At 70.1% G+C, this 57,671-nt stretch carries 50 protein-coding genes (2 of these 50 cut by a window edge); 10 read left to right on the top strand and 40 right to left on the bottom strand.

The window, feature by feature from the left end; translation table 11 throughout:
- The 6 genes from ACG83_RS16205 to ACG83_RS16180 all read right to left on the bottom strand — a co-directional run.
- Positions 1 to 614, bottom strand: the 5' portion of a protein-coding gene (locus ACG83_RS16205) for a hypothetical protein (protein WP_161934768.1). It extends 811 nt beyond the left edge of the window; 614 of the gene's 1,425 nt are visible here — the first part of the coding sequence; the start codon lies at positions 612 to 614; the stop codon falls past the left edge of the window.
- Positions 615 to 703: 89 nt separating this feature from the next.
- Complete coding sequence (locus tag ACG83_RS16200) at positions 704 to 1,714, bottom strand: glycosyltransferase (RefSeq protein WP_235497944.1); 1,011 nt, start codon at positions 1,712 to 1,714, stop codon at positions 704 to 706.
- Positions 1,715 to 1,743: 29 nt separating this feature from the next.
- A complete protein-coding gene (locus ACG83_RS16195; protein ID WP_054567006.1) occupies positions 1,744 to 3,120 on the bottom strand; it encodes an oligosaccharide flippase family protein in 1,377 nt (458 codons plus the stop codon).
- Positions 3,117 to 3,983 (bottom strand): FkbM family methyltransferase, encoded by an 867-nt coding sequence (locus ACG83_RS16190; protein WP_235497943.1) that lies wholly within the window; start codon positions 3,981 to 3,983, stop codon positions 3,117 to 3,119. The genes ACG83_RS16195 and ACG83_RS16190 overlap by 4 nt, the downstream gene beginning before the upstream one ends.
- 463 nt (positions 3,984 to 4,446) lie before the next feature.
- Positions 4,447 to 5,655 carry a glycosyltransferase family 4 protein gene (locus tag ACG83_RS16185; protein WP_054567004.1) on the bottom strand — a complete coding sequence of 403 codons (1,209 nt, stop codon included), beginning with the start codon at positions 5,653 to 5,655 and terminating at the stop codon, positions 4,447 to 4,449.
- On the bottom strand, positions 5,642 to 5,860 hold the full coding sequence (locus tag ACG83_RS16180; RefSeq protein WP_152991397.1) for a hypothetical protein: 219 nt from the start codon (positions 5,858 to 5,860) through the stop codon (positions 5,642 to 5,644). The genes ACG83_RS16185 and ACG83_RS16180 overlap by 14 nt, the downstream gene beginning before the upstream one ends.
- Positions 5,861 to 6,272: 412 nt before the next feature.
- Between ACG83_RS16180 and ACG83_RS16175 the strand changes: the two genes are divergently transcribed.
- The 5 genes from ACG83_RS16175 (at position 6,273) to ACG83_RS16155 (ending at position 12,734) form a co-directional block, all read left to right on the top strand.
- Positions 6,273 to 7,631: a glycosyltransferase family 4 protein gene (locus ACG83_RS16175; RefSeq protein ID WP_235497942.1), complete on the top strand. Its 1,359-nt coding sequence runs from the start codon at positions 6,273 to 6,275 to the stop codon at positions 7,629 to 7,631.
- A 142-nt stretch (positions 7,632 to 7,773) separates the two neighbouring features.
- Positions 7,774 to 8,790 (top strand): UDP-glucuronic acid decarboxylase family protein, encoded by a 1,017-nt coding sequence (locus tag ACG83_RS16170; RefSeq protein WP_054567001.1) that lies wholly within the window; start codon positions 7,774 to 7,776, stop codon positions 8,788 to 8,790.
- A gap of 163 nt (positions 8,791 to 8,953) precedes the next feature.
- Positions 8,954 to 10,018 (top strand): NAD(P)-dependent oxidoreductase, encoded by a 1,065-nt coding sequence (locus ACG83_RS16165; protein WP_054567000.1) that lies wholly within the window; start codon positions 8,954 to 8,956, stop codon positions 10,016 to 10,018.
- 508 nt (positions 10,019 to 10,526) lie between these two features.
- Positions 10,527 to 11,687: a glycosyltransferase gene (locus ACG83_RS16160; protein WP_054566999.1), complete on the top strand. Its 1,161-nt coding sequence runs from the start codon at positions 10,527 to 10,529 to the stop codon at positions 11,685 to 11,687.
- A 159-nt stretch (positions 11,688 to 11,846) separates the two neighbouring features.
- Complete coding sequence (locus tag ACG83_RS16155) at positions 11,847 to 12,734, top strand: TylF/MycF family methyltransferase (protein WP_054566998.1); 888 nt, start codon at positions 11,847 to 11,849, stop codon at positions 12,732 to 12,734.
- Between the two features lie 116 nt (positions 12,735 to 12,850).
- Here ACG83_RS16155 and ACG83_RS16150 read toward each other — a convergent pair whose 3' ends face one another.
- Positions 12,851 to 14,098: a DegT/DnrJ/EryC1/StrS aminotransferase family protein gene (locus ACG83_RS16150; protein WP_083473284.1), complete on the bottom strand. Its 1,248-nt coding sequence runs from the start codon at positions 14,096 to 14,098 to the stop codon at positions 12,851 to 12,853.
- The gene (locus ACG83_RS16145; RefSeq protein ID WP_054566997.1) at positions 14,095 to 14,838 is read right to left on the bottom strand and encodes a sugar transferase; all 744 of its coding nucleotides are present in this window, start codon (positions 14,836 to 14,838) and stop codon (positions 14,095 to 14,097) included. Before ACG83_RS16145 ends, ACG83_RS16150 begins: the two co-directional genes overlap by 4 nt.
- A 258-nt stretch (positions 14,839 to 15,096) precedes the next feature.
- Here ACG83_RS16145 and ACG83_RS16140 point away from each other — a divergent pair, with 258 nt between their 5' ends.
- Positions 15,097 to 15,924, top strand: coding sequence for a DapH/DapD/GlmU-related protein (locus ACG83_RS16140; RefSeq protein WP_304438434.1), 828 nt, complete (start codon positions 15,097 to 15,099; stop codon positions 15,922 to 15,924).
- An 87-nt stretch (positions 15,925 to 16,011) separates the two neighbouring features.
- Here ACG83_RS16140 and ACG83_RS47750 read toward each other — a convergent pair whose 3' ends face one another.
- The 17 genes from ACG83_RS47750 to ACG83_RS16060 all read right to left on the bottom strand — a co-directional run bounded on the left by ACG83_RS47750 (position 16,012) and on the right by ACG83_RS16060 (position 34,878).
- Positions 16,012 to 16,590: an acyltransferase gene (locus ACG83_RS47750; protein ID WP_083473283.1), complete on the bottom strand. Its 579-nt coding sequence runs from the start codon at positions 16,588 to 16,590 to the stop codon at positions 16,012 to 16,014.
- Complete coding sequence (locus ACG83_RS16130) at positions 16,590 to 17,822, bottom strand: glycosyltransferase (protein ID WP_054566996.1); 1,233 nt, start codon at positions 17,820 to 17,822, stop codon at positions 16,590 to 16,592. The genes ACG83_RS47750 and ACG83_RS16130 overlap by 1 nt, the downstream gene beginning before the upstream one ends.
- Entirely contained in the window at positions 17,822 to 18,880 is a 1,059-nt protein-coding gene (locus ACG83_RS16125) for a bifunctional 2-polyprenyl-6-hydroxyphenol methylase/3-demethylubiquinol 3-O-methyltransferase UbiG (RefSeq protein WP_054566995.1), read from the bottom strand. The genes ACG83_RS16130 and ACG83_RS16125 overlap by 1 nt, the downstream gene beginning before the upstream one ends.
- A 79-nt stretch (positions 18,881 to 18,959) precedes the next feature.
- The gene (locus ACG83_RS16120; protein WP_054566994.1) at positions 18,960 to 20,474 is read right to left on the bottom strand and encodes a lipopolysaccharide biosynthesis protein; all 1,515 of its coding nucleotides are present in this window, start codon (positions 20,472 to 20,474) and stop codon (positions 18,960 to 18,962) included.
- Positions 20,471 to 22,153: an O-antigen polysaccharide polymerase Wzy gene (gene wzy / locus ACG83_RS16115; protein ID WP_152991396.1), complete on the bottom strand. Its 1,683-nt coding sequence runs from the start codon at positions 22,151 to 22,153 to the stop codon at positions 20,471 to 20,473. The genes ACG83_RS16120 and wzy overlap by 4 nt, the downstream gene beginning before the upstream one ends.
- An 8-nt stretch (positions 22,154 to 22,161) precedes the next feature.
- Positions 22,162 to 23,373, bottom strand: a complete 1,212-nt coding sequence (locus ACG83_RS16110) for a glycosyltransferase (protein ID WP_054566992.1) — start codon at positions 23,371 to 23,373, stop codon at positions 22,162 to 22,164.
- On the bottom strand, positions 23,370 to 24,650 hold the full coding sequence (locus ACG83_RS16105; RefSeq protein ID WP_054566991.1) for a glycosyltransferase family 4 protein: 1,281 nt from the start codon (positions 24,648 to 24,650) through the stop codon (positions 23,370 to 23,372). The genes ACG83_RS16110 and ACG83_RS16105 overlap by 4 nt, the downstream gene beginning before the upstream one ends.
- Before the next feature lie 140 nt (positions 24,651 to 24,790).
- Complete coding sequence (locus tag ACG83_RS16100; RefSeq protein WP_152991395.1) at positions 24,791 to 26,164, bottom strand: choice-of-anchor P family protein; 1,374 nt, start codon at positions 26,162 to 26,164, stop codon at positions 24,791 to 24,793.
- A gap of 232 nt (positions 26,165 to 26,396) precedes the next feature.
- Complete coding sequence (locus tag ACG83_RS16095) at positions 26,397 to 27,041, bottom strand: NeuD/PglB/VioB family sugar acetyltransferase (RefSeq protein ID WP_235497940.1); 645 nt, start codon at positions 27,039 to 27,041, stop codon at positions 26,397 to 26,399.
- Positions 27,042 to 27,238: 197 nt separating this feature from the next.
- Positions 27,239 to 27,943 (bottom strand): protein tyrosine phosphatase, encoded by a 705-nt coding sequence (locus ACG83_RS16090; RefSeq protein ID WP_235497939.1) that lies wholly within the window; start codon positions 27,941 to 27,943, stop codon positions 27,239 to 27,241.
- Positions 27,944 to 28,068: 125 nt separating this feature from the next.
- Positions 28,069 to 30,165, bottom strand: a complete 2,097-nt coding sequence (locus ACG83_RS16085) for a bifunctional diguanylate cyclase/phosphodiesterase (protein WP_054567280.1) — start codon at positions 30,163 to 30,165, stop codon at positions 28,069 to 28,071.
- Between the two features lie 556 nt (positions 30,166 to 30,721).
- Complete coding sequence (locus tag ACG83_RS46050; protein ID WP_006538854.1) at positions 30,722 to 30,880, bottom strand: hypothetical protein; 159 nt, start codon at positions 30,878 to 30,880, stop codon at positions 30,722 to 30,724.
- Positions 30,881 to 30,979: 99 nt separating this feature from the next.
- Positions 30,980 to 31,972 (bottom strand): class E sortase, encoded by a 993-nt coding sequence (locus ACG83_RS16080; RefSeq protein ID WP_054566988.1) that lies wholly within the window; start codon positions 31,970 to 31,972, stop codon positions 30,980 to 30,982.
- Between the two features lie 21 nt (positions 31,973 to 31,993).
- Positions 31,994 to 32,767 (bottom strand): energy-coupling factor ABC transporter ATP-binding protein, encoded by a 774-nt coding sequence (locus ACG83_RS16075; protein ID WP_054566987.1) that lies wholly within the window; start codon positions 32,765 to 32,767, stop codon positions 31,994 to 31,996.
- Positions 32,768 to 32,808: 41 nt separating this feature from the next.
- On the bottom strand, positions 32,809 to 33,594 hold the full coding sequence (gene cbiQ / locus ACG83_RS16070; protein ID WP_054567279.1) for a cobalt ECF transporter T component CbiQ: 786 nt from the start codon (positions 33,592 to 33,594) through the stop codon (positions 32,809 to 32,811).
- A 22-nt stretch (positions 33,595 to 33,616) separates the two neighbouring features.
- Entirely contained in the window at positions 33,617 to 34,096 is a 480-nt protein-coding gene (locus ACG83_RS16065; protein WP_054566986.1) for a PDGLE domain-containing protein, read from the bottom strand.
- On the bottom strand, positions 34,093 to 34,878 hold the full coding sequence (locus ACG83_RS16060; RefSeq protein WP_054566985.1) for an energy-coupling factor ABC transporter permease: 786 nt from the start codon (positions 34,876 to 34,878) through the stop codon (positions 34,093 to 34,095). Before ACG83_RS16060 ends, ACG83_RS16065 begins: the two co-directional genes overlap by 4 nt.
- Positions 34,879 to 35,315: 437 nt before the next feature.
- On the opposite strand from ACG83_RS16060, the gene ACG83_RS16055 reads away from it, so the two are divergent.
- On the top strand, positions 35,316 to 36,293 hold the full coding sequence (locus ACG83_RS16055) for a hypothetical protein (RefSeq protein WP_054566984.1): 978 nt from the start codon (positions 35,316 to 35,318) through the stop codon (positions 36,291 to 36,293).
- Between the two features lie 186 nt (positions 36,294 to 36,479).
- Entirely contained in the window at positions 36,480 to 37,733 is a 1,254-nt protein-coding gene (locus ACG83_RS16050; RefSeq protein WP_235497936.1) for a glycosyltransferase family 4 protein, read from the top strand.
- Here ACG83_RS16050 and ACG83_RS16045 read toward each other — a convergent pair whose 3' ends face one another.
- The 3 genes from ACG83_RS16045 to dnaG form a co-directional block, all read right to left on the bottom strand.
- Complete coding sequence (locus ACG83_RS16045) at positions 37,734 to 38,609, bottom strand: bifunctional 2-polyprenyl-6-hydroxyphenol methylase/3-demethylubiquinol 3-O-methyltransferase UbiG (protein ID WP_235497935.1); 876 nt, start codon at positions 38,607 to 38,609, stop codon at positions 37,734 to 37,736.
- 215 nt (positions 38,610 to 38,824) lie between these two features.
- A complete protein-coding gene (locus ACG83_RS16040; protein ID WP_006538863.1) occupies positions 38,825 to 40,003 on the bottom strand; it encodes an RNA polymerase sigma factor in 1,179 nt (392 codons plus the stop codon).
- A gap of 40 nt (positions 40,004 to 40,043) precedes the next feature.
- Positions 40,044 to 42,011 carry a DNA primase gene (gene dnaG, locus ACG83_RS16035; RefSeq protein WP_054567276.1) on the bottom strand — a complete coding sequence of 656 codons (1,968 nt, stop codon included), beginning with the start codon at positions 42,009 to 42,011 and terminating at the stop codon, positions 40,044 to 40,046.
- 1,005 nt (positions 42,012 to 43,016) lie between these two features.
- Here dnaG and ACG83_RS46045 point away from each other — a divergent pair.
- Positions 43,017 to 43,172: a hypothetical protein gene (locus tag ACG83_RS46045; RefSeq protein ID WP_006538866.1), complete on the top strand. Its 156-nt coding sequence runs from the start codon at positions 43,017 to 43,019 to the stop codon at positions 43,170 to 43,172.
- Positions 43,173 to 43,212: 40 nt separating this feature from the next.
- Positions 43,213 to 43,752, top strand: coding sequence for a PH domain-containing protein (locus tag ACG83_RS16030; RefSeq protein WP_054567275.1), 540 nt, complete (start codon positions 43,213 to 43,215; stop codon positions 43,750 to 43,752).
- Positions 43,753 to 43,965: 213 nt separating this feature from the next.
- On the opposite strand, the gene ACG83_RS16025 is transcribed toward ACG83_RS16030, so the two are convergent.
- The 12 genes from ACG83_RS16025 to ACG83_RS15970 form a co-directional block, all read right to left on the bottom strand.
- Positions 43,966 to 45,849, bottom strand: a complete 1,884-nt coding sequence (locus tag ACG83_RS16025) for a transketolase (protein ID WP_054567274.1) — start codon at positions 45,847 to 45,849, stop codon at positions 43,966 to 43,968.
- 459 nt (positions 45,850 to 46,308) lie between these two features.
- Positions 46,309 to 46,995: a YdcF family protein gene (locus tag ACG83_RS16020; RefSeq protein ID WP_054566983.1), complete on the bottom strand. Its 687-nt coding sequence runs from the start codon at positions 46,993 to 46,995 to the stop codon at positions 46,309 to 46,311.
- A 57-nt stretch (positions 46,996 to 47,052) separates the two neighbouring features.
- Positions 47,053 to 50,172 (bottom strand): glycine--tRNA ligase, encoded by a 3,120-nt coding sequence (locus ACG83_RS16015; protein ID WP_054566982.1) that lies wholly within the window; start codon positions 50,170 to 50,172, stop codon positions 47,053 to 47,055.
- Positions 50,173 to 50,237: 65 nt separating this feature from the next.
- A complete protein-coding gene (locus ACG83_RS16010) occupies positions 50,238 to 50,711 on the bottom strand; it encodes an antibiotic biosynthesis monooxygenase (RefSeq protein ID WP_054566981.1) in 474 nt (157 codons plus the stop codon).
- Positions 50,704 to 51,501 (bottom strand): isoprenyl transferase, encoded by a 798-nt coding sequence (locus ACG83_RS16005; protein ID WP_006538872.1) that lies wholly within the window; start codon positions 51,499 to 51,501, stop codon positions 50,704 to 50,706. The genes ACG83_RS16010 and ACG83_RS16005 overlap by 8 nt, the downstream gene beginning before the upstream one ends.
- A gap of 188 nt (positions 51,502 to 51,689) precedes the next feature.
- A complete protein-coding gene (gene recO, locus ACG83_RS16000; RefSeq protein ID WP_198955469.1) occupies positions 51,690 to 52,421 on the bottom strand; it encodes a DNA repair protein RecO in 732 nt (243 codons plus the stop codon).
- A 134-nt stretch (positions 52,422 to 52,555) separates the two neighbouring features.
- On the bottom strand, positions 52,556 to 53,473 hold the full coding sequence (gene era / locus ACG83_RS15995; protein ID WP_054567273.1) for a GTPase Era: 918 nt from the start codon (positions 53,471 to 53,473) through the stop codon (positions 52,556 to 52,558).
- 5 nt (positions 53,474 to 53,478) lie between these two features.
- Positions 53,479 to 53,874: a hypothetical protein gene (locus ACG83_RS15990; RefSeq protein WP_054566979.1), complete on the bottom strand. Its 396-nt coding sequence runs from the start codon at positions 53,872 to 53,874 to the stop codon at positions 53,479 to 53,481.
- Entirely contained in the window at positions 53,871 to 55,229 is a 1,359-nt protein-coding gene (locus ACG83_RS15985; RefSeq protein WP_054566978.1) for a hemolysin family protein, read from the bottom strand. The genes ACG83_RS15990 and ACG83_RS15985 overlap by 4 nt, the downstream gene beginning before the upstream one ends.
- 15 nt (positions 55,230 to 55,244) lie before the next feature.
- Complete coding sequence (gene ybeY, locus ACG83_RS15980) at positions 55,245 to 55,724, bottom strand: rRNA maturation RNase YbeY (protein ID WP_006538877.1); 480 nt, start codon at positions 55,722 to 55,724, stop codon at positions 55,245 to 55,247.
- A gap of 37 nt (positions 55,725 to 55,761) precedes the next feature.
- The gene (locus ACG83_RS15975) at positions 55,762 to 56,799 is read right to left on the bottom strand and encodes a PhoH family protein (protein ID WP_054566977.1); all 1,038 of its coding nucleotides are present in this window, start codon (positions 56,797 to 56,799) and stop codon (positions 55,762 to 55,764) included.
- Positions 56,800 to 57,004: 205 nt separating this feature from the next.
- Positions 57,005 to 57,671, bottom strand: partial view of a 16S rRNA (uracil(1498)-N(3))-methyltransferase gene (locus tag ACG83_RS15970; protein WP_076825484.1) — the 3' portion only. It continues 158 nt past the right edge of the window; 667 of the gene's 825 nt are visible here — the last part of the coding sequence; its start codon lies off the right edge, out of view; its stop codon occupies positions 57,005 to 57,007.

Raw genomic sequence — 57,671 nt, 5'->3', positions numbered from 1 at the left:
CTGCGCCGGCGGGAGTCACCGTGGCGACCCAGGTCGGCCACCGCGATCATCAGGCCGGTCACGCCGAGATTCGCCGCCATCGACAACGGATAGGCGAAGGCACTCGATTCGCTTACGCGCTTCGACACGTCGCCCAGGTACCCGTACTGGCCCAGCGCCAGCAGCACGAGCCGGGCCGCCGTGGCAACGAACGCCAGAATCCATGGAACCGCGGGTGAGCGCAGGCGGAACTCAGGACCCGGTGCCGCAAGCCTGCCGAGGCTCCGGGCCACGGCCGTCGCCGCGCGCCCCAGGGTCAGTAGATATCCCGCTGTCCAGACCACGACGGCGATGCTGACGACCTTGAGAGCCTCAAGCACGCTCACACGGTCGATCTGGGCGACAAGGCCCAGCTGCGGCGCTGTCCATGTCGTGGTCAACAGCCCGAGGACCAGGCCGGTCCAGGCCAGATACCAGGGCCCGAGGCGAATCTCGCCGAGGCAGCTGCCTCGGCCGCAGCGCGCGCCCACCAGCGTGATCGCGCTGATACATTCCAGCGTCAGCGCGACCGACCGCAGGACGATCCTGGAGTTTTCGGAGAGGCTCCAAAGCCCTTCCGCTGAGAACAGCAGCACACTCGCAGCCGCGAACGGAGCCCAGGTCATGGGGAGAGCGGCAACCACCGGTGACGAGCGATGTCCCTGCGGAAGCGTCCCGATTCGGCTCACCACAAGATTTCCAGTATCCGCGTGAGACGGTCCTGATAGGTGTGATCACGATGGCTTCGAGCGGTCGCGGCATCACCGACGACGCGCGCCGCCGGGGGATCATCCGTGCACCACTTGATGCGTCCCAACAACTCTTCGAAGGTCGTGAACCCAAGGACCTCGCGCTCCTCCTCATACAGGTTCTCCAGCGGAGGTCGCCGCTCGCACAGGACAACGGCACCGCACGCCGCGGCCTCGAACAGGCGGCAGTTCACACTGGTCATCTCCGCTGGGTGCAGGGCATTCACGACCGCCAGCGCCTCACGGAAGACTCTTGCCTTCTCAGCCCCTGTCACGTATCGGCCCGTGTGCCGCGTGACCAATCGCTCGTCCGAGAGCCACTTCGGGATCGGCGGGCCGTAGATCTGGACCTCCACGCCGTGACCGACCAGTTCCGCGATCAGCCGGGCGCGACCTGCATACATATTGCCCACGAACACGACATGCCGCTGGCCGTTCGCCGTATCCGGCGGCCGGTGCCGGGCGGGGTTACATGCCTCCGGCAGATAGTATGCTGGCAGACGGAGAACGTCGGCGAGCCTGTTCGTCAGCAGCGGGTCCTTGAAGAACAGGGCGTTGTAGTCGCCCAGCAGAAACTGCTGGCGACCCATGTTGGCGACACAGTCAGGAAACCACAGGCACACGCGGATCCCGCGGCGCCTGAGGTTCCGGACCGTCTGCGGGAGAAGCGGGTAAAGCGTTATTACGGTACCGACGTTCTCGCGTTCTGCACGGGCGACGATCTGTCGTTGATAGGTGAGGTCAACCCGGTCGAAGGCGCTTCGCAGAGCAAGAACGGGCCCGCTCAACCGGCCGTTCGGCATCGGGACCGGGGGTCCGAGAGCCACCGGCTGAACGCCGATGTCGGGAAGACAGTCAATGATGTTTTCAGCGAAGGTGTCGAACCCCAGTGGGCCGACCACTCCTACACGTTCCGCGCTGCCGGAGACTCGATCGTCGGTCGCCACGGGAGCTTCCCCCACGTTCCTCGCCCCAGTCATACAGTGCTTCCTCTTCCGGTACTTGTAGCGGTCTTCCGCACATGCTGCCCGCGCCGGGCGGAAATCAGTTGTCTGAATCTCACCATAACGGTGGCCAGCGGGGTGTCGAGGACTACCAGCACCGAACGGAGCAGCAGGATGAAGGTGATTCCGCTCGCGAGGCTGGAGGCTATCGCCGCGCCAGACACACCCATGGCGGGCGTCAACCCCGCCAGCAGAGCGATCTTGGCAACCAGGTCAACGAACTCGCAGCGCGCAACCGCGAGATTCTCACCCAGGCCGCGGAGGATCTCGTGCATCGCGCGGTTGCAGCCGAAGAGCGCGACGCCGCCCGCCATGAGCCAGAGAAGGTCTACGCTGTCCCGGAACTGCTCACCCATCAATGCCACCAGGAGGAAAGGAGCTACCGCACTGATCGCGATCACGAGCACCGTTCCGGTCAGGAGGCTCGCCGCCATCGCCACGAAGGCGATCCGCAGAATGCCACTCCCGTGTGACGCCGGGCTGGCCTCGCTCGACCTGGATGCGGCCAGGCGGGGCATCGCAACGAGGCCGAACGCCGAACAGAGCGGAATTCCCACGGTGATTATCGAATTCGCCACCGTGTAGCGACCGAGTTGCGCAGGCTCCACCAGAACAGCCAGCAACAGGATGTCAAGCCGCTGTGCCAGTGCATGTGGAACGGCTGACAGCGTGGTCGCGGAGCCGTAGCGAGCGAGGTCCACTCCGACGTCACGGCGAACGCGGCCTCGCCCCGGCAGCGTTCGGGCACCAAGTATCGCCGCGAGTACGGCCTGTATCACGATGGATGCGGTCATGCACCACACGGCCAATGTGACCGTGAGCGTCTGCCCCAGAACGACCAACACGATCAGCAGGCTGTAGACGGCGGGCTGCGTCAGTCGTACCAGGTTCCAGGAGGAGAGGCTTGTCGCCTGCAGCGCGAATACCCAGCACGACCCGGCGAAAATAACCGGTTGCGCCATGAAGGCCATACGGAACGCAGCGACCGCCTCGGAGTCACCTGTCGCGATCCACGGCGCTGCGATCATGCCGGCGACAGCCACGACCGCGCCGATCACGAAAAGTATCAGGGCGCCGGTTCTGACCACGTCCCGGCCCTGGGACGGGTTCTTCGCGACGAAGTAACAGATGGCTGCGGTAATCCCCCCTTCGCAGATGGTGGCCGCTGTCATCGTGTAGGCGATGATCGCCGCGTAGGTCCCTCGACCAGAAGCTCCCAGTACACGGGCCAGAAAGAGTCCGCTGACCAGCCCGAAGAGCGCTATCAGCATGCTGGTGCCGGCCGTCGATCGAACCGCCCTGAAATAGCCGCCGTCCTTGGCCGAGCGCCGACGCCGCTTCCCTGTCACGTCGTCTGGTTCCTGGGGAAGCGGATTCGCTTCAGTTCCGCCACGACGCGATCAAAACGTTCCCATTTCGGCGTGAGGGCGAGAACATTCGACGAGAAGCCACCCTGGCCGGAGAGCCCATGCCGACTGAGGTTCAGAATTCGGTAGCCGAGGCCGGCGAGGAGGTCGACGATGTCGGCCGCTGTCATCCCGCGCCGCTCGAGATGGGCCGGCAGAAGCTCCAGCAGCAACGCCGGGTGCTCTGTCGAGAGGATGTCCGACGCACCCTGCAGGACGTCAAGCTCGAATCCCTCGACGTCGATCTTCACCAAGGCGGGCGGTCGACGGGTGGCGGCATAGGCGTTCAGGGTGGTCAGTGGCACGCTGACATCAGGCTGACTGCCGTCGGTCACCGGATGGGCGAGACCGGACGCGTTACGGTGTATTTTCATGCCGATCTCCCCCTCACTGGCACCGACAGCGGAGGACGAGATACGCACGTTCTGCAGCTGGTTCTGTTCGACGAGTGCGGTGAGTGTCGCTCGTGTCCCGTCCACCGGTTCGAAGGCGTGAACCTCGCCGGAGTCGCCCACGAGCCCGGCCGCCCACAGGGTGTAGACACCGATGTTCGCACCGACGTCGTAACAGCAGTCGCCGGGCTCGAGGATCGCCGAAAACACCGGCGCGAGGGCCGGCGGCCGATAGCAGAGAGATACAAGCGAACCGACCGATCCGTCTCGGCAGTGGTCCACCGAGAAGGTCATGCCATTTGACAGCCGACCAGAAAGCGGCCCTGTATATTGCGTGCTCGGGCCCCGCACCAGAGACGTCAGCCGGTCCCGACCCCTCATTTCTGGTAGCCACGCGGCGAGCTGGGTGGCCACTCGCCAGCGCATCGGACAACTCACACGAAGGTCTACATCAGATGAGATCTTCAAGCTCTCGTCAGACACGCACACTTCGTATCACGCTAACCGTTCGAAGTAGCGGACCCAACCAGTGTCGCGCAATGTTGACCGCCTACCCGCCGGAACGGTTCTTAAAGGCGGCAGATCTGCCGCATGTCGCGACACGGGCAACCATGGGCCTGAGCGTTTCTGCCTGGGCGGTCCCCGGATGGGGCCTCGATGACGACGGCGGATCGACGAGAACATCGGATGGATCGTCCCGCTGGTCGTGCACGCGAACCACAGCTCTCGCCGAACCAGAGCTCTCACCGAACCACAGCTCTCGCCGATCGAGCAGATGGGTCAGCGGCTTCGAACCGTGGGGCCGCGGGCGAGTCCGCCCTCGCCGGTCGCCTGGTCAACCATCGGCAGCACGAAGATCAGGTTCGTCGCCACTGTTCTAGGCATTGGCCGGCTGCCTGGACATCCGCGCCGCTGCGACATCGATGGCCGCCGCCTCGTAGCCACGCGCTGTCGCCGTGATCGAGTAACGGTCCACTCGCTCCCTGATGCGGGCCGGCAGTCCGGGGTCGGTGAGACTGTCAACCGCCGCGGTCAGGGCGGTGACGAGATCCGTCACGTCACTGGTGCGGAAGACTCGGCCCAGACCGCGCACGAGGTCGGGACCGCAGCCGACGCTGTCGCTGACAACCGGCAGCAGCCCGCAGGCCATCGCCTCGTTGACGACCAGGCCCCACGGCTCGTGGGACGACGGCAGGACGAGGATGTCGCCGAGGCTGTAGACGGCGGGGATCTGAGACTGGTTGACGAATCCCACGCAGGCGGCTGGGAGCCCCTGGCACGCCTGTTCCACCTCCGCCCGCAGAGGGCCATCCCCCATGATGATCAGCGCCACTCGATCACCCATCGACCTGACCGCGGACACGACGTCCAGCGGGCGTTTCCACTCCTGCAGCTTCCCCGAGAACAGCACGACGGGACGGTCGGTGGGCAGACCGAGCTCAGCCAGACGGGCGGCCCGGCCAGGGCGACTGGTCGCCGCCGCCGCGGAGAACCGGTCGTTGTCCACCGAATAGGGCGCGAAGAACTGGCGCGCGGCAGAGAACCGCTCGTAGAAGGCGGCGTTGAGCTCACCGATTGCGAGACCCGCCGCACAGTGACGCACCGACGCCCCCGCAACGGCATCCCGCAGTCGCGCCTTCCAGCCGCCCGCCGAGCAGTGCGGCCGGGCCTCGCCGCGCAGCAGGTACGGCCGCCCGCTCGCCCGGGCCAGGACGCTGCCCGTGAGCATCCACGGGCTCGAATGACCATGGATGACGACGACATCCTGCTCGCGGATCCAGGAACACAGGTTTCGGGCGATCGTCCCGGCGTTCCCGCGTCCCCCCTGCCCCTCGTTCAGGAACCGGTGCGGGTAGCCGTCGAGCAGATCGATGTCCCAGGTGATGTTCAGGCCGAACTCCTTGTCCAGGTAACTGCGTGCGCCGGCCGCGGACAGGAATCCCACTTCCAGCCGGACGCGCTGCCGGCCGGCGATCTGTCGATACAGGGGCACCTGGTACTGGATCAGATGCGTGGCGAGCACCCCGAGCCGGGGCGCTGTCGGATCAGTGGATCCGTTCCGGCTGGTTCCCTCAGGTGTGCGCATAGACGCTTTTTCTCCCTCCGGTCGGGATTCCTCTGCTCTGGGTGGGTGCGCTGGCGTCGCTGACGGGATCAGCTCGGCAGGAACCCGCAGTGCCGGACATCCCGATGAGGACAGCGACGTCCGCGACCGCGCCCGCCTGGTAGCCGGCGTTGTCGCCGAGGTGGGCCCGCGGCGCACCGATCTCGGGCGGGAGGTGGTGGGTCACGGACAGGATCCGCGGTCGCCGGCCTTCGCTCGCGGCACCGCCGAGGTGTGAGATCTGGGACCCGGCGCCTCCGCGCCGTTCTCCGACATCCGCGGGACCCTTTCTGATCACACCGACAGTGCGGCCACTATAAGCAATGAGCTAGCCACTATCCGCCCCTACACGCCGACAGGGAGGCGACCTCGCCCGGACACAAGAAGGCCCCGGAATGGCGAAAATCCGGATCTTCGGTGCCGGCGGGTCCGTCGAGACGACAGTGCAAGGTTCCCTCGACGCCAGTGGGCGCGGGACCGCCGTGGCACCGCGCTCCGAATCCGCTCGTTCGCGAGGTTCTGCCGGCGCTCGCTGGTCACGGTGCCGGGTCACCGGCCTCCGTCATCTCCGCCCAGCCGTCACATCAGCGACCACCACCATGCCGGCCGAGGCGGCGAACATCCTGGTTTCGACCATACGAAGGGTGGAGCGAGAAGCACCTAATCCGCACCGGCCGGCCTGTATCAGGCGATACTCCCACCGAGGTCGACGACTCGCCGATCCAGCCCGAGAATTCTTTCCGGGAAATTCGATCTGTAGGATCACGACCATGCCTCGATCATCCTTTCGCCGCACGGTCGCGGCGGAAGAGCCGACCCAGACTCCGCAACGGATTCTACTCCTCGCGCCGTCCCAAGGTCTCGGTGGCGGCATCGAGCGGTACCTGTCGACCGTGGAGGAATGCCTCCGAGCCGGCGGAGTCGAGGTACACCGGATCGACATGCTAGGTCCGGAGCAGAGTCTCACCGCAGCCCGCAGAATCCGCTTCGCTCTCCGCGTGGTGTACACCGGCCTGCGGCTGGGACGGATGGACTGCGTGACAACCGGTCATCGCAACATGATCCCCGTGGCAGCTGTGGCCGCGAAGGTTGTGGGCGCCAGGATGGCCCCGATCGTGTTCCACGGTAATGACATCTGGGAGCTGCCGCGGTCATATCGCGCACTGGTTTCACGGAGCGCCACTCTTTTTCCGCTGACTGTCAGTTCCTACAGCGCAGGGGCGTTGTCAACGCTCGGGCTCGCGCCGATTCTCCCGCCGAGTATCGCGCCTGACTGGCGCACGACGCTCATCGAGGAGAGCCGGCGGCGAAGACCACCGGCGGCCGTCCCGACGGTGCTGAGTGTGTTCCGACTGCCAGCCTGGGAAGGCAAGGGCCTGCCTGTCCTGGTCGAGGCACTGGCAGCGATCAGGCAGCGCACCGGGCCGGTTCGCCTTGTTGTGGCGGGCCGCGGGCCGATACCGGGATCGCTGCGGGATTTCGCCTCGGCTCACCCGGAGCTGGAGTTGCACGAGAACCCCGATGACCATTTCCTCGCCAGTCTGTACGGCGAGGCCGATCTCTTCGCGCTCTGCACTCGCACCATGCCTCCGAGCAGCGGCGAGGGCTACGGAATCGTGCTGCTCGAGGCCCAGCTCGCGGGATGTCCGGTGGTCGGTCCCGCATCCGGCGGATCGTACGATGCGTACCAGGAGGGACTGACCGGGGTGACGCCTGCGAACGAATCCAGTGAGGCCCTGGCCGTCGTGCTGTCGGACCTGCTCACCAACAGGCCCCGGCTTGCCCGAATGAGCGGCCGGGCAGCCGAACTGGCGGTGGCCACGACCGATCCCGCCGAATACACCCGAAAGGCCATCACGGCGCTTACCGGAACTCCGCCGGCAGACCGTCCGCACCCTGGTGTTCCCGAGCAGAGGGTGGCCGTGAACCGACTGCCCGAGGGCCTCACCCTAGGCTGACCAGAAAGCACCTTCCTCAGCCGGGTGGATATCGGCCACCATCTTCCGGAATGGTGTTCCGTGATAGCGCGAAAACGCTTTCGTAGAGCCGTGGCCGGGCATCGTCCCAGGCGAAAACCACCCACCCAGCAGGAGGTCGGGCGTGCGTGTAGTGATAACCGGTGGCGCGGGATTCGTCGGCAGCCATCTCTGTGACCGGCTGTTGGCCGAGGGACACCATGTCATCTGCTTCGACAACTTCCTCACCGGCCGGCACTCGAATGTAGCACACCTGCAGAGCGAGCCCCGTTTCGAGTTGCGCTGCCAGGACGTCACGGATTCCGTTGACGTGGACGGCCGGGTGGATGCAGTACTTCATTTCGCCTCGCCCGCCTCGCCCGTCGACTACCAGAATTTTCCGCTGGAAACCCTGCGGGTCGGCGCGCTCGGCACCCTGCGCACACTGGAGCTGGCCGAAAAGCATGGCGCCCGGTTCGTTCTCGCCTCAACTTCCGAGGTGTACGGCGACCCAGCGGTGCACCCCCAGCCGGAGACATACTGGGGAAATGTGAATCCGATCGGCCCACGCAGCATGTACGACGAGGCAAAACGCTATTCGGAAGCGCTGACGACCGCCTTTCGCACGACGAAGGGGACGAACACCGCTATTATTCGCATCTTCAACACCTACGGTCCGCGCATGCGCCAGAACGACGGCCGGGCGATACCGACGTTTGTGACCCAGGCGTTGAGCGGATACCCGGTCACGGTGGCCGGCGACGGCCGGCAGACCCGGTCGGTGTGCTACGTGGACGACCTCGTCGAAGGCGTCGTCAGGACACTGGCCAGCGACGTCGCCGGGCCGCTGAACATCGGAAACCCGCATGAGATGAGCGTCCTTGAGCTGGCACGCCTCGTCATCGACCTGTGCGGCGCCGACGTACCGATCGTCTTCGTGCCCCGACCCGGGGATGATCCGATGGTTCGGCAGCCGGATATCGCTCGCGCCCGCACCGATCTCGGCTGGAACCCCACGGTGGACATCCAGAACGGACTCCTGCGCACGATCTCGTGGTTCAGGGCAGCGGCTGTCCCGGCGGCGTCTTCCCTCACGGATGTGCCGCTCCCTCGCCAGGAATCCGCTCAGCCGGCACGCGCGTCACAGACGCCGGGCGGCTGACTGACAAGTGCTTCGCCGGCGCAATCACATGTCCGCCGCTTCAACCGCGCCCGCACGCGAACGGGGAGCGTCGCTGCCGAAGAGATCGTCCAGCCGAGGATCCGCGCGGACGAGCAGGTCAGCCAGCATGGAACCCATGGAACGCCGAGGAGGGACACAGCCCGTGCCTGCCGGTAGACCGTCCGCCACGACTGGCAGCCCGGCTGCCGGGCTCGCTCCCACCGCGGTCCAGGCCGGGCCGCGCCGGCGGGACAGTCCCTCGACCGTCCTTCTCACCGGCGGCACCGGTCGCGTCGGCAGGTGGGTACGTGCCGTGCTCCAGGACCGCGATCTGATGCTGCTCGGCCGGAGCGATCCGCACGCCGCGGCCTGGGAACGGTGGATGCCCGTCGACCTCGCCGCCGGGCAGCTCGAGCTCTCAGCGCCGACAGGTGCCGTGCTCTGCCACCTCGCCTACGACAACACCGATCCAAGCCGGAATCCGGACATGGCGCTCGACCTGGTGGCCGCGGTGAATGCCTGCCCCGACATCACTCGGGTCGTTGTCGCCAGCACGATCTCCGTGTACGGAACCGGCCACCGCGGTGTCATCGACGAGGCCACCCGATGCCAGCCGCGCAGTGCCTACGGCCGGGCGAAACTCGCCAGCGAGCAGCCCTGGCTGCGGGTGTTGCGGCCAGACTGCGAGCTCGCGGTGCTGCGCCTCGGCGCGGTCGTCGCGGCCGGTCACCCGGCGTCCTACGCGTTGGTCACCGACACCCTGCGCCGCCCCCTGCGAGCCGCGCTGCTCGGCTCTGTGCGGCGCGGTACCGGGGTGTATTACGTCGCGGCGCAGACCGCCGCCGCGGCGATACGGTTCGCGCTGGACTCCCCGCTGCCATCCCGCCGGGCCGTGTTCAATGTCGTGGATGACGAGCTGGCCTCCAACACGGATTATGCCGCTATGCAGGATGTCGTGCGGTCCCTGGCGGGTCAGCCGGCACAGGCCCGGATCTCACTGCCGGACGCGATCGTCGCAGCCGCCGACCGGCTGACCGGCGGGCCGCGCAACACCGCCCCCATCAGCTCGGCCGCATTCCGGTCCGCCGGTTTCGTCAATCCTGCACCTCTGCGGGACGAGCTGGCCCGCATTGTCGGGACAATCATCGGCACACCTCCTACCCAAAACGGTCACGCGGCACCCGCAGGAGGCAGCCTCGGGAAACGAGTCCACCAGCGGGCCAGGTAAGTCCAGGTAAGGCCTGGCCAGTTCTGGGCTGGTACGCACCCAAGTCGACTCGGGCATCCCGCTGGCAACCGACTCATGGTGCGTCTCAGGGCACACATACGGCATCAAAAGTGCGGCGCGGGACACGAACCCCTCATTCATCGGCAACGGCAGCAGGCCAGGTGCCACGACACGCTGCTATGAAGACCTATCACCACTCGACACAACCTATAGTAATCATCGTGAACGCTCTCCGTGACACAAAGCGCACGATCCGACCTGCGGCGGATGTAGGCCGGGAAACTCCCCCCGTGCTTCTTCTGGCGCCGCCGGCCGGGCTGGGCGGTGATAGCGAGCGTTATGTCACCGCCTCGGCGGAGCCGAAGCCCGGAGGCGCCGGCGCACCAGGAATGTATTTCCATGAGCCGGGCCTCCGACGGGCACCACTGCCCCGGTCCGCCGTTCGGACACTCTCCCGCGCAGGGCGGTCGCGCCAGACGCACACGGTCGCGACCGTCGAGGAGCCCCCATGCACATCGTGACCGTAGTGCCGGCTGTCGACGCGCGCAGCGGCGGCGGCGTCGGGGAGCGAGGGGTGCAACTGGCCCGCCGGTATCCGCGGCTCGGCGGCGCCGACGTCAGTTCCGAGGTGCTGACTCTTGACCTCGACCTCACTCCCGGCCATCTGAAGATGGCAGCGCCAGCCACGGTCACCGCGCTCCCCTGCCGAAACCGCAGGTACTACCTGCCAGGGAATCCCACCGAGGTAGCCGAACGAGTGCGCGCGGCCGACGTCGTCCACCTCATCAACCACTGGACCGTCCTCAATGCCCTCGCGGCCGAGGTGGCTGTTCGCTGCGATGTGCCGTACGTGTTCTCGCCATGCGGAGCGCTGCCGATCCGGGGGCGGAGTCGTCTGACGAAAAGGGCCTACGACCTGGCCGTCGGCAGCAGACTGGTCCGGCGGGCCGCTGCGATCATCGCCGTTACCGAGCCCGAACGGGCGGACTTCGTTCCGTATGGAGTCGACCGGAACCGCGTGCTCGTCGTACCCAACGGGGTATCGGCGTCCGACCACGAACAGGATGCGGCGGGGAAGGTGCTCGCCCGGTACGGCCTCACCCGACACCGCTATGTCCTGTTCCTCGGTCGACTGAACTGGATCAAGGGCGTGGATCTGCTCGTCGACGCGTTCATCTCGACGGTCCCGGCCGAATCCGGCTGGCGCTGCGTGGTGGCGGGGCCGGACCAGGGAATGCTGGCCGACCTCACCGCACGTGTGTCGGCGGCAGGCGTCGGCGATCAGGTCTGCTTCACCGGTATGGTCCGTGGCCCCGAACGCACCGAGCTGTTGCGCGGCGCGGCGCTGCTGGTGGTCCCCTCTCGCCACGAGGCGATGTCGATTGTCGCGCTGGAGGCCGGGATCAACGGCACACCCGTTCTCATCACGAACAGCTGCGGATTCGACGAGGTCGAGCAGAGCGGGGGCGGCTGGGTTGTGCCCGCCACGACGGAAGCGCTGGCAGGTGGGCTGCGGGTCGCACTACACGACCCGCATGAGCTCGAGCGGCGCGGGGAGGCGCTTCGGAAGCTCGTCTCCCGCTCGTACACCTGGGAACGGGCAGCGGGCAGCCACCTCGAGATCTTCGAGAAGGTGGTGGCGAGCCGGCGTCACCACCCAGCCAGTTAGCTGGCCAGCTGGCCGATCATCGTCGGGCGGCAGATGCGACAGCCGCCGTTTCGTACCGCACTCCACGTTTCCCCAGCGAATCGGAACCAGGCCGGCAGTTCGACATATTCCAGGACGCGGGAACGCATAAACCTCCCGCAAATACCAGCAGGGGTCAAGATGTCATATTCGACAACTACCGCCAACACGGAAACCGCGCCCGGCTCGTCCGAACTGACCGAGCGATACCTCACCCTTCTCCAGGATACTCTCACGTTCTCGCTGTGGGACAGCCTGGACGGGCAGGTATGGATTCCCGAGGGCACCGCCAAGCGCACGCTCGTACGGTTCCTGGAAAAGTATGGGCTGGAGATCATCCGGCGCACCACCGCCGAGAAGCGCGAGCACGGCGGCGACTGGCCACGACTCGCCCACACGATGACAGGTTCCCTCAGGATGCGGAACCTTCGGGACAGCGTGGAGACCGTGCTCGCCGAGGGAGTCCCGGGCGACCTCGTCGAGACCGGAGTGTGGCGCGGCGGGTCATGCATCCTGATGCGAGGAATCCTTTTCGCGTATGGAGTCGATGACCGGACCGTGTGGCTCGCCGACTCGTTCAGGGGACTACCCAAGGCAGATGCCCAGCGCTACCCCGCAGATGCCGGTGACCGCCACCACGAGTGGGCTGCCCTCGCCGTGAGCGAGGAGGATGTCCGCAGGAATTTCCGGCGCTACGGGCTGCTTGACAGCCAGGTGCGATTCCTGAGCGGCTGGTTCCGGGACACCCTGCCCACCGCGCCGATCGAACGGATCGCCGTACTCAGGCTCGACGGGGACATGTACGGGAGCACGATGGAGGCACTCGACGCACTGTATCCACGCCTGTCCGACGGCGGATTCTGCATTGTGGACGACTACGGTGCTGTCGAGGGATGTCGCCGCGCGGTGGAGGACTTCCGGACGCAGCACAACATCACGGAACCACTCACGAAAATCGACTGGACCGGGGTGTACTGGCGCCGAAACTCGGATGATCGCCGCGAGCCTCTGGACCCCCCTGTCGCATGACCGGTTCACGCGGGCGGGCCGGCGGGCCGAGGAGACCATGCCCGACGCAACTCGGGACGGGCTCCTCGGCCGGCGGGGACCGTCGCGGCCGGACCGGACAGTGGTCCCGTTGATCTTTATGCGGCGTGGTCGACGGTCGCCTCCGCCAGCACGTCGGTGACGAGATCCGCCCAGTGGTGCATGTCAGCGGGCTCGAGGGTCGGGTGGACGAGGAACGCCAGCGATGTCCGGGCCAGGTCGGCGGCGGTCGGCAGCGCACGGGCGGGTCGCCACTCGATGGGAAAGGCCTCCTCGCGGTAGACCTCGCCGCAGCTCCCAACGCTGCACGGGACTCCGACGGCGGCCAGGGCCGCCAGGATTCGGTCCCGGTCCCATCCGTCCCGCAGGTGCTCCGGTCGGACGAAGGCGTACCAGCGATAGTAGGCGTGCTCGACCCACGGCGGCGGTGTCGTCGTGCGCAGGGCGGGCAGGTGACCGAGACGTTCCGCGAGGATCGCCGCGTTCCGGCGGCGTGCGGCGAGGTCGGCTGGCAGCCGCGGCAGGGCGGCCCGCCCGACTGCGGCCGCTATCTCGTGCATCCGCGCGTTCGTGCCGAACGAGTCATGCAGCCAGCGGAATCCGGCGCCCTGGGCGGGCTCATGCGCCTTGCTCCAGCTCTTGCCATGGTCCTTGTAGGACCACGCCGCCTGGTACAAGGCCGGATTCCTGGTCGTGATCATCCCTCCTTCGCCGGCGGTGGTCAGAATCTTGTCCTGACAGAAGGACCACGCCGCCACGTCGCCCCAGGAGCCGACCGGGCGCCCGCACAGCCGCGCGCCGTGCGCCTGTGCGCAGTCCTCGACGACCGCGATACCGTGCTCGCGCGCGAGTTCGAGCAGGCTCCTCATCTCGGCCGGCCACCCGGCGAGGTGCACCGCGACGATGGCCCTGGTGCGCGCCGTGAGCCCGGCCAGTACGGTCCGCGCGGTGAGATTCTGGGAGTCGGGGTCCACGTCGACCACGACCGGTCGGGCGCCGAGCGCAACGGCACAGCTCGCGGACGCGATGAAGGTACGACTCGGCACGATCACCTCGTCGCCCGGCCCGACCCCGAGGACCCGCAGTGCGATCTCGAGCGCGATCGTTCCGTTGGCCACGGCCACGCCGTACTCGCAGCCGACCGCTGCCGCGAACTCCTCCTCGAATCGACGGCCCTGAGTGCCGGTCCAGTAGTTCACCGCGCCGCTGTCGAGCACCTCGACGGCGGCGGCGACCTCGGCATGGCCGAAGACAGGCCAGGTGCCGCGCACCGCGTTCTCCTGGGGGACGACGGTCTGGGCTGGCAGTCGCACCGGGGCCAGGCCGGTGGGCGTGGACTCGGTCATGCGACGCCTCCGACCAGCGCACGCGGCGGAGGGTGCTGGCCGTCTCCCGTCCGGTCAGCGTGCAGGGGCGCTGTGGTGCGCGGGTGGCCGCGGCGCCGGCGAGGATGCGATCCGGCTGCTGGCGCGCAGCGGCATCCACCCTCGCCCTGGCAGTTCCCGAAGTCCTGGGTGACTCCGCTGGCGCCGTAGGTGCCGTCACCAGCCACCGCCGTCACCAGGGCACGCCAGAGGATGACCAGGTCAAGACGCAGGCTCCAGTGGTGGATGTACCACAGGTCCAGTTCGATCCGGCGATTCCAGCAGATCTGGTTCCGGCCGTTGACCTGGGCCCAGCCGGCGATGCCAGGATGCACCTGGAGCCGGCCCATCTGCCTGACGGAATATCGGTTCACCTGGCTCCGGACCGTCGGCCGGGGCCCGACAAGGCTCATCTGCCCAGCCAGGACGTTGAGTAGCTGGGGTAGCTCGTCAATGCTCATCCTGCGGAGCACGCGCCCGACTCTGGTTGTCCTCGGGTCGTCCTGCCCGGCCAGCAGCCCGAGTCCGGTGTGCTCGGTTCCTACTGTCATCGTCCGCAGTTTGAGCATCGTGAACGGTTCGCCGGCGACGCCGACCCGCTCCTGCCTGAACAGGACCGGGCCGCCGTCGTCCGCCTTGATGGCGACTGCGGCAACGGTCAGCACAGGCGCGGCCACAGCGAGGCCCGCCAGGGATCCGACGATGTCGACTGCCCGCTTCACGCCTGGTAGGGGCAGCGGCTCGACGGATGGGGGTGACCATCCGACGGAGGGCTGCGTGGCCAGGTCCGCCGGCGACGCCGGAGGAGGAGCTGAGCGCTGCCGGGGTATCGCGACCGTAGTCATGTCCACACGAGAAACTTACTATGAGTAAGATCATTGTTACGTCAAGAGGCCGCGGTACTCTAACGGAGAGTCAGTTTTAATCACCACGCGTAGTGGCGACCGTCGTACAGACACGGCACCGGCCGTGCGGAGGGGATGAGAACGTTGCTCCGAAACCGGCTGTTCCACGCGAAGGCGGCATCGGACGCCGCACCTGCCGCCGGGCTCGTGACCGGCTACGCGCGCCTCATCCAGCGCGGCTCCCGAGGCGCCGCGCTGGTCGCCTCCTGGGCCAGGATCATTCTGGTGCGGATGACCCAGCCCGGAGTCCAGGTGGGGTTCGACTCCTTCATCGGGCCCGGATGCACGATCCGCTGCACTCCCCGCGGCACGATGGTCATCCGGCGCACCGTCCTCATCCGAGATGTCCAGCTCGAGGCCGCCGACGGAGCGCTCCTCACCCTCGACACGGCCTATCTCGCCGCCCACTGCGTGGTGGTGGCCCGCCAGCGGGTGGACGTCGGCGCCGGCAGCCTGTTGGCCGAGATGAGCGTGGTCCGCGACCAGGATCACGTGGTCGGGCCCGGCGTCCCGGGCATGGCGATGCGGTTCGCCTCGACCCCGGTGACACTCGGCCGCAACGTGTGGATCGGCGCCAAGGCCACCGTGCTGCGGGGCGTGACCGTCGGCGACGATGCGGTGGTCGGCGCGGGCGCGGTGGTGACCAGAGATGTACCGCCCGGGGCCAGGGTCGGAGGCGTGCCGGCGGTGCCGTTGGGCACGTCTCGCCCCGATGCGGCGCCTGCCGATGAGCGGGCTGATGTCCCCACCGCCGCGCTCCCGGCCACCGCTGCCGTACCGGCCGCCACTGCCGCCCCGGCCGTTCTGCCTGCGCCGCGCTCCGCGGAGCAGCCGATCTCCGCAGCGCGAGCGGGCTCCGCAGCACGAGCGGGCTCCGCGCCGGCCTCGCACCCGGACTCCTGACCCGGAGGAACGTCACGCCGTGAGCACCCTGACCCGGGCGACAGGCGAGTAGGCCGGGCGGGTCGCCGACCCGCCGCCCGCCCGGCATCAGCGGTGCGCGAACAGCTCCCGCAGCCGCCGGTGCTTCTCCTGCTCGGGCAGCCGGCCGGTACCCAGCGAGGCGGCGAGGGTACGGGCGCGGAAGTCCGCACAGGATCCCACGACCCGCGCCGGCACCCCGGCCACCACCGAGCCCGCGGGGACGTCCCGGTTCACCAGCGCACGCGCACCGATCACGACGTCGTCACCGGTGGTCACCCCGGGCATGATGAGCGCACCGAGCCCGATGAAGACGTTCGACCCCACGGTGATCGGGGCGACGACGTCAGCCTCCGGATGATCGTCACGCAGAACCCAGACCGCCCCGTCGTGCGTCACGAACCTGACCTCGGCCGCGACCACCACGTGGTCGCCAAGGCGGATCAGGTACGGCTCACTACCGAACGTCGACCCGGTGACGCCGATCAGCCGGCAGCGGTCACCCAGGCGGACCCCGATCCGCCGGGCGTAGCCGATCGGGTCCGTCCGCTGCTGATAGCGCAGGTGAAGGGCGGCCGGGGCCCGGCGGGCGATGCCGACGACGCTGTCAATCCCGCGCTTCGGGCGCTGATACCCAAGCTCGATCACTACCTGTGCTCCAATCTCGACGATCCGGCCACACGGCGTGACGAACCGGCGGCGCCCAGGATCGCGTCGGCGATATATCTGCGGTTCTTCTCCTGATCGAGCAGCTGCTCGGCCCGCTCACGCGCGGCCTGCCCGCGCCGAGCCAGACCGTTCGCACCGGTCCCCCCCAGTAGCGCCGCCCGGTGCAGATCGAAGGCCGCGCGCAGGGCGACCGCGAGGGCCGCGGGATCGCCGGGCGGCACCAGCCAGCCGTTGTGGTCCTCCACCAGCTCCGGCAGCCCGCCCACGGCCGACGCGATGCTCGGCACCGCGCAGGCGGACGCCTCCGCCACGGCGCCGTAGTTCTCCGACAGCGACGGGCTGACACTCACGTCGGCCGCCGCATAGAAGGGACGCACATCCTGGGCGGGGCCGGCCCAGACCACCGAGGCAGCGCCGGGCAGCCCCGCCGCCCAGGAACGCAGCCGGTCGCGGTAGGCCTCGCCGCCCGGTCCGTGGCCACCGCCGACCAGTACCAACGTCGCGGGCCCGGAGCGCTCCCTGAACCGGGACCAGGCCTCGAGCAGGACCTCATGCCCCTTGATCCCCTGCCCCCGGTGCACCAGCCGCTTCGGCGGGTAGAAGTAGGCGACGCAGACGGCGACGAAGGCGGACGGGTCCAGGCCGAGCTCCGCCCTCGCCTTCGCCCTGGCGTCACCACCGGGCGGGACGAACGACTCGATGTCGACGCCGTAGGAGGCGGTCGGCAGCCGATCCGGGCGTACGCCGAGGGCGAGGTAACGCGCGCGGAGGTGCCCCGACGAGCAGACAACCAGGTCATCCGCCCGGGCGAACCAACGCTCCACCAGCTCGATCAGCCGGTTCTCCAGGTAGAGCGGCCCCGCCACCATGTGCACCCGCACCGGCCGCCGGCTCGGGCCCCGCCCGAGGGAGGCGAGCCGGGCGAGTACCGCGGAGGCGTACAGGTGGTAGTGCAGCACATCCGGGTCGAGGTCGCGCAGCAGCGTACGGAGCTGCCACACTCCGGCGGCCTGCCGTAGCGGCGAACGTGACGGGACCGGCGCCGGGCTGTGCACGACCCGGATGCCGCGCTCGGCGCAGCGCCGCGCGAGCGGGCTGTCCTCCTCGGGAAGCAGCACGACCACCTCGTGACCGTCGTCAGCCAGCGCCGTCAGGATGGGGATCGTCCACAGGCAGCCGTTTCCGGTCTTCAGAACGGTCACGATCCTCATCACCGGCCCGCCTCTCGGCCGCCGCCGCCCCGCTCATCGCCGCCACGCTCCCCGCCGCCACGCTCCCCGTGCTGCGCCCCGCCGTGCTGTTCGCCCTCCGGCCGGCGTGCGACCCAGATGCAGCTGGCCCCCCACCGGCGGAGCACGGGCAGTTTGTCGACGGTGAGGCCGAGCGGCCGGCTGATCGACCCCGGCAGCTGAGCAAGCCACGGCATCGACCAGGTGGCGAGCGTGAGAAGGGTTCCGTGCAGCCTGACGTCCACCACCTCGAAGCCGAGGCCACGCAGGATCGCGGACATCTCCTCCGGGGCGAAGGCGTACTGGTAGAAGTCCTCCCATTCGTCCGGTGCCGCGGTGGGAGCCACGTCCGGTCCGTTCTCATAGAGATGTCGCCGGCGCTGCAGATATTCGTTCAGGCACGGCGTGGACACGATCGCGACCCCACCCGGCCTCAGGACGCGGTAGGTCTCGGCGAGTATCCGCTCCGGGCCCTCCGCGAAGTGTTCGCACACCCCCGGTGAGTAGACGGCGTCGTAGCTGCCATCAGGGCAGTCGAGTTGTCGGACGTCCCCCGACCGCAGAGGCACATCCGGAAGCAGCGCGCGGATCCGGGCCAGCGTCTCCGGGGCCCAGTCAACGCCCTCCGCCGCGAAACCACGGGCCCGAGCCGCGACGGTGAAGTGCGCCAGACCGCAGCCTGCTTCGAGGACCCGCCCGCCTGGAGCCGCCCAGGACAGGAAGGTGGACCGCAGCTGATGAGGCAGGTGTCCGCGCCGGCTCCGGCGATACGACAGACCGATGTCCTGCCAGACGCCGTCCCAGTAGGCCGCATCCGCCTGGGCCGAGAAATAGGCGAGCCGGCCACCGTGGGCTCCTGGCAGCCACACCACTCGGAATCCCCTGACCGCCGAGGCCGCCCCCGGTCGGCGGGCGCCGCGTCGCCGGATCCCGCCGTTCCCGGCGCTGGCGCCGGCGCCGGGAACGGCCCGGCCCGGCCCGCGGTCGATCTCACCCGGGTCGGCGGCACCGGATCGGACCGGGGTCCGTTGAGCTGGCATGGCGGGCTCCCGCTGTTCGTGAGCTGGAATCGACGGCCGGCGCGACGCGGCGGACGGAGATGTGGCTGGGGAAATGTGGCTAGGTGGTGCCAGCAGGCTCCGGTTCGGTCGGCGCGAGACTCATCGGCTCGTCGCCGGTCCCCCGGGGCTCGCGGGGATCAGGGGGCTCGCGGGACACGTGCGGCTCACGGGGCACGCGGGGCACGCGGGGCACGCGGGCCATCGCGGCTCTGGTCCACAGGCTGACGACCCCATAGGCGATCAGGCTCGCCCACGCCGCGCCCACCATGCCCGCCGCCGGAATCAGGATGACATCAGCGGCCGCGACCACGGCCAGTCCGACCAGGCCCGCCGCGCCGCACGCCTTGGTCCGGCCCTGACCGCTCAGGACCCGGGCGTCGATCTGGAAGGCCACCAACAGAAGCTCGGCGACCAGAAGCACCCGTAGCGGTGTGACCGCGCTCCGGTAGGCATCGCCGAAGAAGAACAGGACAAGGTGGTCCGCGGCGAGCCACATGAGCGCGGCGACTCCGGCCATCACCGCGAACACGCGAACCAGCTCGGCGAACACGGCCCGGGTGCCCATCGTGCCGCTGGCCACCCGGTAGCAGAGCACCTGGCCCCAGGAGGACGGGACAAGCCGGAGAATCTCACTCGCGGTCGCCGCGACGCTGTAGATGCCCACGGCCGACGTCCCCGACATCACCCCGATCAGATACCGGTCGAGCCGGAAGGTCATCGACATCGCGGTGTTCATGCCGAGCGCGGGAACGCCCGTCCTGATCAGCAGCGCGGACGCGGCTCGATCCAGCTGGGGCCGGGTCACCAGACCCGCCCGCCGCAGGAGAACGAACCCGGCGACGCACTGGAAGGCGCCCGCGACGACGGACACCGCGAGAACCGGAGCCACTCGCAGCGTCCCGGTCGATACCTGCAGCACGACCAGCGCCGCCAGCTGCGCCAGACAACCCGCCGTGTTGACGAGGGCCGAGGCGATCACCTTGCCGACCGCGTTCAACGTGTCGATCAGCTGGATGCCCAGCAAGGTCGACACGGACAGCAGCCCGGTGAGCACCAGAATGCCGGGACCCCGCTCGGGCGCGTCCGCCAGCCAGAGGGTCGGCCCCACGATGGCGGCGGTAACCAGGCACTGCGGCACCAGGAGCAGCAGGCTCAGCCCGAGTACGTGGTCGACCGAGACCCGCGGGTCCGTGCGCCCGAGGTAGTACCGAGCGGAGGTACCCGTACCCAGAGCGACGAACATCCCGGTGAGACCGGTGACCGTCAGGATCAGGACGAGCTCGCCCCGGCCCCCGACGTCCAGGGCGCGTGCGGTAATCACCGCGACGACCAGGTTCGTCAACGCAGCGCCCAGCGCCGCCGCGGAGACGGCGACGGCGGGGCCGGCGACGCCGGACGCCCGTGCCGCGGAGCGCCCGGCCCCACGCGAGACCGCCCGGTGGCGCCCGCCCGGGGAAGGTGGCTCGGGATGAACGTCGCCCCCGCCGGCAGCACCACCGGCAGCACCACCGACGGCGGAACCGTGCCCGGCAGGCAGGACGGTGCCGGCGCCGGCCCGGCGCACGCCGCTCATCGGGAGGCCAGCGAGCGCAGACCGGCGCTTGTCCCCGGTGCCCCCCGCATCCGCTGCGACCCGGGCGACCCCTGCGGCGCCAGTCTCACTGGCCGCGCGGAGTCGTTCAGGCTGCCGGAGCCCACCTGCGGGGCACGCCTCCCCCGGCCGGGCGAGGCGCTGCGCCACCAGTGCCCGGCCGCTCGGACCGCGACCAGCACAACGGTGCCGACCAGGACCTGCATCGGCAGCGGGGTGAAGTCGTTGCGCACCCCGATCAGGAGCGGCACAAGAAGGACGCTGCAGGCCGCGTCGGTCCACCTCGACCGCCAGCCGTCGAGCCAGCCGCACAACAGGCCGATGACGAAGAGGATGGCCACCACGCCGGGAATGCCGAAGTTGTAGTAGGCCTCGGCGATCGGAGAGCCACCGATCGGACCGGATCGTTCTCGAATGACCGTGTTGAACAGCCGGTCGTCGATCTCGGCCGGTGGCTGCGGGATTCCGAGCAGGCGCCCTTCGATGATGCGGGCAAGCTGACCGGTGTAGGTCCGGCCGCCCGCCGCGGGTTCGCCGTACCCGTCTCGCCAGGTGACCGCCTCCGCCACGGGACGAAGCGACGCCCCCATCTCGGCCAGGCCGTCGAGGGGTCCGAAGCCGATCTGGCTCAGCGTGACCTCGGCCAGGCCGTGCTGACGGATGTCCCGAAGCGCCCCGACGGCACTCAGGAGGGCGACTCCCGCCAGCAGCGCGGCCCCTATCCCGGTCCAGCGGCTCGATCCGCGTCGCCCGTCTCGTTTTCCCGCGACGACGTCGTCGCGGGAAAACGAGACGGGCAGGCGGATCTCGCGGCCACGGCCAGCGGCTTTGGCCGGCGGAAACGAGGGGGCGTCACCGGACCGGCGCATCATGTGAGCCACCGCGGCCGCAGCCACCGGGAACAGGACGGTCCCCCGCATACCCAGTGGCAACGCGATCAGCGCGAACAGCCCGAACATCAGGTAGCCCGCCCGGCGCAGCCGCCGCCCGCCATCGACGGTCAGCAGCATGAGGCCGAAACCCAGACCGAAATCCAGATAGGGAACCAGCGGGTCGCGATACGCCAGGGTGATCAGGTCCTCGTACGATCCGAACAGCAGGCCGCTCCCACCAGCCCGCCTGATCAGCAGGAGCATCAGGCTGATCGAGGCGGCGAGAATCGCGAATCCGACCACGCCGGTCGCGGCCGACCTCGTCGGCGGTGCAGGCATATCGGCAGGCGTGTCCGTACCACCGGTCGACCGGTCGCGGTACACCCGGCCAGCCGACGAAGCAGGCAGGGACATTCCCACCGCGGCGGCTGCCACGCCGATCGCCGCGATCGTGAAAATCCGTCCCGTCGAGACGGACAGGATCCAGTCGAAACCGAGCTGCCCGTCGCTGGAGACCAGTGGGCGGTGCAGCGCGAGCGGCAGCGCGAGCCCGAAATGGAACAGGACCAGCAGTACGAGGTAGACCGCCGAACACGAGAGGACGCCCTGTGTCCGGGCCCGGACGCAGAGCGCGATGAGGCACCCGAGCAGGCCGAAGGTCACCGCCGCGACCCCGGCCGGAGGCAGTGCCGAGATCTCCTCCGAGAACGCCAGCAGAGCCGCGAGAATGCCGCCGGCGCCCAGCCGGAAGGTCAGCACCCGCGGGCCCACACCGAAAGCGACGGGCACGCCGGTCGTCACTGATCCCACAGGCTGGTCATGCCGCGCCGCCACTGGTCCATCACGAACGGAGAGGAGGAGAACGCATGAAGTGCCTGTACGCGCTGCGCCGATGTGGGCGGTGCGGCCAGCATGCCGGCTGCGGCCTCGGCCCAGGTCTCGGCGGCGCAGCCTTGCGGCACCGTCGTCACGCCGTCGAGCAGGCGGCCGATCTCCATGACGCCGGGCAGGTCCGGAGCAAGCACCGGCGTGCCCACGGCGCAGGCCTCGAGGACGACGGTCGGCAGGCCCTCGTGCCGTGAGGTCAGCAGCAACAGGTCAGCACCAGCCATCAGACCGGGGATGTCGAACGACTCGCCGGGCAGGTCGAAGGCATCGGCGACCCCGCCGAGCTCGGCCAGGCGACGCAGCTGGGCCGACTCGTGTGCGTCCTGACGCCCGACGATGCGCAGCCGGGCCGGAACACCGCGCCGCCGCAACGCGATCAGAACGTCAACCGCGGCGCTCCGGTTCTTCACCGGGTCGGGCCGCCCGACGTGCACAATGGTGGGCCGCCACTCAGCCGCCGCCGTGGCGGCAACGGAGGCAGCGACGACTGTGTCGGCTGGGGAAGCTGAGGAGGCTGGGGAGGCTGGGGAGGTGGCGACGAGCGCACGCTCGAACGGTGCCGGGTCCAAGCCGTTGTAGAGCACCCGGCAACGACGCTCCCGCTGCCAGTCCGACCGCCACAGGCTGGTCATCGTGGCCTCGGCGACCGCGACGAGATCGGTGGCGAACCAGTCGATCAGCTGCCGCATCACCGCGCGCTGGACACGTCCCCGCAGGCTGGCACCGTGGCGGTCGCCGGTGCTGTGAAAGTGCGCCACCCGCAGGGGCACACCGGCGGCCCTCGCGATCAGCAGGATCGCTCCGGAGAAGGTGGCCACACACGAGTGCACGACGTCGGGTCGCAGTGCGCGCAGCAGGCGGAGGAAACGCACCGGAAAACCCAGGTCGAGGCGACAGGGGTGGACCGAGCCGCCCAGCGAACGGATCTCCCCCGCCAGGGCGCCGGGACGGCCGGTGAGGGTGACGAAGACGAACCGGTAGCGATCCGGGTCCAGATTGCGCATCAGGTCGACGGTGCGCAGTTCGGCGCCGGCCCGGTCCATGACACCGAACACGTGCAGGACCGTACGGGGCCGCGGGCGCGCGGACGCCCGGGCGGACGCCCGGTCCGCGGCACTCATCGCCCGGGCCGGACGAACGGTCCGGCGGTTTCGCGGGGGCCGGCCCCGTGCTCCGTCACCGCGGCGGCCGCCGCGGTGACCTCTCGCAGCGTCCGGTGAAAGGAGAGGATGACCGGCCGGATGGTTTCGAAGGAGTGCTCCCTCGCGGTCGCGAGGTTGCGCTCGGAGGCGGCGCGGTACCGGTCCGGGCTCGCGATCAGCTCGCTCAGCGTCTCCGCGAGCCGTCTGGGATCATCCGGCGGTACGAGGTCGCTCGGCGGCAGGAACTCGACCACGCCCCCCACCGCGGACGCGACCGCGGGCAGCGCCCGGGCAGCGGCCTCGGCCAGGACCCGCGGGAGCCCCTCGGTCCGGGACGGGAGCACGAACACATCCGCGTCGTCGAGCGCCGCTCGAACCTGTGCACGGCTGCCAAGCCAGCGGATGAAGCGCACATCCCCGCCGAGGCCGCGGTCCACTGCCCGCCGCACGATCTCGTCGTGATGCCGGCCGTCACCGACGATGGTCGCCGTCACCGGGATGCCGTTGGACCGCATCAGCGCCACCGCGTCGACGAGGACGTCATGCCCTTTGTACACACGTTCCTGCGAACCGATCGTCAGAAGGCGGACCGGTCGGCCGGGGCGCGGGTGCCCGGGCCCGGTCGTGCCCCACTCGCCGGGGGCTCGGCGGGGTGCTGGAACGAAGTCCTCGTCCTCCAGCAGCGACCCAGGGCAGCTCATCATCGGCACCCCGGGGCGGGCCGGGTACCTGCTCTGCAGCACATTCCGCGTGACATAGCTGACGGCGGCCGCGCTGCGGCACTGGCGGGCGAGCAGCTGGCCGGCGAGCAGCGCGGCAGGGCGGTGGTCAGCGAGCACCTCGGCCACGTCTCCGACGACCTCGAGCCCGAACGGCACCCGCCGGCGCCGGAGCTCACTCAACAGAACCGTGCCGACCAGGCCGGGAACCCGCGCGACGAAGGCGGTGTCCGCGGCCGGACGGTGGAGCTCGGCGACCGCTCGACGCAGCGCGCCGCGCAGCGCGGGCCAGCGGCGTGCGTAGGCCGCGACGCCCTGGAAGGTCGGCAGCGGCAGCACGCGGACACCGGCGCCCTCCACCGGGATGCCGTCCTGGTCGCCGGCCGCGCCGCGGGCCACCCGGGCGGCGAGCAGCACTTCGTCGAAGACACCGAGATAGCTGGCCCAGGTCGAGTACCCGGCGGCGGGGTTCGGCGTCAGCACACGGCCGTCCTCGTTCTGCTGCAACCTTGCTTCGGTGGCGACAACGATCCGCATGCTCTCCCTCAGCCCAGCCCTCGAACGAATTCGGCGACTCATCGTACTCATGCATATCCAGGGAGTGACCTACTCCGACTCGTGTCGCGGGGTCCCCATGACTGCCGCCGCGGGGACCCCGGATCACCTCGGTGGAGACGTCAGGTCAGGCAGGCAACCGCGTCCTCCTGCTCGGAACAGACCTTGTTGAGCAGGTCGATCTGGTCAACCTGCGCCGACAGCCCGATCGGCTCGTCGGCGACGGCGTAGATGTTGGCCACGCCCGCCTGGAGGACCGAGTAGGTGGGCAGCGTCCCGCCGGGGTAGAGCACGGGACCGGTCAGCACCAGCTCGAGCGCCCGGACACTCAGCGACGTGGCGTCGGAGATCTGCCGGTTGACGAACAGCACACCCACCCCTGGGATGGGAATCTCGGTGCCCGGATCAAGCGGCCCGACGTACGGCACACCGGCGATCGCCAGATCAGCGATGCTCGTGCCCGTCGAGTCGAAGGTCGAGGTGCTGCCGTCGTAGGACACGTTGGCCTTGGCCGTGATCGCGCCCGCGGTAACCAGACCGCCGAGCAGGCTCACCCCCGCGATGGTGCTCGTGGTGGAGCCCGATGAATCCGGACTTCCGACCGTGGCCTCACCGGTCTCTGTGATCGCGCCGACCGTGATGACCCCCGGGATGGTGATCCCGAGCGAGGTGTCGGTCGAGGTCCCGCCCGTGCAGGGCACGCCCGTCGCGGCCAGAGGTCCGACGGTGAGCGGCCCGGCTGACACCAGGTTGCTGTAGGCGACCCCGGAAATGATCACCGGCAGCGGCGGCCGGAAGAACGAGTGGGCGTAACCGACCGTGATCGAGGTTCCCGCCAGCGGCCCCAGGGTGATGTCGAGCGAGAGCCCGATCGTGACGAGGCCGATGTTGCCCGGGACGGGGATCTGCCGGTTGACCACCAGCGAGCCGACCCCCGGGATGGCGATCCCGGTGTTCGGCGCGACCGCCCCGTTCAGGATGGTGATGCCACTGAGCTTGAGGTCCGTCACCGTCACGGAACCCGTCGAGGTGACCGTCCCGTCGGCCGCACTCGTCGCCGTCGTGGTGATGTCAATCGCGTCGGCGGAGATCAGGGGAAGGAGGGGGGTACCGAGCAGGCTCAGACCGAGGAGCTGGCTGGTCGAGGTACCGGTCTGCACCGGCCCGACGGCGAGCGTCGACACGGTGTTGGTGCTCGCTCCCGCGTTCAACGAGAGTGCCGGGATGGACACCGCGCCGCCGTTCGAGCGGCTCACCCCGCTGGCTGTCGTACATCCGAGGCCTTCGGGGAAGGTGGCCCCGGAGTCGATCACGCCACCGACCGTCACCTGGGTCGAGTAGGCGAGCTGGTCGTACATGGCAGGGGGGGACGCCGCCGTGGCGCTCCCGCCGGTCAGAACGATCGTGCCACCTGCGACCGCGGCGGCGACGATCCCGCTGACGGACCGGGCGAGCCTGAACCTCCCGCCACGGCATCTCACTTGCACTTCGCGCATCTAGTCACTCCATTCGACTTCGTCAAGTCGATCAGCATCAACGGAGAGTGACGTTAGCTGTGCTTACGCTGAGTAGCGTCTCGCCCCGCCGATGCGAGGTCGGGATCGGATCAGAACGGCGCGCCGGTCAGGACCGGCGGGAAGGAGGCGCGGCGCCCGCCCGGGGTTCAGCTCCAGCGCTGCGGCGCAGTTCGATCGAAGCCGTGGCGCGGGAGGCCCAAACCCGCAGCGATCAGTACCAGCCGAGCTGCGGCACGGGCGGCCGATGGTGAGCGGGAACCCCGACGGCCACCACCTCGGCGGGAAGTTCCCGGATCACGACCGCGCCGGCGCCGACGACCGCGCCGGCCCCGACCGTGAGCCCCTGTCGGACAACCGCGCCGCTCCCGACCGTCGCCCCGTCACCTATCGTGGCGGCACCACTGATCCGAGCCCCGGGCGCAAGCGTCGTGTAGTCACCCAGCCGACAGTCGTGCCCGACCGTCGCCGCGACATTGACGTGAGCATGGCGACCGGTCAGCACATTGGACGTGATGCTGGCGAACCCGCACACCACGCTTCCAGGCCCCAGGGTGACCCGGCGGCCGACCATGGCGGCCGGGTGGACGAGGGTCACCGGTACCCGGCCCCAGCCGGTGGCAGCACGATCGATCGCCCGCCGCGCATACGGGGAGCCGATTCCCAGTACATACCTGGCGTCCAGGTCGGCGAGGAGGCTTACCGGCCCGAGATGACGGACTCCGTAGGTCGCGAGGAGGTCGAGATCGGGCTCACCGTCGTCGAGTACGCCGAGAATGTCGTAAGTCGGCTCGACCTCGTTCACAGCCTCGACGACCTCGAGCAGCTCCCGGCCGTGGCCACCCGCACCTACGATCACCAGCGCATCCATACCGCAACCAGCTCTCTCTTCGCATACCCGAAAAACATCTGAATATTTTCCGGAGGCTACTTGCTGGGAGAGTAGCCGATACTTCTCCACGCCGGGCCGCAATCAACCGGTACCGGTGCGCGTCGACACCCGTCCGGCCGCGCCCGCTCCTATGCGCTCACTTAAATCTTTGCTGCAGTAGTTATCTATTTTTCCGGTCCTCGGTGAACCGCTGCGGGGCGAGGCAGCAGCAGGCTCGTAAGCACGTGTTCCACCGACCTGACCGCCGCGTCGATGATGTCCGCACAGTCTCGGAACGCCTCCAGGTTTCCACCGAGCGGATCGGCGATGTCGTCATGTTCCGGAGCAGACGGACGCGTCATGCCACGCGCCGCCGCCGCGGCGTCCGTCAGCGCCATCCCCGCCACCCGCAGGTGCTCCGGCTGGATCTCGACATCCGGCTCGAGCGAGGCCAGGCGACCGTCGGCCAGGGCCCAATCTGCCAGCCGCGCGAACTCGCGCAGGGTGAATGATCTGCGGACCGCCCGCGGTGCCAGCGTGACGACGTCCGCACGATGTTGACGCGTCGCGCAGAGAACGAGATCGGCCCGCTCCGCCATCGCGGTGGTCAGCTGCCGTGCACGGAACCCGGCATCATCCACGCCGTGTTCGTCCAGCACCGCGGACGCGAGCGGGTGCATGGGCCCACCCACGCAGGCCTGGACTCCGGCGCTGCTCACCGCTGCCGCGCAGGCGAGTGGCTCACGCAGCCCGACCCGCGCCATCAGCCGGGTCAGCCCGGCGACGGCCAGCCGCTCCGCGACCGGGGACCGGCAGATGTTGCCGGTACAGACCATGAGCACCGACCAGCTCGCCCGATCTGGCACGGCTTCCCGATGTCCAACCGCCATCTGCCCTCCACAACCCGCCCTCCACAACCTGCCCGCCCGACGCCAGCCCGTTCAAGGCGCCACGGCATGGCCTGGTGGTCAGGCCTACCTCCCGTGAGGCCTGGCCACCAGGTACGCCGTTCCCGCTAGCCCGTCAGCCGATCCTCGTGCACCAGCTGGCCGGACAGGCGTCGCCCTCCCGTGTCGACGCGCTGTGAGCCGCGAAGTGCCCGAGATCGTGGTGCCGGGCCGCGCACGCCGATCTTCAACGGCGCGGTGTTCGGTGGAACCGGCGTGCCGGTCAGATCGGATCCGCCCGCCATGGGGGCTACCGCCGTGGTCGCCGTGAGCGAGGTCGCCTCGGGAACAGACTGCGGGAACACACCACCGGCGCCCGACGACCCGGATGTGACCTTGATCGGCCCCGTCATCGCCGGCTCGCCCACCTGCGGCAGCCGCCGGAGACGGTCATCCCATTCCTTCAGCCAGCTCAGCACCCGCTCCCCCGTCATCGGGCGGGAGACGAAGTAACCCTGCGCCTCGTCGCACTGCCAGGCAGCGAGTGAGGCCCACGAGCGCGACGTCTCGACGCCCTCGGCCACGATGCGCAGGCTCAGGGCGTGTGCGAGGGAGACGGTGGATCGGACGATCTCCGCCGCGGAGGGGTCCCGGTCGATGTCACGCAGAAAGCGCTGGTCAAGCTTCACCTCATCGGCCGGGAGCTCGAGCAGATAGGCAAGGGAGCACAGCCCGGTGCCGTAGTCGTCGAGGCTGACCCGCACACCGTGGTCACGCAGGCCCGCGAGCGTCCGCTGCGCCTTCTCCAGAACCGTGATGAGCCCGTCCTCCGTGACCTCGACGACCAGCGCCGACGGGGGCAGGCCGTGGATCTCGAGCTCCCCACGTACCAGGTCGACGAATCCCGGGTCGACGATGACCGAGGCCGGCACGTTCACCGACACCGCGAGCGTGGCCCCGGCCGCGCGCCACCGAACGCAGTCGGTGAGGGCCAGGTCGAGGACACGCCGGGTCAGCAGCTCCATCAGACCCGCCCGCTCCATCTCGGGCAGGAACAGGTCCGGCGGCCGGAGGCCTCCGGTGGGATGCCGCCAGCGCACCAGGGCCTCGACGCCGCTGATCCGCCCGCTGCGCATGTCGACCTTGGGCTGGTAACGCAGCTCGATCTGGCCCTCGTCCAGCGCTTCACGCAGATCCGCACGCAGCCCCAGGCTCGCCCGACTCCCCAGCTGGCAGTCGGGAGCGTAGACGCGTTGGCCGCTGTGGGTGCCCTTCGCCGTGTACATGGCTTCCTCTGCTCGCCGCATAAGCTCGAGCACGTTCCGCCCGTGTTCCGGGAAATGGGCGATACCCACGCTCACCTCCGCCTGCACGCGCAGGTCGTCGAGGCTGACCGGTGTCCGCAGTGCCTCCCTGATTCGCCGCGCCACCCCCTCCGCGTCGGGAAGGTCGACGCCGCGCAGCAGTGCCGCGAACTCGTCACCGTCCACCCGCGCCAGCAGATCGTCGGCGCCCAGAACCTGCTGGAGCCGGTCACTGACGGACCGAAGCAGTCGGTCACCGTTCTCATGGCCGAGTGTTCCGTTGATATCCCGCAGACGATCAAGGTCAACGAGAATAAGTGCGGCGGGCGCGGCGCCGCCGGCCCGATGCCCCCCTCCCAGCCAGTGGCCGGCGGTCTTCAGGAAATGCCGGCGGCCCGGCAGGCCGGTGAGGCCGTCCACGCCGCGCCGGCGCCGGCCGAGCAGCGCGGCCGCGCGGCCGCTGACGCCCAGCACCGGCAGACCGACGGCAAGCGTCGTCGCCAGGGAGGAAGCCAGGATCGCCGGCAGAGTCGACCCGCCGCGGCAGAGCGACCAGACCACGATGGAAACCAGTAGGACCGGGGCGAGGACGAGTGCGGCGGCGGCCCGGTGCGCCGATCCGAGCGCGACGGAACGGGAACGCCGGGCAGCCATCGGCCGGGCAGCCATCGGCCGGGCAGCCATCGGCCGGGCAGCCATCGGCCGGGCCGAACCGGCGCCGCCGGAGCACGGTGCCGGGTCCGACGGCGGCGTGGACGCCCCCGCCCGCACCGGGCCGGGCGACTCCACGCCGCCGAGCACCACATATCGACCCGGACCGGAACAGGCCGTCTCGCCCTCGCCCTCGCCTGCGCCGGCGGTGTCGACTCCTGTCAGCGCAGTGCACGCCGACGGCCCGGACGAATCGTTGTGCTCGCCCATCGGGTTTCGTTCCGCCGGCGCGTACGTCACCGGCGTGTGCGTCACCGGCGCTTCCGCTGCTGCCTGTGCCGGTACCGGCACACCGGGAGGACCCGCCGGCGGCCTGCGAGGCACGGTACGCCGCCTGATCGTGCGGTCCATTCGCGCCGAGGTCACCACCGACGCTCACCTGGTGAACCGCTCAGAGAAAAGTCTTGCCTGACCATACGATTTGCCCCCGAAGTCGAACCTGCTCCGTTAGGAACGGGCTCCCCACGCCTGCCCTGTCGTAGCGGCTGCCTGCGCCTGGTTCGCTCGCCCCCGCGGTACGTGCGGGTCACCCGCACGAGTTGGCAGGTTATCGGACCCCGGGATTCTTGGCCCGGCCGCAAGGGCTACTAGCCCCTCCGTTCGCTCATCGGAAGACATCACGGGACAAGATTCCCTGACGAACGGCAAACGTTCGACGCTTCAACGGCATGATCCTGCCACTTGTGATCTGTGTGTGGTCCGACCGTGGAACCCGACAGGGAAAGCTCGCGTGCCACAGCGAGCAACACACCGGCGCGTTCCCCGCCTAGTCCCCGACGGTTACGCTCGTAGCGGGCAGATACGACTCGACCAGCGGGAAGACCAGGAAAAGGAGAATCGCGACAACGGCGAGCGCGAGAAGCACGGCGAGCGGGATCCGCACCTGCCTCGGCCCGGGAAGATGCCTGAATATCCAGCTGTACATGAGTCAATCCCCTAAGGCGATTCACACCGATCGTGGTCGGCGCGGGCAGTGATCCAGGGGTCACCTCCAAGGCCGAGGAGGAGCCCAGGGCTGAGCTGGCTACCCGCCCGTCAGTACGGGAGGCGGCCCATCGCTCTTGTCTCTCGTCTCATCGAGCTCCGCGAAGACGATGAGTCGGCTCTTCGCGGAGAAGCGCGGATGGCAGGTCGTCAGCGTCATCCGTGCCTTGGTGGGGGCCTCCCCCAGATGCCCTGGTACGGGGTAGGTCACGTCCAGCCGGTGGGGGTCGACGATCTCCGATCCCGTGACCCGGTAGGTGAAATACCTGTCGGCGACCTCGACCACGATGGGGTCCCCCACCTTGAGCTCGTCGACCCGACTGAAGGGCTTGCCATAGGTCGTTCGGTGTCCCGAGACGACGAAGTTCCCGATCTCGCCAGGCATCGCCGAGCCCGGGAAGTGCCCTGGTCCGCGGCGCAGGTCCGCCGTCGACACGCCCTCCACGACGACCGGCGCGTAGTCCGCTCCGAAACGCGGCACCCTCAGCACGGCGATCCCGTCGCCGAGCTCGACGGGCGGCACGGATGGCCGCTTCCTCGGGTCCGCGCCGCCGCCCACCGCCGGCTTCGGGAGGGGCTGCTTGGCCCAGGCTGTTGTCAGGTCGTGGCGGATCTGATCCTGCGTTCGAGCAGCGAAGATGTCAGTGATCCACAGCTGGTAGCACAGGAAGAGAACCACGATGACACCACAGGTGATCATCAACTCCCCGGCGCCCCGGGCGAGATGGCCGCCAAGCGATCGCACCGTCCGATCCCGCAGCGGGTCCGCTGCCAGCGGCTCCGGGGCAGCGTATCCACGTCCTCTCGCCCGCGCCGGGCGATATGCCGGCGCCAGGCCCTGGGCCGGCACCGCGGCGACAGGTGGGTTCCGCGGATCCGGGCCGCCCATCAGGTCGTCGAGGCTGTCGAGGCCGTCGAGCTCGCCCGGGGCATCGACTCCTCGCCGGTCGGCCCCGGCCAGGTCGGCCGGTGAAGCCGACGTCGACAGTGAACTGCCCGGTTCCTTGCCCTCGCCCGGAGTCCCAGCAGCCATGCTGCAACCCTAAGCCATGTATCAACTACTCTCCGCGATGGCGTGGCGCGGGTTGAACCCGAAGGGCAACTCCAGTCGGTGCGACATCATCAACGGTTCGTCACTCAGCAGGGTGGCCGTCGCGCCATCCGCAACGATCATTCCCTGGTCGAGGATGACCGAGCGCGGGCATAGTTGCAGTGCGTAGGGCAGATCGTGGGTGACCATGATGAGCGTGAGGTCCAGCCCCTGGAGAACCTCCGCGAGCTCGCGGCGACCAGCCGGATCAAGATTGGCCGATGGCTCGTCGAGGACAAGAACCTCCGGCCGCATGGCGAGCACCGTCGCCACGGCGGCGCGGCGCCGCTCGCCCAGGCTGAGGTGATGCGGCGCCCGCTCGGCGTACTCCGCCAAACCGACAGCCCGCAGCGCCTCGGCCACCCGGTCCGACAGCTCCGCGCCTCGAAGGCCCAGATTCGCGGGGCCGAACGCGACGTCCTGACCCACGGTCGGCATGAAGAGCTGGTCGTCGGGGTCCTGGAAGACCAGGCCGACCCGGCGCCGGATCTCCGGCATGTTCGCCTTCGCGACGGGCATCCCGCCGATGCGAAGCGTGCCCGCGCCGGCCGCCAGAATGCCGTTGAGATGCAGCATGAGCGTCGTCTTGCCGGCACCGTTCGGCCCGAGCACCGCGATCCGCTCACCGCGGGCGACCGTGAGGTCGACCCCGAAGAGCACCTGCCGCCCGTCCGGATAGGCGAAGGCGAGGCCCTCGATCTCCACCGCGGGACGTCCCGCGTCCGCGGCGGCGGTCACGGACGCAGCCTCGGCAGCCGAAGCCGACGTGGATCTGGACGTCACGACACCACACCGAGATCGAGGCTCCGGCCGGCGACGGCGACCGCGACACCGAGGATGACCAGCGCACTGGCCGTCGCCCACTGGGCCGGTCGCGGCGACACGGTCGGCATCGCGACAGGCATCGTGCCCGAGTAGCCGCGGGCGAGCATCGCCAGGTGAACCCGCTCGCCCCGCTCGTACGAACGGATGAACAGGGTGCCGAGCGACGCCGCGAGCACGCCGGTCGCTCGTAGTGAGCGCGGCTCGTGCCCGCGCGAACGGCGAGCCACACCCATCCGACGCATCTGATCCACGACGAGGCCCGAATACCGGATCATGAAAGACGCGACCGCGATGATCACGGGGGGCAGCCGGAGTCGCTCAAGCCCGGCCAGAAGATCATTTGCCGGCGTGGTCGCGGCGAGCACGATAACGGTCATCAATCCGAGCGTAGCCCGCGCGAGCAGGCCGAACGCCTGTTCCAACCCAGGCCGTGAGAGTCCGAGCCCGAGCAGCTCGACCCGTGGGCCGGGAACGACGAACGGAAGTGCCGCCGCGAAGGCGAGAAACGGGATCTCCACCGCGAGCCGGCGGATCACGAACAGCGGCCGCAGCCGCGCCAGCGCACAGAGCGAGGCCAGCACCAGCAGGTGCACCCCGAAAGCCCAGCCAGCGGTGATCGGGGTGACCACCACGCAGATCACGTAGCCGAAGGCCGCGACGATCTTGCACTGCGCCGGCATGCTCCGCAGAACGCCCCGTCCGGGCTGATATGGATCGAGCAGATGCGCGCCACCACCCATCGCGGTCGCCGCCACCCCTCACTCAGGCGAGCGGAGCGCCACCGGCTCCGGCCCCCGGCCCGGCTCCGGTACGCTCCGCCGCCTGATCGCGCTCCGAGGCCGCGGAAGCGGCCCGCGGCCGAAGCCGAGTGACTCCCCAGAACACGGCGCCACCCACGACGAAGGCGATCGACACCCCGATGACGCCGGCCAGGCCGCCGGCGAGACGCTCGTTGTCGATCCCGGACACCGCGTAGCCGGCGAGTGGCCAGTCCGCGAACGAATGGCTCTTCTCCTGGTGGATGAAGCCCTGGTCGGCCGCGACCTTCTCCAGGCCGTCCGGGCTCGAGCTGGCGAAGCCGGACACGAATCCAGCCAGGACGAACGCAACAAACAGGCCGAGGCCGACAAAGACCTTGTTGTGCCGCTCAGGGCGCGCGGCGACACGCCGCACCGTCGGCTCGGTCGCCGTCGACTCGGTCAGGGTGGAGGACGTCGCATCCGCGGCGGCCGACCTGGTCATGAGGGGTTGCTCCCATCCCCGATTCGATCCGACGAGCCATCAGCACCGGCGGGCGCGAGGGCGGGCGGGCGACCCGACAGGCCGGTGGCGCCGACGACGGCGGGTTCGCGGCGGCGGACCGTCAGCTCCTGCTTTCCGAGCAGGTCGCGAGCGCCGTACACGAGGTCCGGCCGGGTACTCAGGACCAGGCTGAGAGTTGCCGCGGTGATCGCCGCCTCGCCGATCCCGATCAGGCAGTGCACGCCGAGCGTCGCACCGGCGACGCCATCCAGGGGAAGGTCGACCGTGCCACCCACGGCGAACTCCGCGACGAAGGCACCTGCGGCCAGTGGCACCGTCACGAAGGCGGCGATCACCGATGCGGCGATCACCGACGAGGCACGACGCGGCAGCAGGCGTCGGGCCAGGGTGAACAGCCCGTACCCTCCCATCGCACCGACGAGCGCCATGTTGGTGATGTTGAGCCCGAGCGCGGTCAGCCCTCCATCCGCGAACAGTGACTGCACACCGAGCACCACTGCCAGCCCGATCGCCCCCAGCCACGGGCCGACGAGAACCGCCGCGAGAGTGCCGCCGAGCAGATGCCCGCTGGTTCCCATCGCCACCGGAAAGTTGAGCATCTGGGCCGCGAACACGAATGCGGCGACCAGACCGGCGAGCGGTGTGAGCTGGTCCGTGTTCTCCTCGCCCGCCCGTTTCACGGCGTAACCGATACCCGCGACCGCCACCACACCGAACGCGGCGGAGGTCGGAGCATCGATGAACCCATCCGGGATATGCATGGTCTCCCCTCTCGCCGGGTCTCCGGCCCGTCCGCGGCGCAGATCGCCCCATCGGGTGCTAAGAATACGCACTTGCGAGTGATTTGCAGATAGAAACCACGGACTGATGCCCAGCGAGACTCCGGCCGACGCCCGGCCCACCCTCACTCGGGATCGAGCCTCGCAGGACTACGCTTCGACACCAGAAGTTACTCTGGGTTACTTGATAGATATCATTTGCATTCACTCCGCGGGGTTCGGCGACCACCACGGGGTTTGCGCCCAAGAGGAGCACAGGTGGAGATCTCTGCATGCTCGGCGGCGCCGGCGGAGCCGGCGGTCCTCCTCCCGGGATACCAGGCCGCCCACCCCGCGCGACGCAGGGCCCGGCACCGACCCGGGCTCCGGCGCCCCGCAACCCCCACCGTGCCCGTCGCGGGCCCGCGTGAGGTGCGGCCATGAAGACCGTCGCGGTGATCGTGCACCGAGGCCCGACGGAGCCGACACTCGATCTCGCGACCCGCCTTGACGTCTCCACTCATCTCGACCAGGTCACGGTGATCGCCAACGACCGCGCCGAACGGCCCGCCGGGCTGCCGGCCAGCGTCGGCTGGCTCATTCCCCCCCGTGATCTCGGGCGGGGTGGAGCCTTCCGCTACGCCGTTGAGACGATGCCCGCGGCTGCCGCCTACCTGCTGGTCGAGAACAACGTGCGCATCGACGATCCGACCATCGGGGCCTGCCTGGAGCTGCTGGCCGGCGCGAACATCGGGATCGTGGCCCCCACCCTCGTGGATGACGCCACGGCGCCGACCACGCCGGCACGCCCGACCCGGTTCCTCGTCCTGCCCCGGATCCTCGGCAACGCCCCCGGCGACCGGCCCAGCGAGGCCAACTGGGTGACCGGCGCGGCGATGTTCGTCAAGGCCGAATGCCATCAGCGGATTCCGATGGATGGCCGCTACTTCCTGGGCCTCGAGGACGTCGACTTCTGCCATCGCGTCCGCGATGCCGGCTGGAGTGTCGTGATCAGCCCCTGGCTGGCCTGGCGCCGGGGCGCGGGCCCCGTGCCCGCCGCCGCCTACGGCTACTACGAGGTGCGCAACCGCCTCTGGTACACCCGGATCCGCCGCTGGCACGGTCGCACCGCCGCGGCGCTGCTCTGGACCGTCCTCGCGACACTTCCGCGCGCCACGGTGCTCAGGCCACCGGGAGCCGACGGATCGCACCCTGGCCGGCTCATCCTGCACGGTCTGCTGGACGGCCTCGGCCCTGTCCCCCCGAGCGGCGACCCACGGCTGGATGAGCCGCGTGTCACCCGGTGGACAACCTGGGCCCCAGCGCCGCCTCACACGGCGGACGCACCGGCGGCACGGCCGTCGACGTCTCCGGCCCGGAGTCGGCACGAGCCGCCGCTCGGCCAGTCGGAACGGTGAGGATGCCCCCTTCGGCTACCTGGAGCGAAACCGCCACCACAGCACGCAAGGGCCGCGTAGCCTACGGCGCCCCGCCACACGCGGCCACACCGGAGCCCTTCGAAGCGAAGGCGCGAACACCCACGCGGAGGCGGACACGGCCACGCATCAACGGAACTACGGAAAGACTCTCTACTATCACGTTCCGTGCTCCCCTCTCGCCGCTCACCGACCAGGCCGGCCGCCCCCGCAGAACCCGGCGCCACATCCGCTTCCACGCCGACCTCGGCGCCCACGCCCGCGCCACGGGTACTCCTGCTGAGACCGGCGAAGGCACGCCCGGACGCCGCGCGGCAGCTTGCCGCCGTCGTCGCGGGCCTTCAGGCCGGCGGCGCAGAGGTCACGCAGCTCACGCCGGGCGGGCCGGACGACCAGCAGGCACGGACCGGGCCGGGCGGGCGGCGCGGATCACCTGACCAACCGGCCCGACCGGGCCTCGACCTGGCGGGCCGCTGCCGCTCGGCATGGGAGACCGCGGCACTCGCACGGGCACTGGGCCCGCTGGACAGCGTCGTGGTGGGGCAGGTGGACCTGGCACTGACCGGCCTCGTCACCGCCCGACTCACCGGCGCCAGCCGGGTACCGGTGCTCTTCCACGGCGTCGACATGTGGACGATGCGGCGCCACCTGCGTCTTCTGCTGCGCCACGACCCGCTGCTCTGCCCGGTGACGACAAGCTCGTTCGGCGCGGGAGCGCTGTCCCCGACCAGGATGGGCGCGGTCATTCCACCTGGTCTGGACCATCGTTGGCGGGAGGCGCTCCTCGCCGAGGCCGCCCGGCGGCGCCCGCTGCCCCCGGTGCCGACGGTGCTCACCGTCTTCCCCCTCGACGAGTGGGAGGCCAAGGGCCTTCCGACCCTGGTGGACGCCCTGGACACGCTGCGCGCACCGGTGCCGGAGGAAGCGCCGGACGATGCCGGCGGGACGGCGGGACCGGTGCGGCTCGTGATCGCGGGAGCCGGGCCGGCCCCAGGCTCACTGCATGCCCTGATCGCCGGGCGGGAGCACACGGATCTGTTCGAGGATCCCAGCGACGAGGAACTGGCCCGGCTGTATGCGACAGCCGACCTTTTCGCCCTGTGCACCAGAACCCGTACCAGGTCGCCGGTGAGCGGCGAGTCGCACCCGACCGCCCTGCTCGAGGCCCAGCTCGCGGGCTGCGCCGTCATCGGTCCGGCACAGGGCGGCTCCCGGGACGCCTACCAACGGGGTGTCACCGGCTGGACCCCGGCGGACGAGTCCAGCCCAGCCCTGGCGCGGGTGCTGGCCGACCTGCTCGCCGACCGCGCACGGCTGGCCCGCGCCGGACGGCTTGCCAGCGACTGGGCGCGTGCCGTCACCGACCCCGACGATCACAGCCAGGCCGTGTTCGCCGCGCTGCTGGGCCGTCAGCGCAGCTGATCAGCCTCGGGCCGCAGGCTGCGATGCCCGCTGCGGCGGCGGCGGAGATTGCGCCGCCGCCTCGGTGATCCGGTCTGATCCGCCGATCCGGTCGTAGCGGCGGATCGCGACCAGCAGACAGTTCTGCGCCGCGGCGTTCTCCGCCACTGCACGCTGCGGACCGCTCTCGACAGCCGGGGCGTGCAGGGCGTGGAGCAGGACGCTCCCGAAGCCGGCCTGCTCGACCAGCCCGACGAGATCATCCGCCTGCCGAGGATGGCAGTGCGGGGATCCGCGCCGCGATCCACGCGAGTGCGCGCGCCTGGACTGCCCCGCCGCGAGCGTGGACCGCCCGACGGGCTCGGCAGCCTGACCAGGCCCGGGGCCAGGTCCGGAGACATCCGCGCGCACACAGGTGCGCAGGACGAGGCATCCGCCGGGGCGCAGGCTCGCCCACACCAGGTCCAGCAGGTCGGTCAGCTCGCCATCGCCCATCCAGGTCGCGACATCGAGGGAGACGGCGATGTCCACCCGCCGCCCGGATCCGAAGAAGTCCTGGGGAGTCCGGTAGTCGATGTTGATCGCCGGGTTCAGGATCCGTGCGCAGGCGAGAACCCCACGGGAGACGTCAAGCGCCGTCACGGACCAGACCCGCCCGGCCACCGCGCGGGTGAGGTAGCCGGGGCCGCATCCGACATCGAGCAGGTCCTGCTCGGGGGCCAGGTACGGCTCAAGCACATCCCGGACGAACATCTCGAGCGAGACGCGGCTGCGGTGCGCCGCGCTGCCCAGGCCGTGACCGCGGAAGCTCAGGCCGTGGCCGTGGAAATAGTGCGGCGCCAGCCCCAGTAGCCGCAGCGCGAGGCCTGGCCGCCACGACGACGGGGTCAGAGCCAACAGCCCACGGACCCATCGCGCGCTCAGAAAGGTGCGGCCTCCGGTCGCCGCAAGCACGAGCCAGCGGAGAAAGGACACGTGCGGGCACGCGGACACGCAACCGTCAGGGAGCCCGGGAGCCGCAGATCCTTCCGGACTGCCTGACCGCTGCGTCACAGGGTCCGACCCTTACAGGACGGAAACCCTAAGTCAACGAACGACTACAACGAGTTCGACTACTCCAGGTAGTCGCGAAGCTTCTGGGATCGCGAGGGATGACGCAGCTTGGACAGCGTCTTGGACTCGATCTGACGGATGCGCTCGCGGGTCACCCCGAACTCGCGACCCACCTCCTCCAGCGTCCGCGGGTGGCCGTCCGTCAGGCCGAACCGGAGCTGGATCACCTTCTTCTCCCGGTCGGAGAGAGTGTGCAGCACCGAGTCGAGCTGCTCCTGAAGGAGAATGAAGCTGGCCGCGTCCACCGGGACGACCGCGTCGCAGTCCTCGATGAAGTCGCCGAGGTGAGAGTCCTCCTCCTCACCGATCGGCGTCTCCAGCGAGACCGGCTCCTGGGAGACCTTCAGGATCTCCCGGACCTTGTCCGGCGTGAGGTCCATCTCCTTGGCGATCTCCTCCGGGCTCGGCTCCCGGCCGAGGTCCTGGAGGAGCTGCCGCTGGATGCGGATCAGCTTGTTGATCGTCTCGACCATGTGCACCGGGATACGGATCGTCCGGGCCTGGTCCGCGATGGCGCGGGTGATGGCCTGCCGGATCCACCAGGTGGCGTAGGTGGAGAACTTGTAGCCCTTGGTGTAGTCGAACTTCTCGACCGCCCGGATGAGACCGAGGTTGCCCTCCTGGATCAGGTCCAGGAAGAGCATGCCGCGCCCGACATAGCGCTTGGCGATCGAGACGACGAGCCGCAGGTTCGCCTCGACGAGCTTCCGCTTGGCGATCTGCCCGTCCCGCTCGATGGCCTCCAGGTCCCGGCGCATCTGCGGGGAGGTCTTCTTCGTCGCCACCGCGAGCTTCTCGGAGGCGAACAGACCCGCCTCGATCCGCTTGGCGAGGTCGACCTCCTCCTCCGCGGTGAGCAGCGGGACCTTGCCGATCTCCTTGAGGTACATCCGTACCGGGTCGGAGGTCGGGGCCTTGAGCGCGAGCTCCTCCTCCTCGCGACGCCGACGGGCCAGCAGATCCGCCTCGTCGGCGTTCTCGCCCCCGGCCTCGAGCACCTCGATGCCCTCGTCGTTGAGCACCTGCAGGACCGTCTCGGCCTGCTCAGGGGGCAACTCGGCCGCCTGGATCGCGACCGTGACGTCCTCAGTGGTGAGGAAACCGATCTCCTTGCCACGGGTGATGAGGTCCTTGACCTCGTCCACCTGGGCCTCGCGGGGTAGGACGGTAGGACTCATGGGCGGAATCTCGTCACTTCCTTCTCGGGATCGACCCAGGTTACGCGGCACCTACGCCCCGCTCCCGGAGTTGGAGCTTGTGCTGTTCCAAAGCAATCAGCTCGCCGAACGCACGGTTGAAGGCATCAGAGTCGGAGGTGGGGTTCAGCCGCTGCACCCGCGACTTGACTTCCCTGATCCGACGGGTCACATGCAGCTCCTGGACACGCGACATCTGATCGTCGACATAACGGTCGTCAACATCGTGGTCGCACAGCACCCCCTCCACCGCGAGCGCGAGAACGAACCGCCGCAGCTCCTCGTCGGGCGCCGCGGCGACCACTGCCGCGACCCAGCCCGACGGGTCGCCGGCCGCATACAGACCCGCGCAAACCCCACCGGCCGTGGCGATCAGTTCACGGACCGCACGGTGCACAGGAACAGTGAACAGCTCCGCGGCGAGGGTGTCGAACATCGGGCCGGCCAGCCCCGGGTGCTGCAGGGCGAGCTTGAGTGTCTCGCGCTCGACGATGGCGGTTGCCTCGTCGGGCGCGGGTTCGGGCCGACGACGCGCCGAGGCGGCCGCCGCCGTGCCGTCCGCCCCGGAGCCCCCGCGTGCCCTGGTGCTCCCGTGCGCGCCTGAGCTGCCCGGCGTGCCCGAACTCCCCGGTGCCCCTGGACTCCCCTGTGCCCGGGAACGGTGCGCGGCTACCCGCTCGACCACGAACCGCTCGTCCAGGAAGCCGAGCCAACGGTCCAGGTTCACCGCGTACCGGTGCCGGATGCCGGCGTCCTTGAGCCGGTTGACCAGCGGGGCGGCCGCGTCGAGCGCCGCGAGCCGGCCTTCCGTGGTGTTGAGGTCGTAGCGGTCGATCGCACCGCGGATCGCGAACTCGAAGAGCGGCTGTCTGGCCGCCACGAGATCACGCACGGCCGCGTCCCCGCGCTGGGTCCACAGGTCGCACGGATCAAGACCGTCCGGCTGCACCGCGACGAAGGTCTGGGTGACGAACCGCTCCTCGAACTCGAAGGCCCGCAGCGCGGCGGCCTGACCGGCCTGGTCACCGTCGAAGGTGAAGATGACCTCGCCGGTACGGCTGTCCGAATCCATCAGCAGACGACGGACGATGGCGACATGGTCGCTGCCGAACGACGTCCCACAGCTCGCGACCGCCGTCGTCACACCGGAGAGGTGGCAGGCCATGACATCGGTGTACCCCTCGACGACGACCACCTGGTAGCGGCGCGCGATGTCGCGCCTGGCCAGGTCGGCGCCGTAGAGGAGCCTGGCCTTCTTGAACAGCGGCGTCTCGGCCGTGTTGAGGTACTTCGGCCCGGCGTCGGAGCCCTCGGCGAGACGCCGGCCACCGAAGCCGACGACCTCCCCACCGAGATCACGGATCGGCCACAGCAGCCGGTGATGGAAGCGGTCGATGAGGCCGCCACGACCACCGCGCTTGGCCAGCCCGCCCAGTTCCAGCTCCTCCGCGGTGAACCGGCGGGCGAGCAGGTGCCGGGTCAGCGCGTCCCATGACGCCGGGGCGTAACCGAGGCCGAACCGTTCGGCCGCCGACCGGTCGAAGCCCCGCGAAGCCAGGAACTCCCAGCCCGCGCGCGCATCCGGCGAGGAGTAGAGCTGCTCGACGTAGAACTCGGTGGCCAGCCGGTGCGCGTCCAGCAGCCGCTGCCGCTGGCTCGTGACCGCCCGGCTGGTCGGCCCACCGCCCTCGTAGGTCAGGGTGATCCCGGCCCGGCGCGCGAGCCGCTCCACCGCCTCCGGGAAGCTGAGACCGTCGATCTTGCGGACGAAGGCGTAGACGTCTCCACCCTCGTTACAGCCGAAACAGTGGAAGAAGCCGACCGATGGCCGCACGTTGAACGACGGCGACTTCTCGTCGTGGAAGGGGCACAGGCCGACGAGGCTGCCGCCACCGACCGGACGGAGCTGGACATGATCACCGACGATGTCCGCGATGGGTGACCGCTCCCGGACGAGAGCGATGTCGGCGTCGCGGATGCGTCCGGCCACCGAACCCTCCCTGATCACGTCCGGCGGGCCCGCCACCTACGGGCTCCGAGTTCACTGGATAGACGGCGCCCCCCGCCCTGGGGTTGCGCGAGTCGCGGGCCTCGATGTGTCCGGTCACCTCAGACGACGCTGCCGGCCGCCTGCCCGGCGGGACGGCGCTGCCGTCGAGCCGGCTAGGCCACCGATGGTGTCGGTGTCAACGGTCCTTTCGCGTGATGGTACTTGTCATCCGGCCGACAGTGTCGATCATGCCATGCGCTCGCCCGCGAGCGGCCGGGCAAGGGCCGGACGGCCCCAGCCACCCGGGTCACACGGCCCGGCTGGCGCCGCAGCGACGACGACCGGCACCGATCGGCACACCCCTGCAGGGTCCATGATGCGACACGGGCCACATCGGAAGCCACCGACGAACCACCCTCATCACTCCAGTGTCGCGCCACGACCCCATCCCATCCCAAACACAGTCGACAGCGATCACAGCGTACGTCGTTTTTCGCTGGTCACAGTGCCGTTGGTAGCTGTCGGCCCGTCAGTGCCCCGCAACGGCCGACATCGACCCCTCGCCGGCGACACACCGGTGGCCCGCCGACCACGCCCGGGGACACCAGCCGGGCCGGGACGACACAGGAGCGCAGGACAGCGCAGGCGGGACAGGACAGCACAGGCGGCACAATGCAGCACCTGGATGACGCGGGGATGGCACCGCCGGGGCAACCCGGCGAGCCGGACGGCCACCGCACCCAACGACCGGACGACCACACTCCCCCAGAGAGGGCGCGACACGCCGAAGCGGACTTGTGGATCAGCACCGATTCGGGGGGCTACAGACACTCACCGACGGTGACCTTCGGCCTGTTTTGCGAGTTCAGAGGCCCGCGCCAGCGGGTTCATACCACTCACTGACCACGAAGCTATGCGTATCAGGCCGATTCTCGTACCTACGTCGATCGCAACAACGATACTTTGGGCGCACCCCGTTCCCCCAACTCGGCCCGGAGGCCCGCCGTGGACAAGATCGTCAAGTACGGTGCGATCGCGTTCCTTATCTTCTTCGTCGTCACCGCACCGGACAGCGCCGCGAGCATCATCGACCGGGTCATCGGTTGGCTTGAGGACATCGGGAACGGAGCGTCGGAGTTCGTTACAGACACAGCCCTGTGAACCCGCACCTGCCGGACCCGGCGTCTGCGAGACTTTGATCGTGCCGAGACTCCAGCTTCCCGACCCAGCGCTGCGGGACACCAAGTACCTGGCTTCCCAGGAGCGCCTGGTCATGATGGTGCGCCTGCACTGGGCGATCATGCTGCCGATCTTCGGGCAGACACTGGGCGCGGTACTGCTGGCCCTCGTCGCGAACATCATCCTGGCGACGCAGGGCATCGAAACCGGGCCCATCACCACGGTGCTGTGGTACTTCGCCCTCTTCATGATCCTCCGGATGCTCTGGAAGATCGCGGACTGGCACTTCGACCACCTGATGATCACAGACAAGCGTCTGCTGAAGGTGTCGGGGATCGTCTTCCGGAAGGTCCAGACGATGCCGCTGTCGAAGATCACCGACCTCACCTACAACCGGGACCCGCTCGGGCGGGTCCTGGGCTATGGCGAGTTCGTCGTCGAGTCCGCCGGTCAGGACCAGGCTCTCTCGAAGATCAGTTTCCTTCCGCGGCCGGACCGGCTCTATCTCACCCTGGTCGACATGACCTTCGGTGGTGGGCCGTCCCCGGCCGGTGACGACTGAGCCGGCTGGGCCGGCTGAGTCGTCACCGGCGAAAGGTCAGCGCGGGCGGCTGCAGCCGGCAGGGCTGACCTGGTACCGGTCTCTCCTGTCACACCCTCGCATCACAACCCCGCTCACGACCCCTCGCATCACCATGTCCTGACGGATCCGGCCCCTCGGCTCAACGCCGAGGGGCCGGATCCGTGTGCAGCCAGGGTTCCGTGTACGGCTGGCTCAGCGCAGCAGGCCGCGCGCGGCTTCCACGATGTGCGGCGTGGAGATGCCGGCGAAGTCCAGCAGCTCGTCAGGGGTGCCGGAGCCGGGCAGCTCGGTGACCGCCAGGTGCGCGAGCCGCAGGGACACGCTTCCGTCCCGCAGGACTCCCGCGAGCCCTTCCAGCACCGCGCCGCCGATACCGCCCTCGGTGTAGTGGTCCTCCACCACGACCAGCCGCCCGCCGGTCGCCCGCGCGGCCTCGGCGAGCGTGGCGGCGTCGACCGGCTTGATCGAGTACAGGTCGATCACCCGCGCCGCGACCCCCTCCGACGCGAGGACATCCGCCGCGGCCAGGCAGTGGTGCAGGGTGACGCCGGCACCGATCAGCGTCACGGTGTCGGCGTCCGAGCTGCGCAGGACCTTCGAACCACCGGGCACGAACTGCTCGTCCGGCCCGTAGAGCACCGGGTAGGCACCCCGGGTGGTCCGCATGTAGCTGATACCCGAGAGCCCGGCCATCGCCTCGACCAGCTTCGCGGTGGACGTCGCGTCGCTCGGGTAGAGGACGGTCGAGCCGCCGATCGCCCGCATCATCGCGAGGTCCTCCAGCGCCATCTGTGACGGCCCGTCGGGACCGATCTCCACGCCGGCGTGCGACCCGGAGAGACGGATGTCGGCCTGCGAGATGGCCGCCATCCGGATGAAGTCGTACGCGCGGGAGAAGAACGCCGCGAACGTCGATGCGAACGGGACGTAGCCGCGCACCGAGAGGCCGACGGCCGCGGCGACCAGCTGCTGCTCCGCGATGAAGATCTCGAAGAAGCGGTCCGGGTGGACCTTGGTGAAGTCCTCGGAGTAGGTCGAGTTGCTGACCTCGGCGTCGAGGGCCACCACGTTCGTCCACGCGCCGACCGCGGCCAGTGCCTGCCCGTAGGCCCGCCTGGTGGCGATCTTGGCACCGAGCTCGTAGGTCGGCAGGGTGATCGCCGGGCGGGGCGCCGGCGTGGGCCGGGGCAGGTCCGCCGACGGCACCGGGCCACGCACCCGCAGGTTGCGCTCACCGCCCAGCTCGACGATCGCGCGGGCGGCCATGTCCTGCGGCAGCGGCTTGCCGTGCCACCCCTCGGCGTCGGCCACCTCGGAGAAGCCGTCGCCCTTGCGGGTGCGGGCCAGGATCACCGTGGGCCGGGCCGCGTCCTCGGCGTCGGCCAGCGCCGCGTCGATCACGCCCAGATCATGACCGTCGATCACGACCGCCCGGGCGCCGAAGGCCTCGACCCGACGGGCGTAGGCCTCCATATCCCAGCCCAGCTCGGTGGGCCCGCGCTGGCCGAGCCGGTTGACGTCCACGATCGCGACGAGGTTGGACAGGCCGTAGTACGAGGCCTTGTCCAGCGCCTCCCACATGGAGCCCTCGGCCATCTCGCTGTCGCCGCAGACCACCCAGACCCGGTAGGGCACCTTGTCCAGGAACTTGCCGGCGAGCGCGACGCCGACCGCGTCGGGCAGGCCCTGGCCCAGCGATCCGGTCGCGACGTCCACCCAGGGCAGGACCGGGGTCGGGTGGCCCTGCAGGCGCTGGCCCAGACGGCGGTACCCGGTCATGAGCTCCTCGTCGGAGATCACGCCGACGGCCTTGAACATCGAGTAGATCAGGGGTGAGGCATGCCCCTTGGAGAAGATCAGGTGATCGTTCGCGGGGTCGTCCGGGTTGTCCCAGTCGTAACGGAGATGGCGTGTGAGCAGCACCGCCATGACATCCGCGGCAGACATGGAGGACGTCGGATGACCGGAACCCGCCGAGGTGCTGCTACGTACCGAGTCGACTCGCAGCTGCTGCGCGAGTTCCCGAACCGTCTCCAGGTCGGCGACTCCAACCACTTCGGACACGGGAGTTGCCACACCAGTCTCCTTCGTCAGCATTGTGCTGTTTTCGGTCGTCCTGGTCAGGCCGGTGCACCTGCCGGCATGCCGGCGTGATGGGCAGTCGTGAACGTACGGCCCGCACAGGTCGAGTGTCGTATGTACCGCGGGCCGGCCGACCCGGCGTCTGACGCCTGTCGCACTACCCCGTCACTCCGCGATCCGAACCGTACCAGCACCCCCGCCCCGCCACACCAGCGGAAAGCTGGCCTTCGTCACATACGACGGCCGTCGAGGAGCCCCACGCCGGCGGCGGGCACGTGCCGGACGGCCCACGAAGCAGGGCCGCTGGGACCGCCCGGTGTCGCATCCGTTCCCCGCCGGCCGCCACCCCCGTGGCGTTGATCACCGCTGGCGGCACCGGCACGAGCCCGGACGGGGGTACCTACCAGGGGGCCCACCGACCCGCCGGCCATCTCGGTGGTTCGCCCGGCGGGCTCAGACCGCCGGGGTGTGCGCCGCGGCCGGCGAGGCACGGTGAAAGAGCTGGTAGAAGCGATAGCCGATGCCCTCACGCAGGATGTAGTGGACCTGCGTGCCGAAGCCCCGGTTCGCCGGCCCGCTGGTCGAGGGCGACGCCACCGCCGCGATGCCGAGATCGGCGGCGATGGTGCGGGACCGGAGGCTGTGCCAGCGATCGGTCACCACCACCGCAGACCCCCAGTTCCGGCTGTCCATCAGACTGGCCACCGCGATCATCGACGACAGCGTGTCCCTGCCCTGCGGAACCGCCAGCACGGCACCGGCCGGAACCCCGTGGTCACGCAGGTACGTCGCGGCGACCTCCGCCTCGGTGAAACGGTCGCCCGGCTGGTTCCCGCCCACCGTGATGACACGCGGCGCCACACCGGCACGGTAGAGCTCGAGCGCATGGTCCAGGCGGGCGGTGAGGATCGCCGACGGCCGACCGTCGTACTGCGACGCGCCGAGGACGATCAACGTGTCGGAGGCCCGGCGGTCGTCGCCGCGCCCTACCCACCACACCTGCCCGAAGGTCGCGGCAGAGCCCACGAGCAGAAGTGCGACGGCCATCAGGACGATGCGCACCGCCCAGCGCCACCACGGCACCCGAAACCAGGCCGCCGAGGGCGGACGGGGCAGAAGCCGCCGAAAGGACAGGTCCACGCGATATCACGTTAGCCGCAGCGGACCTGCCTAAACCTTCCGGCCACAGATCGACGCTCAGGAGGCCTCGACGGCACCCGCCGAGGCCGTCGGCAGCGCGCCGAGCGCGTCCCAGTCCAGCACCTCACCCGCGACGTCACGGATCTCGGCGAGCAGGCCGAGCCGCGCGGCACGCAGCGCCGGATCCTCGGCCATGACCATCACACCGTCGAAGAACGCCTCGACCGCCTCCGGCAGCGCGGCCGCGGCGGCGACGAAGTCGACGAGCTCCGGCGCCCGGCCGGAGGTGCGGACCACCAGCTGACGGGACAGCTCGGTCGCGGCCTGGGCCAGTCTGTGGTCGACCGGGTCGACGAGATCCGCGATCGCGATGCCCGGCGCCGTGTCGGCCGGAACGATCCGGCGGATCCGCCCGACCGCGGCGGCGAGCCGCGCGAACGACGGGTCCTCCACCAGGACGCGCAGTTCCGCCACGGTCGAGGCGGCGCGGGCCGGTCGAGCGGTCAGCGGCGCCACGGCGGCGACGAGCCGGTGATCCACCCCCGTGTCGAGAAGCTGCTGGGTGAAACGGCCGCGCACGAACGCGTCCGCCTGCTCCAGGGCCTCCTGTGACATCGGAACCGGGATCAGCTTCGCCGCCTCGGCCAGCATGTCCGCCACGGCGAGGCCGGCGAGCGCGGGGCGCTGCGCCAGGATGGCGGTCACCCCGAGCGCGGCCCGGCGCAGCCCGAACGGGTCCGAGCTGCCGGTGGGCGCGGCGTCGAGCGCGAACAGCCCGGCCAGCAGGTCGAGCCGGTCGGCGAGCGCCAGCAGTGCGCCGGGCACCGTCTGCGGGAGCACCCCGCCGGCACGGCGCGGCAGCTCCATCTCGTAGAGCGCCACGGCCACCGCCTCGGGCTCGCCGGCCCGGCGGGCGTACTCCCGGGCCATCGTCCCGGCCAGGCTCGACAGCTCGATCACCATCTGGGTGGCGAGGTCGAACTTGGCCAGCGCCCCTGCCCGCTCCAGCGTGGCCCGATCCTGTGGGGACAGGCCCCCGGCGACCGCGGTGCCCCCACTGGTCGCAGTGCCCCCACTGGTCGCAGTGCCCCCACTGGTCGCAGTGCCCTCGCCGGTGCCGAGCCGGTCGGCGAGGACTCCGGCCAGCCTGGCGATGCGGTCCGCGCGGTCGGCCACCGAGCCGAGGCGCTGTTCGAAGGTGAGCTTCGCAAGCCCCGCGCGGAACGTCGCCAGCGGCACCTTGAGATCGGCGTCGAAGAAGAACGCGGCGTCCTCGAACCGGGCACGCAGCACCGCCTCGTTGCCCGCACGCACGAGCGGCACGTCGACGGCCCCGTCGGCGATCGTCACGAAGCAGGGCAGCAGCGCGCCGGCGGCGTCACGCACCACCAGGTACCGCTGGTGCTTGTGCATGACCGTGGTGAGGATCTCGGCCGGCAGCTCGAGGTACCGCTGTTCGAACGAGCCCAGCACCGGACGCGGATACTCCACCAGGTTCGTCACCTCGGCCAGGACGTCGCCCTCCAGATCGAGGTCGATCGTGCCCTGGTGCTCGGCGGCGAGCTTCGCCGCCTCGTCCACGATCAGCTCGCGGCGGGTCGCCGGGTCGAGCAGGACGGAGTGCCCGGCGAGCAGGTCCGCGTAGCCGTCGGCACCCGCCACCTCGATCGGCGGCGAACCGGCGCGGCGATGACCGCGCGACGTCGCGCCGGCGGCCAGCGTGGACACGGCGACCGGCACCACCGCGGCGCCGAGCAGCGCGACCACCCAGCGCACCGGCCGGCTGAAGGACAGCTCGGGGTCGTTCCAGCGCATGTTCCGCTCGGCGCGCAGGCCGGCGAGCACCGCGCCGAGCACCTCGGCGAGCACCTCCGTCGCGGGCCGGCCGACGTCGGTACGCACCAGCGCGACGTGCTCGACACCGCGGTACTCGACAACAGTCAGATCGGCCACGTCGCCGCCCTGCCCGCGGATGAAGCCCGTCGCCGCCTTCGTCGGCTCACCCGCCGCGTCGTAGGCGGCCGCGCGGCGCGGGCCGCGGACGACCCGCTCCACGTCCGGCTCCCGGGGCGCGACGTCGGCGACGACGGCGACGATCCGCCGCGGGGTCCCCCGCACCAGCACCTCGCCGTGGGTGAGGCGGGTGGCCGCGAGCCGCTCGACGAGCGCCGCGCGGACGGCCTCGGTCTGCCGGGTCACCTCGGCGGCCGGCAGCTCCTCGACGCCGATCTCGAACAGCAGGGTGGCCGGCCCGGTCGGCACCGCCGCCGGGTCGACGGTGGCCGGGGTCGCCGCGGCCGGTCGGGGCGTCTCGCCCAGCGGGCTGCCGAGCTCGACACGCCGGTCCCGCCACAGGGCGGCGACCTCGCGCGACATTCCACGCATCTGGGTGAACGAGGTGGCCCGCTCGGTGGTCGAGACGGCGCCACGGGAGTCGAGGATGTTGAAGGCGTGCGAGCACTTGAGCACGTACGTGTGCGCGGGGACCGGCAGCCGGGCGTCGATGAGCCGGCGTGCCTCGGCCGCGAACTCGGTGTACATCCGGCGCACCGTGTCGATGTCCGCCTCGTCCAGGTAGTACCGGGACATCTCGTACTCGGACTGGCCGAACACCTCGCCGTACGACACCCCGGGCGCGTAGGCGATCTCGGTGAAGTGCCGGACCTCCTGCAGCGCCATCAGGATGCGCTCGATCCCGTAGGTGATCTCGACGCTCACCGGGTCGAGGGACTGGCCGCCGGCCTGCTGGAAGTAGGTGAACTGGGTGATCTCCTGGCCGTCGAGCCAGACCTCCCAGCCGAGCCCCCAGGCGCCCAGCGCCGGTGAGGCCCAGTTGTCTTCGACGAAGCGCACGTCGTGCGCGGCGGTGTCGATGCCCAGCGCACGCAGGCTGCCCAGGTAGAGCTCCTGCGGGTCGCCCGGGTCAGGCTTGAGGATCACCTGGAACTGGGTGTGGGTCTGCAGCCGGTTCGGGTTGAACCCGTACCGGGAGTCGTCCGGACGCACCGAGGGCTCGACGTAGGCGACCCGCCACGGCTCGCCGCCCAGCACCCGGAGGATGGTCGCCGGGTTGTGCGTACCGGCGCCGACCTCGGTGTTGAACGGCTGCACGATCATGCAGCCGCGCTCGGTCCAGTAGCGGGTCAACGTCAGCAGGGCGTCCTGCATGGTCAGCATCGGGTCAGCCTCGGCAGCTCGGTGATCGGGTGTTACCCCGCCGAGGCTACCGGGTGGCAGGGCCGCTACCGCGCGTCCAGGCTCCACACGCCGTCGTCGCCTCCGGCGCGGGCCCCCGTGCGGACGCCCGCGCCGGGGGCGATGACCGCCGCGTCCGGCGCGAGAGCCGAGCCGTGGGAGTAGGCCGGCCCGTCGGCGTCGCGTTCGTACAGGACCTCGAAGGCGCCCGGGGCGTCCTGGGCCCAGACCAGCGTGGGCGTCAGCTCACAGCGGACGTCGAAGGCGGACAGCGCCCGCCGCCAGGCGCCCGGACCAGCCCATTCGGTGACCAGCAGCCAGGCGCCCGGCTCGTCGACGCTGCGGCCGAGCCGGGCGGTGCGGAAGCCGCGCTGCGCGGCCAGTGCGGCGACCACCCGCTCGCCGGCCGCGGCGAAATCGGACCAGGCCGCTTCAGGCACCTCGAACCTGAGGACCGCGACCACCGGAGCCCCGGCGGCCACCACAGGCCCCGCGGCGGCTGCCGGCCGGTGGTCAGGCATGCTTCGCGACCACGCCGCCGTAGCGCCGGTCGCGGCGGGCGTACTCCTCGCAGGCCAGCCACAGATCGCGGCGGTCGAAATCAGGCCACAGGGTGGGCACGAAGGAGAACTCCGCGTACGCCGCCTGCCAGAGCAGGAAGTTGCTCAGCCGCTGCTCGCCGGAGGTGCGGATCAGCAGGTCGACGTCCGGCATATCCGGCTCGTCCAGGTATCGCGCGACTGTCTCCTCGTTGATGCGTTCCGGGCGCAGCCGGCCGTCGCGCACGTCCCGGGCGATCGCCGCGGCGGCGTCCGCGAGCTCCGCGCGCCCGCCGTAGTTCACGCACATCACCAGCGTCAGCCGGTCGTTGTCGCGGGTGAGCTCCTCCGCCGCCTCCAGCCGCCGGATCACGTTCCCCCACAGGCGGGGCCGCCGCCCGGCCCAGCGCACGCGGACACCGAGCTCGTGCATGTCGTCGATGCGCCGCCCGAAGACACCGTCGGTGAAGCGCATCAGGAACGCCACCTCGTCCGGCGAGCGCTTCCAGTTCTCGGTCGAGAACGCGTAGACCGACAGCCAGCGCACGCCCATCTCGATCGCGCCCTCGACGCAGTCGAACAGCGAGTCCTCACCGGCCTCGTGCCCCTTGGTACGGGGCAGGCCGCGAAGCTTCGCCCAGCGGCCGTTGCCGTCCATGACAATCCCGACATGACGCGGGACAAGGGCCGGCGGCAACGGCGGCGGCTGCGCTCCGGACGGATGCGGACGCGGATCGCGGAACCGTCTGCCCACCTCTTCACGCAGGCTCACAGCCGACATCCTTTCGTCCGGGCCGGCGCCTCACCGACCGACCCCCGCCGGCCCGAGCCCACCCGGACCACCGGTCTCGCAGCACACATCCCGTCCCCGCTCCTCACACGGTCCCCTCGCCCGACGTACACGCCCGTGCCCGGTCAGGCCACCGCCTCCGCGCCCATCGGCTCTTCATGCCCGTGGCCTCACGTCCGTTCAAGATGCGGCAGGGCCCGCAGCGCCCGTTCGAGATGCCACTGAAGGTAGGCGGCAACGACCCCCCCGGCCTCCCGTCGGGTGCGGACGTCGGCCGCCTCCGCGCCGTCCCAGTCACCGTGCAGAAGGTCGGCCAGCAGCCGCACAGCGGCCGGAGACGTCGACACCGCGCCTCGCGGTCGACATTCCGGGCACACTACGCCGCCACTGGCGACGGACAGCGAGTGGTGTGGTCCTGGCTCGCCGCAGAGCGCGCACTCGTCCAACGCCATCCCGTAGCCGGAGACGGTGAGCGATCGCAGCAGGAAGGCATCCAGGACCAGGGACGGCGTACGTTCGCCCGCTGCCAGCGTACGCAGACCGCCCACGAGCAGCAGAAACAGCCGGAAGGCGGGTTGGCGTTCCTCGCTGGTCAGCCGCTCCGCGGTCTCCAGCATCACCGCCGCGGCCGTGTACCGCGCGTACTCCTGGGCGATCGTCGCACCGTAGGCACCCAGGATGTCCGCCTGGGTGACCGTGTCCAGCGACCGGCCCTCGTGGAGCTGGAGGTCGACGTAGGTCCCCGGCTCCAGCCGGGCACCGAAACGGGAGGACGTCCTGCGGACGCCCTTGGCGACTGCCCTGACCCGACCGTTACGCCGCGTGAGCACCGTGACGACACGGTCGGCCTCGGCGAAGGGCATCGTCCTCAGGACGACGCCCTCATCGCGATACACCGGCACGTTCCCATGGTTACATGCCTGCTCCACACGACCAGGTGGGGCCGCATCCGTCCCGGCCTGCCGGCACGGCCGGCGACGCCGCCGAGCGCCATGAGACGCCGCCGGAAACCCGGCCCCGGCCCGGCCCGGAGCCGTCAGAAACCCAACCGGCGAAGCTGCTTCGGGTCCCGCTGCCAGTCCTTGGCCACCTTGACGTGCAGGTCCAGGTAGACCGGCGTCCCCAGCAGCGCCTCGATCTGGGTACGGGCCCGGGTGCCGACGTCACGCAGCCGGGAGCCTCCGGAGCCGATGACGATCGCCTTCTGGCTCGGGCGCTCGACGAAGACGTTGACCCGGACGTCGAGCAACGGCCGGTCCGCGGGACGGCCCTCCCGCGGCAGCATCTCCTCGACCACCACGGCCAACGAGTGCGGCAGTTCGTCGCGCACACCCTCCAGAGCCGCCTCGCGCACCAGCTCCGCGACCATCACCTGCTCGGGCTCGTCGGTCAGCTCCCCCTCCGGATAGAGCCGCGGGCCCTCCGGCAGCCGGGCTACCAGCACGTCCGCGAGCCGGTCGACCTGGAACGCGGACACCGCGCTGACCGGCACGATCTCGGCGAAGTCACCGAGCCCGGAGACCTCCAGCAGCCGGGCGCCGACCCGGTCCGGGTCGGCGACCTTGTCGACCTTGGTGAGGATGGCCACCACCGGCGTCCGCCGCGCCAGCCGGCCCAGCTCGTCGGCGATGAAACGGTCGCCCCGCCCGAGCGGCTCGTCGGCCGGCATGCAGAAGCCGATCACGTCGACCTCCGACAGCGTCGCGCGCACGACGTCGTTGAGCCGCTGGCCCAGCAGCGTGCGCGGACGGTGCAGACCCGGGGTGTCGACCAGGATCAGCTGCGCGTCGGGACGATGGATGATGCCCCTGATGGCGTGCCGGGTCGTCTGCGGGCGCCCGGACGTGATCGCCACCTTCGTCCCCACCAGCGCGTTCGTCAGCGTGGACTTGCCCGCGTTCGGTCGGCCCACGACACAGGCGAATCCCGAGCGGAATCCCGTCGCCAGGTCCAGGTCCACTAGCTCGACGTCCGGGTGCGCGCGACGCCGTCCGGGCCGGCCAGGAAGAGGGGAACTCCCGCACCGAACTCGGCGAGCATGGCCAGATCGTCGGCGGCGGCCGTATCGGCCTCCGTCACCACGGCCGCGGCCTCGAAACGCCGCGCGCCGCTGGACGCCGCGGCCACGACCGCGGCCCGCAGCGCCGACGTCGCCAGCTCCGGCCGGGCGTGCGCGACCGTGGCGGCCGCGTAGGTCCGGCCGTCGGTGTCGCGCACCGCCGCGCCCTCCGCGAGCTGGCCGCCGGGCGTGTAGGCCCGCAGCCGGGCGGCGCGGGCCAGCACCACAAGCTTGGTGTCCTCCGCCTCCAGAACCGGTCCGGCCGGCGGGCTGGAAGGGGGGGTGGAAGACGTCACGATGTCACCTTTCTGCTCTGCTCCGGCCCGTCCGTCCCGTCCGTCCCGCCTGGCCCGGCCGGCCCTTCCGGCGCGTCCGGGTCGCGGGTCGACGGGGTCAGCCGCCGGACGACGACAGTGCCGATCTGGTTGCGCCGACCGGCCGCCCGCTCGGCGGACAGCCGCAGCCCGGCCACGTCCGCGGTCGCGCCGGGGATGGGCACCCGGCCGAGCGCGCTGGCGAGCAGCCCGCCCACCGTCTCGACATCGCGGGCGCCGGGCACGTCCTCGACGCCGAAGAGCTCGGCGAGGTCGTCGACGTCCAGCCGTGCCGTCACCCGCGCGGTGTCGTCGTCGAGCCATTCGACCGGGGGCGTGGCGCTGTCGTACTCGTCGGTGATCTCACCGACGATCTCCTCGAGGATGTCCTCGATGGTCACCAGCCCGGCGGTGCCACCGTACTCGTCGATGACCACCGCCATGTGGGTCCGCGACGCCTGCATCTCGCGCAGCAGGTCGTCGGCGGGCTTGCTTTCGGGGACGAGCACAGGCGCCCGCATGATCTCGGCGACCCGGCTCTCCTCCCGGCCTTCCCGCTCCCAGCCGACCATGTCCTTGAGGAAGGCGATCCCGACGACGTCGTCGACGCTCTCGCCGATCACCGGGATGCGGGAGAAACCGCTGCGCAGCGCCAGCGAGATCGCCTGCCGCACGGATTTGTCGGACTCGATGAAGAGCATGTCCGGGCGCGGCACCATGACCTCGCGGACGAGCGTGTCACCCAGCTCGAACACCGAGGCGATCATGTCCCGTTCCTCGGGTTCGATGACCTCGTTCTCCTCCGCGAGGTCGACCAGGTCGCGCAGCTCCGCCTCCGAGGCGAACGGCCCGTCGCGGTAGCCGGGGCCGGGAGTGACCGCGTTGCCGAACGCGATGAGCAGCCGGGGCAGCGGCCCGAAGATCCGCGCCAGCCGGATGGTGAGCCCGGCGGTGGCCAGCGACACCGCGGGGGCGTGCTGGCGGCCCAGCGTCCGGAACATCACCCCGACCAGGATGTAGGCCACCAGGGTGGAGACCAGCGCGCCCAGGCCGACCGCGGCGAACCCGGCCCCGTAGGCGTGGACGGCGAGGACGGTGATGCACGCCGCGGCGGCCATCTCGCCGACGATCCGCAGCAACAGCAGCAGCGCGAGGTAGCGCCCCGGATCGGCCACGACCCGGGCCAGGTTCGCGGCGCCCGCCTTGTGCTGCCGGCCGAACTGCTCGACGCTTACCCGGGAGACCCTGGTGAGGGCGGCGTCCACCGCGCCGAGGCCCGCGGCGGCGAGGGCGGCCACCGCGGCGATGAAGACCAACAGGAGATCACCGGACTCCATGACGGACCGGGCTCCTCAGGAGGTGCCGGCGCCGGCCGCGATGTCCCAGGAGGCCAGCAGGCTGTTCTGGAGCTTCCACATCTCCCGTTCCTCCTCCGGCTCCGCGTGGTCGTAGCCGAGCAGGTGCAGGATGCCGTGGGTGCAGAGGATGTGCAGCTCCCGCTCCATCCCGTGACCGGCCTGCCCGGCCTGCCTACGGGCCACCTCGGGGCACAGGACGACGTCGCCGAGCAGGGTGGTCGGGTCCTCCTCCACCGACTCCGACCAGGACGGCTCGAACGCCTCGTCCTGCGGGAACGCAAGCACGTCGGTCGGCCCGTCCTCGCCCATGTAGCGGACGTGCAGGTCGGTCATCGCGTCGACCTCGACCAGCATGACCGAAAGCTCCGCGAGCGGGTTGACCTTCATGGTGTCCAGCACGAACCGGGCCAGCGCGGCCAGGGTGACCTCGTCGAAGTCCGTCACACCCGACTCGTTCGCGACGAAGACCGCCATTACCGTTCCCTTTCCGTGGCGCTCGCTTCCCGGGCGCTCACCGGCGGTCCCGGCGGGTGGCCCGGGCCGGGCGCGAGTCGGCGGCCGGCACCGGGCTCGCCGCGTCCCAGCGGGCGTAGGCGTCGACGATGTCGCTGACCAGGCGGTGGCGGACGACGTCCGTGCTCGTCAGCGTGGCGAAGTGGACGTCGCCGACCCCGTCGAGGATCTCGCGGACCACGCGAAGGCCACTGTGCGTGCCAGCCGGCAGGTCGACCTGGGTGATGTCACCGGTGACGACGATCTTCGAGCCGAACCCGAGCCGGGTGAGGAACATCTTCATCTGCTCCGGCGAGGTGTTCTGGGCCTCGTCCAGGATGATGAAGGCGTCGTTGAGGGTGCGGCCACGCATGTACGCCAGCGGTGCGACCTCGATGGTCCCGCTCTGCATGAGCCGCGGGATCGAGTCGGGGTCGATCATGTCGTGCAGCGCGTCGTAGAGCGGGCGCAGGTACGGATCGATCTTCTCGTAGAGCGTGCCCGGCAGGAAGCCGAGGCGCTCACCGGCCTCGACCGCCGGCCGGGTGAGGATGATCCGGTTGACCTTCTTCGCCTGGAGCGCCTGGACCGCCTTGGCCATCGCCAGGTAGGTCTTGCCGGTTCCCGCGGGCCCGATTCCGAACACGATCGTGTGCTGGTCGATCGCGTCCACATAACGCTTCTGGTTCAGGGTCTTCGGGCGGATCGTCCGGCCACGGTTGGACACGATGTTGAGGGTGAGAACCTCCGCGGGCCGCTCATCCGAACCGCTGCGCAACATCGCCACCGAATGGTCCACATGTTGCGGGCTGAGTTCCGTCCCGGCGTCCAGCAGCGCTATGAGCTCGGAGAACAGCTTGGCCGCGAGCTCGTTCTCGGCCGGGTCACCGGTGATGGTGATCTCGTTGCCGCGGACGTGGATGTCGGAGGAGAAGGCCTTCTCGACCGCACGCAGCAACTGGTCCTGGTGGCCGAGCAGACTCACCATGCTGTGCGGGCCGGGAACGACGATGCGCGTGATGGCCCGCGCGTCTGGGGGAGCGTCGGAATCGGGCATGTAGTACGGCCGCCTGGGCCGGAGCACCTCTCACATCGAGCGTGGATCACACGAGCATGGATCACATGGCATCGCGCAGGCACCGGGCCGCGCAAACACCAGGGCAGGCAAGCCCCCAAGCCGCAGGAGCACGGCCACAGGAGCATCGCCACGGGAGCACGATCGTGTCAGCCTGGGGCGAAGGTGGCCCGCAGACGAACCCAGTCTATCCGCCCAGGCGACCGATGTCGGCGAGTACCACCGCCGCCGCGACAACGCCCGCCGTCGACGTCCGCAGCACGGTCGGGCCGAGCCGCCCGGCGACGGCCCCGGCGGCGGTGAGCGTCGCGAGCTCTTCGTCGGACACACCACCTTCCGGGCCCACCACCAGCAGCACCTCAGGCACCTCCGGCGCATCCGGTGCCGTGCCGAGCATCCCGGGAGTCCCAGCCGTCCCAGGTGGTGCTGCCGGGGCCGGCACGGCCTGCGGAACGGACAGCCCGCGGGCGAGACCGGCCACCGGCGTCGACGCCGTCTCATGCAGAACGACGGCGAGCGCGGCCTGCCGAGCGCGCCGCGCGAGCGCGGCGGTGGTGACCAGTCCGCCGACCTCGGGCCAGACCAGGCGGCGCGACTGCTTCGCGGCCTCCCGCGCCGTGCGGTCCCACCGGGCCCGGGACCGCTCGCCGCGCTCCCCCTCCCAGCGGACCACGCACCGCGACGCCGCCCAGGGCACGATCTCGTCGACACCGGCCTCGGTCATCATCTCGACCGCCAGCTCGCCGCGGTCGCCCTTGGCCAGCGCCTGCGCCACCACCAGCCGCGGGACCGGTACGGGCACCCTCCGACGACGCAGCACCACGCATTCGAGCTCGTCCCGGCCGACCGAGCCG

The sequence above is a fragment of the Frankia sp. R43 genome (genome assembly GCF_001306465.1).
GTDB classification, from domain to species: domain Bacteria; phylum Actinomycetota; class Actinomycetes; order Frankiales; family Frankiaceae; genus Parafrankia; species Parafrankia irregularis.
The sequence above is the reverse complement of the archived record's forward strand: the minus strand, read 5'-3'. Positions and strand labels throughout refer to the sequence as shown.

Bases quoted from the DNA above. Each gene is read 5' to 3' on its own strand.
- ACG83_RS16185 (WP_054567004.1), bottom strand. From the start codon at position 5,655: ATGCGCACACCTGAGGGAACCAGCCGGAACGGATCCACTGATCCGACA.
- ACG83_RS16175 (WP_235497942.1), top strand. From the start codon at position 6,273: ATGCCGGCCGAGGCGGCGAACATCCTGGTTTCGACCATACGAAGGGTG.
- ACG83_RS16160 (WP_054566999.1), top strand. From the start codon at position 10,527: ATGCACATCGTGACCGTAGTGCCGGCTGTCGACGCGCGCAGCGGCGGC.
- ACG83_RS16155 (WP_054566998.1), top strand. From the start codon at position 11,847: ATGTCATATTCGACAACTACCGCCAACACGGAAACCGCGCCCGGCTCG.
- ACG83_RS16150 (WP_083473284.1), bottom strand. From the start codon at position 14,098: ATGACCGAGTCCACGCCCACCGGCCTGGCCCCGGTGCGACTGCCAGCC.
- ACG83_RS16140 (WP_304438434.1), top strand. From the start codon at position 15,097: ATGAGAACGTTGCTCCGAAACCGGCTGTTCCACGCGAAGGCGGCATCG.
- ACG83_RS16130 (WP_054566996.1), bottom strand. From the start codon at position 17,822: ATGAGGATCGTGACCGTTCTGAAGACCGGAAACGGCTGCCTGTGGACG.
- ACG83_RS16125 (WP_054566995.1), bottom strand. From the start codon at position 18,880: ATGCCAGCTCAACGGACCCCGGTCCGATCCGGTGCCGCCGACCCGGGT.
- ACG83_RS16120 (WP_054566994.1), bottom strand. From the start codon at position 20,474: ATGAGCGGCGTGCGCCGGGCCGGCGCCGGCACCGTCCTGCCTGCCGGG.
- ACG83_RS16110 (WP_054566992.1), bottom strand. From the start codon at position 23,373: ATGAGTGCCGCGGACCGGGCGTCCGCCCGGGCGTCCGCGCGCCCGCGG.
- ACG83_RS16105 (WP_054566991.1), bottom strand. From the start codon at position 24,650: ATGCGGATCGTTGTCGCCACCGAAGCAAGGTTGCAGCAGAACGAGGAC.
- ACG83_RS16100 (WP_152991395.1), bottom strand. From the start codon at position 26,164: ATGCGCGAAGTGCAAGTGAGATGCCGTGGCGGGAGGTTCAGGCTCGCC.
- ACG83_RS16090 (WP_235497939.1), bottom strand. From the start codon at position 27,943: ATGGCGGTTGGACATCGGGAAGCCGTGCCAGATCGGGCGAGCTGGTCG.
- ACG83_RS16085 (WP_054567280.1), bottom strand. From the start codon at position 30,165: ATGGGCGAGCACAACGATTCGTCCGGGCCGTCGGCGTGCACTGCGCTG.
- ACG83_RS46050 (WP_006538854.1), bottom strand. From the start codon at position 30,880: ATGTACAGCTGGATATTCAGGCATCTTCCCGGGCCGAGGCAGGTGCGG.
- ACG83_RS16080 (WP_054566988.1), bottom strand. From the start codon at position 31,972: ATGGCTGCTGGGACTCCGGGCGAGGGCAAGGAACCGGGCAGTTCACTG.
- cbiQ (WP_054567279.1), bottom strand. From the start codon at position 33,594: ATGGGTGGTGGCGCGCATCTGCTCGATCCATATCAGCCCGGACGGGGC.
- ACG83_RS16065 (WP_054566986.1), bottom strand. From the start codon at position 34,096: ATGACCAGGTCGGCCGCCGCGGATGCGACGTCCTCCACCCTGACCGAG.
- ACG83_RS16060 (WP_054566985.1), bottom strand. From the start codon at position 34,878: ATGCATATCCCGGATGGGTTCATCGATGCTCCGACCTCCGCCGCGTTC.
- ACG83_RS16055 (WP_054566984.1), top strand. From the start codon at position 35,316: ATGAAGACCGTCGCGGTGATCGTGCACCGAGGCCCGACGGAGCCGACA.
- ACG83_RS16040 (WP_006538863.1), bottom strand. From the start codon at position 40,003: ATGAGTCCTACCGTCCTACCCCGCGAGGCCCAGGTGGACGAGGTCAAG.
- ACG83_RS16015 (WP_054566982.1), bottom strand. From the start codon at position 50,172: ATGCTGACCATGCAGGACGCCCTGCTGACGTTGACCCGCTACTGGACC.
- ACG83_RS16010 (WP_054566981.1), bottom strand. From the start codon at position 50,711: ATGCCTGACCACCGGCCGGCAGCCGCCGCGGGGCCTGTGGTGGCCGCC.
- ACG83_RS15985 (WP_054566978.1), bottom strand. From the start codon at position 55,229: ATGGAGTCCGGTGATCTCCTGTTGGTCTTCATCGCCGCGGTGGCCGCC.
- ybeY (WP_006538877.1), bottom strand. From the start codon at position 55,724: ATGGCGGTCTTCGTCGCGAACGAGTCGGGTGTGACGGACTTCGACGAG.
- ACG83_RS15975 (WP_054566977.1), bottom strand. From the start codon at position 56,799: ATGCCCGATTCCGACGCTCCCCCAGACGCGCGGGCCATCACGCGCATC.